This is a genomic window from Streptomyces sp. Y309, assembly GCF_056712025.1.
Window position 1 is genome coordinate 3,897,933 of record NZ_CM160048.1, and the last position, 55,800, is coordinate 3,953,732.

At 69.9% G+C, this 55,800-nt stretch carries 54 protein-coding genes and 4 tRNA genes (2 of these 58 running past the window's edge); 15 read left to right on the forward strand and 43 right to left on the reverse strand.

Translation table 11 applies throughout. The features are described from left to right. From fusA to AC0KTA_RS15325, 16 genes are all read right to left on the reverse strand, one after another. A protein-coding gene (gene fusA / locus AC0KTA_RS15250; RefSeq protein WP_481055668.1) for an elongation factor G crosses the window boundary here: on the reverse strand, positions 1-869 show its beginning. 1,261 nt of this gene lie to the left of the window's left edge; the window shows 869 of its 2,130 coding nt (coding positions 1-869); the start codon lies at positions 867-869; its stop codon lies beyond the left edge, outside the window. A 39-nt stretch (positions 870-908) separates the two neighbouring features. Next, positions 909-1,379, reverse strand: coding sequence for a 30S ribosomal protein S7 (gene rpsG / locus AC0KTA_RS15255; protein ID WP_003974303.1), 471 nt, complete (start codon positions 1,377-1,379; stop codon positions 909-911). Positions 1,380-1,381: 2 nt separating this feature from the next. Continuing rightward, positions 1,382-1,753: a 30S ribosomal protein S12 gene (gene rpsL, locus AC0KTA_RS15260; RefSeq protein ID WP_003948652.1), complete on the reverse strand. Its 372-nt coding sequence runs from the start codon at positions 1,751-1,753 to the stop codon at positions 1,382-1,384. A 258-nt stretch (positions 1,754-2,011) separates the two neighbouring features. Beyond that, positions 2,012-2,548, reverse strand: coding sequence for a DUF1707 and DUF4190 domain-containing protein (locus tag AC0KTA_RS15265; RefSeq protein WP_481055669.1), 537 nt, complete (start codon positions 2,546-2,548; stop codon positions 2,012-2,014). Positions 2,549-2,653: 105 nt separating this feature from the next. Beyond that, positions 2,654-6,553, reverse strand: coding sequence for a DNA-directed RNA polymerase subunit beta' (locus tag AC0KTA_RS15270; RefSeq protein WP_481055670.1), 3,900 nt, complete (start codon positions 6,551-6,553; stop codon positions 2,654-2,656). Positions 6,554-6,646: 93 nt separating this feature from the next. Continuing rightward, a complete protein-coding gene (gene rpoB / locus AC0KTA_RS15275; protein ID WP_481055671.1) occupies positions 6,647-10,132 on the reverse strand; it encodes a DNA-directed RNA polymerase subunit beta in 3,486 nt (1,161 codons plus the stop codon). A gap of 620 nt (positions 10,133-10,752) precedes the next feature. Further along, complete coding sequence (gene rplL / locus AC0KTA_RS15280; RefSeq protein WP_481055672.1) at positions 10,753-11,136, reverse strand: 50S ribosomal protein L7/L12; 384 nt, start codon at positions 11,134-11,136, stop codon at positions 10,753-10,755. Between the two features lie 110 nt (positions 11,137-11,246). Then, positions 11,247-11,774 (reverse strand): 50S ribosomal protein L10, encoded by a 528-nt coding sequence (gene rplJ / locus AC0KTA_RS15285; protein ID WP_189728864.1) that lies wholly within the window; start codon positions 11,772-11,774, stop codon positions 11,247-11,249. 338 nt (positions 11,775-12,112) lie between these two features. After that, positions 12,113-12,973: an SCO4651 family lipoprotein gene (locus tag AC0KTA_RS15290; RefSeq protein WP_481055673.1), complete on the reverse strand. Its 861-nt coding sequence runs from the start codon at positions 12,971-12,973 to the stop codon at positions 12,113-12,115. Between the two features lie 120 nt (positions 12,974-13,093). Next, positions 13,094-13,999 (reverse strand): SCO4651 family lipoprotein, encoded by a 906-nt coding sequence (locus AC0KTA_RS15295; RefSeq protein ID WP_481055674.1) that lies wholly within the window; start codon positions 13,997-13,999, stop codon positions 13,094-13,096. Positions 14,000-14,194: 195 nt separating this feature from the next. Further along, positions 14,195-14,917 carry a 50S ribosomal protein L1 gene (gene rplA / locus AC0KTA_RS15300; protein WP_016645191.1) on the reverse strand — a complete coding sequence of 241 codons (723 nt, stop codon included), beginning with the start codon at positions 14,915-14,917 and terminating at the stop codon, positions 14,195-14,197. 102 nt (positions 14,918-15,019) lie between these two features. After that, the gene (gene rplK, locus AC0KTA_RS15305) at positions 15,020-15,454 is read right to left on the reverse strand and encodes a 50S ribosomal protein L11 (protein ID WP_016645192.1); all 435 of its coding nucleotides are present in this window, start codon (positions 15,452-15,454) and stop codon (positions 15,020-15,022) included. 216 nt (positions 15,455-15,670) lie between these two features. Continuing rightward, positions 15,671-16,198, reverse strand: coding sequence for a hypothetical protein (locus AC0KTA_RS15310; RefSeq protein WP_481055675.1), 528 nt, complete (start codon positions 16,196-16,198; stop codon positions 15,671-15,673). 293 nt (positions 16,199-16,491) lie between these two features. Then, positions 16,492-17,376 carry a transcription termination/antitermination protein NusG gene (nusG, locus tag AC0KTA_RS15315; protein ID WP_481055676.1) on the reverse strand — a complete coding sequence of 295 codons (885 nt, stop codon included), beginning with the start codon at positions 17,374-17,376 and terminating at the stop codon, positions 16,492-16,494. A 77-nt stretch (positions 17,377-17,453) separates the two neighbouring features. Further along, positions 17,454-17,738, reverse strand: coding sequence for a preprotein translocase subunit SecE (gene secE, locus AC0KTA_RS15320; protein WP_016645195.1), 285 nt, complete (start codon positions 17,736-17,738; stop codon positions 17,454-17,456). 106 nt (positions 17,739-17,844) lie between these two features. Then, positions 17,845-17,917: transfer RNA gene (locus AC0KTA_RS15325), tRNA-Trp, on the reverse strand. A 194-nt stretch (positions 17,918-18,111) separates the two neighbouring features. Between AC0KTA_RS15325 and AC0KTA_RS15330 the strand changes: the two genes are divergently transcribed. Next, complete coding sequence (locus tag AC0KTA_RS15330; RefSeq protein WP_481055677.1) at positions 18,112-19,338, forward strand: pyridoxal phosphate-dependent aminotransferase; 1,227 nt, start codon at positions 18,112-18,114, stop codon at positions 19,336-19,338. A gap of 157 nt (positions 19,339-19,495) precedes the next feature. Continuing rightward, complete coding sequence (locus tag AC0KTA_RS15335) at positions 19,496-20,515, forward strand: adenosine deaminase (protein ID WP_481055678.1); 1,020 nt, start codon at positions 19,496-19,498, stop codon at positions 20,513-20,515. A 52-nt stretch (positions 20,516-20,567) separates the two neighbouring features. Here AC0KTA_RS15335 and AC0KTA_RS15340 read toward each other — a convergent pair whose 3' ends face one another. The 8 genes from AC0KTA_RS15340 to AC0KTA_RS15375 all read right to left on the reverse strand — a co-directional run bounded on the left by AC0KTA_RS15340 (position 20,568) and on the right by AC0KTA_RS15375 (position 25,635). Then, a complete protein-coding gene (locus AC0KTA_RS15340) occupies positions 20,568-21,623 on the reverse strand; it encodes a UDP-N-acetylmuramate dehydrogenase (protein WP_481055679.1) in 1,056 nt (351 codons plus the stop codon). A gap of 319 nt (positions 21,624-21,942) precedes the next feature. Beyond that, entirely contained in the window at positions 21,943-23,376 is a 1,434-nt protein-coding gene (locus AC0KTA_RS15345; RefSeq protein WP_481055680.1) for a DHA2 family efflux MFS transporter permease subunit, read from the reverse strand. 106 nt (positions 23,377-23,482) lie between these two features. Then, positions 23,483-24,055, reverse strand: coding sequence for a TetR/AcrR family transcriptional regulator (locus AC0KTA_RS15350; RefSeq protein WP_481055681.1), 573 nt, complete (start codon positions 24,053-24,055; stop codon positions 23,483-23,485). 91 nt (positions 24,056-24,146) lie between these two features. Further along, positions 24,147-24,575: a MaoC family dehydratase gene (locus tag AC0KTA_RS15355; protein WP_016645202.1), complete on the reverse strand. Its 429-nt coding sequence runs from the start codon at positions 24,573-24,575 to the stop codon at positions 24,147-24,149. A 4-nt stretch (positions 24,576-24,579) separates the two neighbouring features. Beyond that, on the reverse strand, positions 24,580-25,044 hold the full coding sequence (locus AC0KTA_RS15360) for an FAS1-like dehydratase domain-containing protein (RefSeq protein WP_481055682.1): 465 nt from the start codon (positions 25,042-25,044) through the stop codon (positions 24,580-24,582). 143 nt (positions 25,045-25,187) lie between these two features. Beyond that, the gene (rpmG, locus tag AC0KTA_RS15365; protein WP_003956487.1) at positions 25,188-25,352 is read right to left on the reverse strand and encodes a 50S ribosomal protein L33; all 165 of its coding nucleotides are present in this window, start codon (positions 25,350-25,352) and stop codon (positions 25,188-25,190) included. 88 nt (positions 25,353-25,440) lie between these two features. Further along, positions 25,441-25,513, reverse strand: a tRNA-Met gene (locus tag AC0KTA_RS15370). 49 nt (positions 25,514-25,562) lie between these two features. After that, positions 25,563-25,635: transfer RNA gene (locus AC0KTA_RS15375), tRNA-Thr, on the reverse strand. A 301-nt stretch (positions 25,636-25,936) separates the two neighbouring features. On the opposite strand from AC0KTA_RS15375, the gene AC0KTA_RS15380 reads away from it, so the two are divergent. Together AC0KTA_RS15380 and AC0KTA_RS15385 are read left to right on the forward strand one after the other, a co-directional pair. After that, positions 25,937-27,193 (forward strand): amidohydrolase family protein, encoded by a 1,257-nt coding sequence (locus tag AC0KTA_RS15380; RefSeq protein ID WP_481055683.1) that lies wholly within the window; start codon positions 25,937-25,939, stop codon positions 27,191-27,193. Between the two features lie 58 nt (positions 27,194-27,251). Continuing rightward, the gene (locus tag AC0KTA_RS15385) at positions 27,252-27,908 is read left to right on the forward strand and encodes an SDR family oxidoreductase (RefSeq protein WP_481055684.1); all 657 of its coding nucleotides are present in this window, start codon (positions 27,252-27,254) and stop codon (positions 27,906-27,908) included. Between the two features lie 26 nt (positions 27,909-27,934). On the opposite strand, the gene AC0KTA_RS15390 is transcribed toward AC0KTA_RS15385, so the two are convergent. Both AC0KTA_RS15390 and AC0KTA_RS15395 read right to left on the reverse strand, forming a co-directional pair. Then, entirely contained in the window at positions 27,935-28,159 is a 225-nt protein-coding gene (locus AC0KTA_RS15390; RefSeq protein ID WP_189728891.1) for a hypothetical protein, read from the reverse strand. 151 nt (positions 28,160-28,310) lie between these two features. Further along, a tRNA-Tyr gene (locus AC0KTA_RS15395) sits at positions 28,311-28,392 on the reverse strand. Between the two features lie 209 nt (positions 28,393-28,601). Between AC0KTA_RS15395 and AC0KTA_RS15400 the strand changes: the two genes are divergently transcribed. Further along, positions 28,602-29,090 carry a YajQ family cyclic di-GMP-binding protein gene (locus AC0KTA_RS15400; protein ID WP_481055685.1) on the forward strand — a complete coding sequence of 163 codons (489 nt, stop codon included), beginning with the start codon at positions 28,602-28,604 and terminating at the stop codon, positions 29,088-29,090. 195 nt (positions 29,091-29,285) lie between these two features. Here AC0KTA_RS15400 and AC0KTA_RS15405 read toward each other — a convergent pair whose 3' ends face one another. From AC0KTA_RS15405 to AC0KTA_RS15465, 13 genes are all read right to left on the reverse strand, one after another. Beyond that, positions 29,286-29,552 (reverse strand): GlsB/YeaQ/YmgE family stress response membrane protein, encoded by a 267-nt coding sequence (locus tag AC0KTA_RS15405; protein ID WP_016640223.1) that lies wholly within the window; start codon positions 29,550-29,552, stop codon positions 29,286-29,288. Between the two features lie 220 nt (positions 29,553-29,772). Continuing rightward, positions 29,773-30,228, reverse strand: a complete 456-nt coding sequence (locus AC0KTA_RS15410) for a YccF domain-containing protein (RefSeq protein WP_481055686.1) — start codon at positions 30,226-30,228, stop codon at positions 29,773-29,775. Continuing rightward, entirely contained in the window at positions 30,225-31,088 is an 864-nt protein-coding gene (gene htpX, locus AC0KTA_RS15415) for a zinc metalloprotease HtpX (protein WP_481055687.1), read from the reverse strand. Before htpX ends, AC0KTA_RS15410 begins: the two co-directional genes overlap by 4 nt. 202 nt (positions 31,089-31,290) lie before the next feature. Beyond that, complete coding sequence (locus AC0KTA_RS15420; RefSeq protein ID WP_481055688.1) at positions 31,291-32,910, reverse strand: NADH-quinone oxidoreductase subunit N; 1,620 nt, start codon at positions 32,908-32,910, stop codon at positions 31,291-31,293. Further along, on the reverse strand, positions 32,907-34,487 hold the full coding sequence (locus AC0KTA_RS15425; protein WP_481055689.1) for an NADH-quinone oxidoreductase subunit M: 1,581 nt from the start codon (positions 34,485-34,487) through the stop codon (positions 32,907-32,909). The genes AC0KTA_RS15420 and AC0KTA_RS15425 overlap by 4 nt, the downstream gene beginning before the upstream one ends. A 6-nt stretch (positions 34,488-34,493) precedes the next feature. Further along, on the reverse strand, positions 34,494-36,488 hold the full coding sequence (locus tag AC0KTA_RS15430; RefSeq protein ID WP_481055690.1) for an NADH-quinone oxidoreductase subunit 5 family protein: 1,995 nt from the start codon (positions 36,486-36,488) through the stop codon (positions 34,494-34,496). After that, on the reverse strand, positions 36,485-36,910 hold the full coding sequence (nuoK, locus tag AC0KTA_RS15435; RefSeq protein ID WP_481055691.1) for an NADH-quinone oxidoreductase subunit NuoK: 426 nt from the start codon (positions 36,908-36,910) through the stop codon (positions 36,485-36,487). The genes AC0KTA_RS15430 and nuoK overlap by 4 nt, the downstream gene beginning before the upstream one ends. Further along, entirely contained in the window at positions 36,910-37,575 is a 666-nt protein-coding gene (locus tag AC0KTA_RS15440; RefSeq protein ID WP_481055692.1) for an NADH-quinone oxidoreductase subunit J family protein, read from the reverse strand. The genes nuoK and AC0KTA_RS15440 overlap by 1 nt, the downstream gene beginning before the upstream one ends. After that, positions 37,572-38,294, reverse strand: a complete 723-nt coding sequence (locus AC0KTA_RS15445; protein ID WP_481055693.1) for a NuoI/complex I 23 kDa subunit family protein — start codon at positions 38,292-38,294, stop codon at positions 37,572-37,574. The genes AC0KTA_RS15440 and AC0KTA_RS15445 overlap by 4 nt, the downstream gene beginning before the upstream one ends. After that, on the reverse strand, positions 38,294-39,262 hold the full coding sequence (locus AC0KTA_RS15450; RefSeq protein WP_481055694.1) for a complex I subunit 1/NuoH family protein: 969 nt from the start codon (positions 39,260-39,262) through the stop codon (positions 38,294-38,296). The genes AC0KTA_RS15445 and AC0KTA_RS15450 overlap by 1 nt, the downstream gene beginning before the upstream one ends. After that, positions 39,259-40,374 carry an NADH-quinone oxidoreductase subunit C gene (locus AC0KTA_RS15455; protein WP_481055695.1) on the reverse strand — a complete coding sequence of 372 codons (1,116 nt, stop codon included), beginning with the start codon at positions 40,372-40,374 and terminating at the stop codon, positions 39,259-39,261. Before AC0KTA_RS15455 ends, AC0KTA_RS15450 begins: the two co-directional genes overlap by 4 nt. Continuing rightward, positions 40,371-41,039, reverse strand: coding sequence for an NADH-quinone oxidoreductase subunit B (locus AC0KTA_RS15460; RefSeq protein WP_481055696.1), 669 nt, complete (start codon positions 41,037-41,039; stop codon positions 40,371-40,373). The genes AC0KTA_RS15455 and AC0KTA_RS15460 overlap by 4 nt, the downstream gene beginning before the upstream one ends. Continuing rightward, positions 41,030-41,449 carry an NADH-quinone oxidoreductase subunit A gene (locus AC0KTA_RS15465; RefSeq protein ID WP_481056431.1) on the reverse strand — a complete coding sequence of 140 codons (420 nt, stop codon included), beginning with the start codon at positions 41,447-41,449 and terminating at the stop codon, positions 41,030-41,032. The genes AC0KTA_RS15460 and AC0KTA_RS15465 overlap by 10 nt, the downstream gene beginning before the upstream one ends. Positions 41,450-41,696: 247 nt before the next feature. On the opposite strand from AC0KTA_RS15465, the gene AC0KTA_RS15470 reads away from it, so the two are divergent. The 5 genes from AC0KTA_RS15470 to AC0KTA_RS15490 all read left to right on the forward strand — a co-directional run bounded on the left by AC0KTA_RS15470 (position 41,697) and on the right by AC0KTA_RS15490 (position 48,862). Further along, complete coding sequence (locus AC0KTA_RS15470; RefSeq protein ID WP_481055697.1) at positions 41,697-42,881, forward strand: sensor histidine kinase; 1,185 nt, start codon at positions 41,697-41,699, stop codon at positions 42,879-42,881. 185 nt (positions 42,882-43,066) lie between these two features. Next, complete coding sequence (locus AC0KTA_RS15475) at positions 43,067-44,470, forward strand: sensor histidine kinase (protein ID WP_481055698.1); 1,404 nt, start codon at positions 43,067-43,069, stop codon at positions 44,468-44,470. A gap of 244 nt (positions 44,471-44,714) precedes the next feature. After that, on the forward strand, positions 44,715-45,374 hold the full coding sequence (locus AC0KTA_RS15480; protein ID WP_481056432.1) for a LuxR C-terminal-related transcriptional regulator: 660 nt from the start codon (positions 44,715-44,717) through the stop codon (positions 45,372-45,374). A gap of 478 nt (positions 45,375-45,852) precedes the next feature. Beyond that, a complete protein-coding gene (locus tag AC0KTA_RS15485; protein WP_481055699.1) occupies positions 45,853-47,787 on the forward strand; it encodes a 2-oxoacid:acceptor oxidoreductase subunit alpha in 1,935 nt (644 codons plus the stop codon). Next, the gene (locus AC0KTA_RS15490; RefSeq protein WP_481055700.1) at positions 47,780-48,862 is read left to right on the forward strand and encodes a 2-oxoacid:ferredoxin oxidoreductase subunit beta; all 1,083 of its coding nucleotides are present in this window, start codon (positions 47,780-47,782) and stop codon (positions 48,860-48,862) included. The genes AC0KTA_RS15485 and AC0KTA_RS15490 overlap by 8 nt, the downstream gene beginning before the upstream one ends. A gap of 74 nt (positions 48,863-48,936) precedes the next feature. Here the strand turns inward: AC0KTA_RS15490 and AC0KTA_RS15495 are convergent, their stop codons facing one another. Continuing rightward, on the reverse strand, positions 48,937-49,311 hold the full coding sequence (locus AC0KTA_RS15495) for a winged helix-turn-helix transcriptional regulator (RefSeq protein ID WP_481055701.1): 375 nt from the start codon (positions 49,309-49,311) through the stop codon (positions 48,937-48,939). A 99-nt stretch (positions 49,312-49,410) separates the two neighbouring features. Here AC0KTA_RS15495 and AC0KTA_RS15500 point away from each other — a divergent pair, with 99 nt between their 5' ends. Together AC0KTA_RS15500 and rarD are read left to right on the forward strand one after the other, a co-directional pair. Continuing rightward, positions 49,411-50,274, forward strand: coding sequence for an SDR family oxidoreductase (locus AC0KTA_RS15500; protein WP_481055702.1), 864 nt, complete (start codon positions 49,411-49,413; stop codon positions 50,272-50,274). 217 nt (positions 50,275-50,491) lie between these two features. Continuing rightward, positions 50,492-51,469 carry an EamA family transporter RarD gene (gene rarD / locus AC0KTA_RS15505; RefSeq protein WP_481056433.1) on the forward strand — a complete coding sequence of 326 codons (978 nt, stop codon included), beginning with the start codon at positions 50,492-50,494 and terminating at the stop codon, positions 51,467-51,469. Here rarD and AC0KTA_RS15510 read toward each other — a convergent pair. After that, complete coding sequence (locus tag AC0KTA_RS15510; protein WP_481055703.1) at positions 51,405-52,292, reverse strand: NmrA family NAD(P)-binding protein; 888 nt, start codon at positions 52,290-52,292, stop codon at positions 51,405-51,407. The genes rarD and AC0KTA_RS15510 overlap by 65 nt on opposite strands. Positions 52,293-52,381: 89 nt before the next feature. On the opposite strand from AC0KTA_RS15510, the gene AC0KTA_RS15515 reads away from it, so the two are divergent. After that, positions 52,382-53,287 (forward strand): AraC family transcriptional regulator, encoded by a 906-nt coding sequence (locus tag AC0KTA_RS15515; RefSeq protein ID WP_481055704.1) that lies wholly within the window; start codon positions 52,382-52,384, stop codon positions 53,285-53,287. On the opposite strand, the gene AC0KTA_RS15520 is transcribed toward AC0KTA_RS15515, so the two are convergent. Next, positions 53,191-54,663: an MFS transporter gene (locus AC0KTA_RS15520; protein ID WP_481055705.1), complete on the reverse strand. Its 1,473-nt coding sequence runs from the start codon at positions 54,661-54,663 to the stop codon at positions 53,191-53,193. The two genes, AC0KTA_RS15515 and AC0KTA_RS15520, sit on opposite strands and share 97 nt — an antisense overlap. A gap of 95 nt (positions 54,664-54,758) precedes the next feature. Between AC0KTA_RS15520 and AC0KTA_RS15525 the strand changes: the two genes are divergently transcribed. After that, complete coding sequence (locus AC0KTA_RS15525; protein WP_481055706.1) at positions 54,759-55,199, forward strand: winged helix-turn-helix transcriptional regulator; 441 nt, start codon at positions 54,759-54,761, stop codon at positions 55,197-55,199. Between the two features lie 7 nt (positions 55,200-55,206). Beyond that, positions 55,207-55,656 (forward strand): VOC family protein, encoded by a 450-nt coding sequence (locus tag AC0KTA_RS15530; RefSeq protein WP_481055707.1) that lies wholly within the window; start codon positions 55,207-55,209, stop codon positions 55,654-55,656. A 35-nt stretch (positions 55,657-55,691) separates the two neighbouring features. On the opposite strand, the gene AC0KTA_RS15535 is transcribed toward AC0KTA_RS15530, so the two are convergent. Beyond that, a protein-coding gene (locus AC0KTA_RS15535; RefSeq protein ID WP_481055708.1) for a cupin domain-containing protein crosses the window boundary here: on the reverse strand, positions 55,692-55,800 show its end. It continues 308 nt past the right edge of the window; only the last 109 of its 417 coding nucleotides appear in the window; its start codon lies beyond the right edge, outside the window; its stop codon occupies positions 55,692-55,694.

Sequence of the window (55,800 nt, forward strand, 5' to 3'; positions counted from 1 at the left end):
CGCACGACGGCGTCGAGCAGGGGCTGGACGCCCTTGTTCTTGAACGCGGTACCGCAGAACACCGGGGTGACGGTGGTCTCGTCGGTCGTACGGCCCGAAGCGATCGTGATGCGGCGGATGGCCGCGTACAGCTGCTCCTCGGAAGGCTCCTGGCCCTCCAGGTACAGCTCCATGATCTCTTCGTCGTTCTCGGCGACGGCCTCGAGCAGCTTGCCGCGCCACTCGTCGGCCGCCTCGGTGTGCGTGGCCGGGATGTCCACGACGTCGTAGGCCTCGCCGAGCTTGGTGTCGGCGGACCACACGAAGGCCTTCATGCGGACCAGGTCGACAACGCCCTGGAAGTTGGCCTCGGCACCGATCGGGAGCTGCATGACCAGCGGCTGCGCGCCAAGGCGGTCCGTGATCATGTCGACGCAGCGGTGGAACTCGGCACCGGTCCGGTCGAGCTTGTTGACGAAGCAGATACGCGGGACGCCGTAGCGGTCGGCCTGACGCCACACGGTCTCGGACTGCGGCTCGACGCCGGCAACGCCGTCGAACACCGTCACGGCACCGTCGAGCACACGCAGGGAGCGCTCCACCTCAACGGTGAAGTCGACGTGCCCCGGGGTGTCGATGATGTTGATCGTGTGGTCTACGTCGTCCAGCGGCCAGTGACAGGTGGTGGCAGCAGAGGTGATCGTGATGCCACGCTCCTGCTCCTGCTCCATCCAGTCCATGGTGGCAGCACCGTCGTGGACCTCACCGATCTTGTACGAAACACCGGTGTAGTACAGGATCCGCTCGGTGGTCGTCGTCTTGCCCGCGTCGATGTGAGCCATGATGCCGATGTTGCGCACCTTGGCCAGGTCAAGCGAAGTGGTAGCCATATCGGCTCAGTCTTCTCTCGGTCTCGATGTGGGTTGCGACTACCAGCGGTAGTGCGCGAAGGCCTTGTTGGACTCGGCCATCTTGTGGGTGTCCTCGCGCTTCTTCACAGCGGCACCGAGGCCGTTGGAGGCGTCGAGGAGCTCGTTGAGCAGACGCTCGGTCATCGTCTTCTCGCGCCGGGCGCGGGAGTAGCCGACCAGCCAGCGCAGGGCCAGCGTGTTGGCGCGACCGGGCTTGACCTCGATCGGCACCTGGTAGGTCGCACCACCGACGCGGCGGGACTTGACCTCGAGGGTCGGCTTGATGTTCTCGAGCGCGCGCTTCAGCGTGATGACCGGGTCGTTGCCCGTCTTCTCACGCAGACCCTCCATGGCGCCGTAGACGATGCGCTCGGCGGTGGAGCGCTTGCCGTTCAGCAGCACCTTGTTGATGAGGGAGGTCACCAGAGGAGAGCCGTAGACCGGGTCGATGATGACCGGGCGCTTCGGGGCGGGGCCCTTACGAGGCATTCTTACTTCTCCTTCTTGGCGCCGTAGCGGCTGCGGGCCTGCTTGCGGTTCTTGACACCCTGGGTGTCGAGCGAACCCCGGATGATCTTGTAGCGAACACCGGGCAGGTCCTTCACACGGCCGCCGCGCACGAGCACGATGGAGTGCTCCTGCAGGTTGTGTCCCTCACCCGGAATGTAAGCAGTGACCTCGATGCCGCTGGTCAGACGCACACGCGCGACCTTACGCAGGGCCGAGTTCGGCTTCTTCGGGGTGGTCGTGAACACACGCGTGCAGACGCCACGGCGCTGAGGGGAACCCTCGAGTGCGGGCGTCTTGTTCTTCTCGACCTTGTCCTGCCGGCCCTTGCGGACCAGCTGCTGGATCGTAGGCACTACTTCTCCGGTTTCTGTGTGCCGAGTAGTAAAGCTAACCTGGAACGTTGCCGACCCACGCGGTCGGGTGTGTCGAATGCTGCAGACTCCCGCTGAGGGCGGAGAGGGCGCAGATTACGGTGGCCGGTATCGAGCCCGCCGTGCGGTTGAAGACACGCACACGAGCCCGGGCACACCCCAGGCACAAGGTCTGAGCGTACCTACCTCATTGGCTGCGGTCAAAACAAATACCCCGGACCCAGGACACGCCGGGCGGACTCAGCTCGAGGTCACCGACACGATCAGGAGCAGGAGCAGGGTCCAGGCCGCGATCGACAGCCAGCCGAGGACCAGGCCCGCGACCGCCATGCCGTCCCCGCCCTCGTGCGTGTGGCGGATCTCCGAGCGGGCCATGTGCCCCAGGATGACCGCGGGCACGGCCGTCAGGCCCAGGGTGAAGAACGTGCCGATGCCGCAGGCGAGCGCCGCGCCCGCCTTGCCGTTCGTGGGCGGCGCCACCGGCATGAACGTCGGCGGCACATGCCCCGGCGCGGGCTGCTGGAAGCCGAGCGGGCCCTGCGGGAGATCCGCGACCAGCAGGCTCAACTCCCCCACCGTGCGGGCCTCGTAGGCGCGGCCCACCCGCCGCTCGTACTCGTCCTGCTGCAGGCGGCCCTCGGCGAAGCCCGCCCGCAGCACGTCGACCGCGCGCTCACGGTCGGAGTGCCCGGCGAGCATCGGCGGCTGGCCCGGCTGTGCGGCGGGCAGTCCCTGCTTGGGCGGCCACGGCCCCGGCTGCCACGACGGATTCGTCACGCGCGCCTCCCCCGGAAGTTGTCTGTCCCCATGATGCGCCAACGCGCCGCAGGGCGGCCACCCGACCTCGCCGGGTGACCGCCCTGTGGTGTGTGCTACGCGCTCTTACTGGTTGTACGGACCGTAGTCGTAGTCCTCCAGCGGCACGGCCTGACCCGAACCCGTCCCGAAGGGCGAGTAGTCGATGTCGTCGTAGCCGACGGCCGAGTACATCGCGGCCTTGGCCTCCTCGGTCGGCTCGACCCGGATGTTGCGGTAGCGGGACAGGCCCGTACCGGCCGGGATGAGCTTACCGATGATGACGTTCTCCTTGAGGCCGATGAGGCTGTCGGACTTGGCGTTGATCGCCGCGTCCGTCAGCACTCGGGTCGTCTCCTGGAAGGAGGCGGCCGACAGCCAGGACTCCGTCGCCAGCGAGGCCTTGGTGATACCCATCAGCTGCGGACGGCCGGAGGCGGGGTGACCGCCCTCGGTGACCACACGACGGTTCTCGGTCTCGAACTTCGAGCGCTCCACGAGCTCGCCCGGCAGCAGCTCCGCGTCGCCGGACTCGATGATCGTCACGCGGCGCAGCATCTGCCGGATGATGATCTCGATGTGCTTGTCGTGGATCGACACACCCTGCGAGTTGTAGACCTTCTGGACCTCGCCGACCAGGTGCACCTGGACGGCGCGCTGGCCGAGGATGCGCAGCACGTCGTGCGGGTTGGTGGCACCCACGGTGAGCTTCTGGCCCACCTCGACGTGGTCGCCCTCGCCCACCAGGAGACGGGCGCGCTTCGAGATCGGGAACGCCGTCTCGTCGCTGCCGTCGTCCGGGGTGACGACGAGCTTCTTGGTCTTCTCGGTCTCCTCGATGCGGACCCGGCCCGCGGCCTCGGAGATCGGGGCGACACCCTTCGGCGTACGGGCTTCGAAGAGCTCGACGACTCGGGGCAGACCCTGGGTGATGTCGTCACCGGCCACACCACCGGTGTGGAAGGTACGCATCGTCAGCTGCGTGCCGGGCTCACCGATGGACTGGGCGGCGATGATGCCGACCGCCTCACCGATGTCGACCAGCTTGCCGGTGGCCAGCGAACGGCCGTAGCAGAAGGCGCAGGTGCCGACCGCCGACTCACAGGTCAGGACCGAGCGGGTCTTGACCTCCTCGACGCCGTTGGCGACCAGGGCGTCGATGAGCACGTCACCGAGGTCGACGTTGGCCGGCGCGATGACCTTGCCGTCGATGACGACGTCCTCGGCCAGCATGCGGGCGTACACCGAGGTCTCGACGTTCTCCGTCTTGCGGAGCACGCCGTCCTCGCCCTTGACCGCGATCTTCAGCTTCAGACCACGCTCGGTGCCACAGTCCTCCTCGCGAATGATGACGTCCTGGGAGACGTCGACCAGACGACGGGTGAGGTAACCGGAGTCGGCGGTACGAAGGGCGGTGTCCGCAAGACCCTTACGGGCACCGTGCGTGGAGATGAAGTACTCCAGCACGGAGAGGCCCTCGCGGAAGGACGCCTTGATCGGACGCGGGATGGTCTCGTTCTTCGCGTTCGACACCAGACCACGCATACCGGCGATCTGCCGCATCTGCATCATGTTTCCTCGGGCACCCGAGTCAACCATCATGAAGATGGGGTTGGTCTTGGGGAAGTTCGCGTTCATCGCCTCGGCGACCTCGTTGGTCGCCTTGGTCCAGATCGCGATGAGCTCCTGCGTGCGCTCTTCCTTGGTGATCAGGCCGCGCTCGTACTGCTTCTGGACCTTCTCGTCCTGCGCCTCGTAGCCCGCGACGATCGCCTTCTTGGCCTCGGGGACCACGACGTCGGAGATGGCCACGGTGACACCGGAACGGGTCGCCCAGTAGAAGCCCGCCGCCTTCAGGTTGTCGAGCGTCGCCGCCACGATGACCTTGGGGTAGCGCTCGGCCAGGTCGTTGACGATCTCGGAGAGCTGCTTCTTGCCCACCGAGTAGTCGACGAACGGGTAGTCCTCGGGCAGCAGCTCGTTGAAGAGCGCGCGGCCCAGGGTCGTACGCAGCCGGAAGCTGTCGCCCTGCTGGTACTCCTGCTCGCCCTCCTCGATGGCCGGCGGGGTCCAGCCGCGCGGCGGGATGGTGCCCACCGGGAAGCGGATGTCGACCTTCGCCTGCAGCGAGAGCTCGCCGGCGTCGAACGCCATGATCGCCTCGGCCGTGGAGCCGAACGAACGGCCCTCGCCCTTGACTTCGCGCTCCTCCTCGTCCGTGGTGAGGAAGAACAGACCCAGGACCATGTCCTGCGTCGGCATCGTCACCGGACGGCCGTCGGCCGGCTTGAGGATGTTGTTCGAGGACAGCATCAGGATGCGGGCCTCGGCCTGCGCCTCCGCGGACAGCGGCAGGTGCACGGCCATCTGGTCACCGTCGAAGTCCGCGTTGAACGCGGTGCAGACGAGCGGGTGGATCTGAATGGCCTTGCCCTCGACCAGCTGCGGCTCGAAGGCCTGGATGCCGAGGCGGTGCAGCGTGGGCGCACGGTTCAGCAGCACCGGGTGCTCCGCGATGACCTCTTCGAGCACGTCGTACACGACCGTGCGGCCGCGCTCGACCATGCGCTTCGCCGACTTGATGTTCTGCGCGTGGTTCAGGTCGACCAGGCGCTTCATCACGAACGGCTTGAAGAGCTCCAGCGCCATCGCCTTCGGCAGACCGCACTGGTGCAGCTTCAGCTGCGGACCGACGACGATCACGGAACGCGCGGAGTAGTCCACACGCTTACCGAGCAGGTTCTGACGGAAGCGACCCTGCTTGCCCTTGAGCATGTCGGACAGCGACTTCAGCGGACGGTTGCCGGGGCCCGTCACCGGGCGACCACGACGGCCGTTGTCGAAGAGGGCGTCGACCGCCTCCTGGAGCATGCGCTTCTCGTTGTTCACGATGATCTCGGGCGCGCCGAGGTCGAGAAGCCGCTTCAGGCGGTTGTTGCGGTTGATCACGCGGCGGTACAGGTCGTTCAGGTCGGAGGTCGCGAAGCGGCCACCGTCCAGCTGCACCATCGGACGCAGGTCCGGCGGGATGACCGGCACGCAGTCGAGCACCATGCCCTTGGGGCTGTTGGAGGTCTGCAGGAAGGCAGACACGACCTTCAGCCGCTTCAGCGCACGGGTCTTCTTCTGGCCCTTACCGGTACGGATGATCTCGCGGAGACGCTCGGCCTCCTCGTCGAGGTCGAAGGACTCCAGGCGCTTCTGCAGCGCCGCGGCACCCATCGAACCGTCGAAGTACGTGCCGAAGCGGTCACGCAGCTCGCGGTAGAGCAGCTCGTCGCCCTCCAGGTCCTGGACCTTGAGGTTCTTGAAGCGGTTCCACACCTCGTCGAGACGGTCGATCTCGCGCTGCGCACGGTCGCGCAGCTGCTTCATCTCCCGCTCGGCACCTTCGCGCACCTTGCGGCGTACGTCGGCCTTGGCGCCCTCGGCCTCCAGCTCGGCCAGGTCGGTCTCGAGCTTCTTGGCGCGGGCCTCCAGGTCGGAGTCGCGGCGGTTCTCGATCTGCTGGCGCTCCACGGAGACGTGCGCCTCCAGGGAGGGCAGGTCGCGGGTGCGGCGCTCCTCGTCCACGAACGTGATCATGTACGCGGCGAAGTAGATGACCTTCTCGAGGTCCTTCGGCGCGAGGTCGAGGAGGTAGCCGAGGCGCGACGGGACGCCCTTGAAGTACCAGATGTGCGTGACGGGCGCGGCCAGCTCGATGTGGCCCATCCGCTCACGGCGCACCTTGGCGCGAGTGACCTCGACGCCGCAGCGCTCACAGATGATGCCCTTGAAGCGGACGCGCTTGTACTTGCCGCAGTAGCACTCCCAGTCCCGGGTCGGACCGAAGATCTTCTCGCAGAAGAGTCCGTCCTTTTCGGGCTTGAGGGTGCGGTAGTTGATGGTCTCGGGCTTCTTGACCTCGCCGTGGCTCCACTGACGGATGTCGTCAGCGGTGGCCAGACCGATCCGGAGCTCATCGAAGAAGTTGACGTCGAGCACTATGCGTCAATCCCTCTCAGGGTTGTAAGTCTTAGGGGTCTGAAACGGGGTCCTGGGGCCGGCGGGCTCATCGCTGAGCCCGCCGGACTCCCGTCAGACCTCTTCGACGCTGCTCGGCTCGCGCCGGGACAGGTCGATGCCGAGCTCCTCCGCCGCGCGGAAGACGTCCTCGTCCGTGTCGCGCATCTCGATGGACATGCCGTCCGAGGACAGCACCTCCACGTTGAGGCAGAGCGACTGCATTTCCTTGATGAGCACCTTGAAGGACTCGGGAATGCCGGGCTCGGGGATGTTCTCGCCCTTGACGATGGCCTCGTAGACCTTCACGCGGCCGGTCACGTCGTCGGACTTGATCGTCAGCAGCTCCTGGAGGGCGTAGGCGGCGCCGTAAGCCTCCAGCGCCCACACCTCCATCTCGCCGAAGCGCTGGCCACCGAACTGAGCCTTACCACCCAGCGGCTGCTGGGTGATCATCGAGTACGGACCGGTCGACCGGGCGTGCAGCTTGTCGTCGACCAGGTGGTGCAGCTTGAGGATGTACATGTACCCGACCGAGATCGGGTCCGGGAACGGCTCGCCGGAGCGGCCGTCGAACAGGCGCGCCTTGCCGGAGGGGAGCACCATGCGCTCGCCGTCGCGGTTCGGGATCGTGTGCTGGAGCAGACCGGCCAGCTCGTCCTCGCGGGCACCGTCGAAGACGGGGGTCGCGACGTTCGTGCCGGGCTGGACCGCGTCGGCGCCGATGACCTGCAGGCGCTGAGCCCACTCCTCGCCGAGACCGGAGACGTCCCAGCCGCGGCTGGCGAGCCAGCCGAGGTGGATCTCCAGGACCTGTCCCGGGTTCATTCGGGACGGGACACCCAGCGGGTTGAGGATGATGTCGACCGGAGTTCCGTCCTCGAGGAACGGCATGTCCTCGATGGGCAGGATCTTCGAGATGACGCCCTTGTTGCCGTGTCGGCCGGCGAGCTTGTCACCGTCGGTGATCTTGCGCTTCTGCGCCACGTACACGCGCACCAGCTGGTTCACACCGGGGGGAAGCTCGTCGCCCTCCTCGCGGTCGAAGACGCGGACGCCGATGACCTTGCCGATCTCGCCGTGCGGGACCTTCAGGGAGGTGTCACGGACCTCGCGGGCCTTCTCACCGAAGATCGCGCGGAGCAGACGCTCCTCCGGCGTCAGCTCGGTCTCGCCCTTGGGCGTGACCTTGCCGACGAGGATGTCGCCGGCGACGACCTCGGCACCGATCCGGATGATGCCGCGCTCGTCGAGGTCGGCGAGGACCTCCTCGGAGACGTTCGGGATGTCCCGGGTGATCTCCTCCGGGCCGAGCTTGGTGTCACGGGCGTCGACCTCGTGCTCCTCGATGTGGATCGAGGAGAGGACGTCGTCCTGGACGAGGCGCTGCGACAGGATGATCGCGTCCTCGTAGTTGTGGCCCTCCCACGGCATGAACGCGACCAGCAGGTTCTTGCCGAGCGCCATCTCGCCGTTCTCGGTGGCCGGGCCGTCGGCGAGGACCTGGCCCTCGACCACGCGAGCGCCCTCCTCCACGACGACCTTCTGGTTCACCGAGGTGCCCTGGTTGGAGCGGGAGAACTTGGCGACGCGGTACGTGGTGTACGTGCCGTCGTCGTTGGTGACGGTGACGTAGTCCGCGGAGACCTCCTGGACCACACCCGCCTTCTCGGCCTTGATCACGTCACCGGCGTCGACCGCGCAGCGGTACTCCATGCCGGTGCCGACGAGGGGGGCCTCGGCGGTGATCAGCGGCACGGCCTGGCGCATCATGTTCGCGCCCATGAGGGCACGGTTGGCGTCGTCGTGCTCGAGGAAGGGGATCATGGCGGTCGCGACCGACACCATCTGGCGCGGCGAGACGTCCATGTAGTCCACGTCGGAACCGGCGACGTAGTCGACCTCGCCACCACGGCGGCGGACCAGGACGCGGTTCTCGGCGAACCGCATGTCGTCGGTCAGCGGCGCGTTGGCCTGGGCGATGACGAAGCGGTCCTCCTCGTCGGCGGTCAGGTAGTCCACCTCGTCGGTGACCTGGTCGTCGGCGACCCTGCGGTACGGCGTCTCGACGAAGCCGAACGCGTTGACACGGCCGTACGAGGCGAGCGAGCCGATCAGACCGATGTTCGGGCCTTCGGGCGTCTCGATCGGGCACATGCGGCCGTAGTGGGACGGGTGCACGTCACGGACCTCGAAGCCGGCCCGCTCACGGGAGAGACCACCCGGGCCGAGCGCCGACAGGCGGCGCTTGTGGGTGAGACCCGACAGCGGGTTGTTCTGGTCCATGAACTGCGACAGCTGGCTGGTGCCGAAGAACTCCTTGATGGAGGCGACGACCGGCCGGATGTTGATCAGCGTCTGCGGCGTGATCGCCTCGACGTCCTGCGTCGTCATGCGCTCACGCACGACGCGCTCCATACGAGCCAGACCCGTGCGGACCTGGTTCTGGATGAGCTCGCCGACGTTGCGCAGGCGGCGGTTGCCGAAGTGGTCGATGTCGTCGGTCTCGACGACGATGCCCACACCGCTGTCACCGACGGTCTCGGTCTCACCGGCGTGCAGCTTCACCAGGTACTTGATCGAGGCGATGATGTCCTCGACCGTCAGGATGCCCGCGTCGAGCGGAGCGTCCGCACCCAGCTTCTTGTTGACCTTGTAGCGGCCGACCTTCGCGAGGTCGTAGCGCTTCGGGTTGAAGTAGAGGTTCTCGAGCAGCGTCTGAGCGGCCTCACGGGTCGGCGGCTCGCCCGGGCGCAGCTTGCGGTAGATGTCGAGCAGCGCGTCGTCCTGACCCTGGGTGTGGTCCTTCTCCAGGGTGGCGCGCATGGACTCGTACTCGCCGAACTCCTCGAGGATCTGCTCGGTGGTCCAGCCGAGAGCCTTCAGGAGCACGGTGACCGACTGCTTGCGCTTGCGGTCGATGCGGACACCGACCATGTCGCGCTTGTCGATCTCCATCTCCAGCCAGGCACCCCGGGACGGGATGATCTTGGCGGAGAAGATGTCCTTGTCGGACGTCTTGTCGATGGAGGAGTCGAAGTAGACACCGGGCGAACGGACGAGCTGCGACACCACGACACGCTCGGTGCCGTTGATGACGAAGGTGCCCTTGTTCGTCATGAGCGGGAAGTCGCCCATGAAGACCGTCTGAGACTTGATCTCACCGGTCTCGTTGTTGGTGAACTCGGCGGTGACGAAGAGCGGGGCGGCGAACGTGAAGTCGCGCTCCTTGCACTCGTCGATCGAGTTCTTCGGAGGCTCGAAACGGTGGTCGCGGAAGGTCAGCGACATCGACCCGGAGAAGTCCTCGATCGGAGAGATCTCCTCGAAGATCTCCTCCAGACCGGACTTGGTGGGGACGTCCTGTCCGCTTTCCAGAGCCGCCTCGACACGAGCCTTCCACGCGTCGTTGCCGAGCAGCCAGTCAAAGCTCTCGGTCTGCAGCGCAAGAAGGTTCGGAACCTCGAGGGGCTCCTTGATCTTTGCAAAGGAGATGCGCAGCGGGGCGGTGCTGGCGCCGTTGTTCGTATTCGCGGTCGAGGCAGTGCGCGAGGCGGCCAAGAGGGGGTCCTTCCGAGGGCTCGGACTCACTACGCGCGTACCGGTCCCAAGCTGGACACAGAGAGAGGCGTTTCCCGATTTACCCATAGAGGGGCAGGTCAGGGCCGTTTCAATCCACGGTGCTCAAGCGAGGGCATGCCCCTGGTGACGGGCAGGAGGCAGCTAACAGGCAGCGCAAAGGGTCAGTGTAGCCACCTGGCCCACTGATGTCCAGTCCCGGTTTCCGGGGACCCTGTTTGTTCTCAACACCTGCGGCAAGCCACGTCCTCAACGCACATCGATACTGCCCTCTTCGCCGCCGATCCATGCCTCGGATGCGGATCGTTGTGACGACGCGTCCTGAGAATTGCGCGCTGCGTGCGGTTCGTCAAGGCCCCCCTTGCCCGGACGAGGCCTGGCGCCGTCGCCGTCACGGCCCGTCGCCAGGCACAACGAAGATCACCATACTCGCCGCGACCGACAGTGCAAGGCAGCCGCCGCACGCGTACCCGGGAACGCCGAAAGGCGACCACCCACATGGGTGATCGCCGTTCGGTGTGTGTGCGTTACAGCCCTGGGCCGCGACCACACGGAAGAGTCAGAAGACTCGTGCCACGCGCCCGTGGGCGCATGGCGAGGTGTTACTTGACCTCGACGGAGGCGCCGGCGCCCTCGAGGGCCTCCTTGGCCTTGTCCGCGGCGTCCTTGGCGACCTTCTCGAGGACCGGCTTCGGGGTGCCGTCGACGAGGTCCTTGGCCTCCTTCAGACCCAGGGAGGTCAGCTCACGCACGACCTTGATGACCTGGATCTTCTTGTCGCCGGCGCCGGTGAGGATGACGTCGAACTCGTCCTGCTCCTCGGCGGCCTCGGCCGGGGCGGCCGGGCCGGCCGGGCCGGCAACGGCGACCGCGGCGGCGGCGGTGACGTCGAACTTCTCCTCGAAGGCCTTCACGAACTCGGAGAGCTCGATGAGGGTCATCTCTTCGAACTGGGCGAGCAGGTCGTCCTGGCTGAGCTTCGCCATGATGGCGGTCCTTCCACTAATTCGGCTGGTGCCGGATGTACATGAGAGGCGGGCGTACAAGTGGCCCGCTACGACCGTCGCCTCGGGCGGCGGTCACTGCGCGAGCCGAATTACTCGGCACCGCCCTGCTCGCCCTGCTTGGCACGAAGCGCGTCCACGGTGCGGACGAGCTTCGACGGGAGCGCCTGGAAGACCTGAGCAGCCTGAGTCTGCTTGCCCTTCATGGCGCCCGCCAGCTTGGCGAGCAGAACCTCGCGGGACTCGAGGTCCGCAAGCTTCTTGATTTCGTCGGCGGACAGCGCCTTGCCATCAAGGACACCGCCCTTGATGACGAGAGCCGGGTTGTCCTTGGCGAAGTCACGCAGACCCTTCGCCGCCACGACCGGGTCACCGGTCACGAAGGCGACAGCGGTCGAGCCCTTGAGGTGCTCGTCCAGCTGAATCCCGGCCTCGTTGGCCGCGATCTTGGTCAGCGTGTTCTTCACCACACGGTACTGAGCGTTCTCGCCGAGAGAACGACGCAGCTCCTTGAGCTGCGCCACGGACAGTCCGGTGTAAGAAGTCACAACAGCAGCGTTGGAGTCGCGCAGCTTCTGCGTGATCTCCTCGACGGCTGCGACCTTGTCGGACGTCGCCATGAGCCTCGGCCTCCTTCCGGGGTGATGATCCTCGACTGACCTTTCGATCAGCCGCGTGTCGCCGGACCGCCTGAATCAGGCACGCGAGGAAGGGGCTCTGCACAAAACAAAACGCCCCGGCGCAGGCGCACGGGGCATGAGCTCGACCTGACGGCAGGGCCGTCCGGGAGCACTTCCACAGTCACCTACGCGGGTCGTCCGCAGCTTCAGCGGATCCTTCGGCCGTCGCACGCTCTTGCGAGCACACGACAACGACCAGCGGTCTTTGGCTTCTGTGGAAGATTACGCGAACCAGGCCGCGTCAAGCAAATCGGGTCAGCGGGTCCCGCCCGAGTCGGTCAGCGGGTCCCGCCCGAGTCCTTCATCATCTCGGCGAGGTCCATGACGTCCTTCTTCGGCGGGGCCGTGACCTTCACCGGCTTGTTCACGTCGAAGAACGTGATCGTCATGTCGAGCTTGCCCTTGTCGGCCTTGCCCTGGGTGCGGAAGCGCTTGGTGTGGTCGTCGCCGTCGATCCAGATGTCCATGGACATCTTGTCGATGCCCATGTCCTCGTACTTCTTGATGTTCTTCTCTTGGCGCTCGCGGGTCTTGGCGTCCTTCTTCTTCAGCTCCGCGCGCATCTGGTCCATCGTGACCGTGCCCCGGTAGTGGGTGGTCTCGACGCCCTCGATGGTCTCCTCGCCGACCTTCTCGACGTCGTCGGAGCCGGTGAGGAGGGTGGACTCCGCGGCCGGGTTCTGCTCGGCCGCGCCGGTGGCGGAGGTGGGGGCGGGCTTGTTCGGCGCGCCCTCGCCCAGGGTATTGGCGTCGAACTTGAGCCAGCGCTTGCCGTCCATCTCGGCCGCGGCCTCCTTGCCGCCGCCCATGTAGAAGCCGCCGTCGACGAGCCGCATCTCTATCTTCCCGGGGCTCTGGGGCGAGCTGAGCTTCATGCGCATGGCGAGCGGCTCGACGGTCATCGACGCCTCGCCCTGGAAGGTCCCGTCCTCCGGCGCCTGGCCCTTCATGCGGAAGCTGAACGACTTCAGCTCCTCGCTCTTCTCCGCGGCCTTCTGCACGGCCGCCGCGGGCGCCATGTCGCCCCCCGCCTTGTCGGCCTTGTCCGACCCACAGCTGACCGCGCCGCCGGCGAGCAGCACGGCCGCCAGGGCGGCACCCGCGGTTCTCTTACGTCCGTTACGTACGGAAATGCTCATGACCCCACCCCTAGGAACGTTTGATCCACTTATTGGGGCTGAGATTACCCGAAGGAGAGCGGAACTCTCCTCCGGGTACCGCGCTGAGCAGGGCTCTTGGGCAGCCGGCGCGGCCGTCGGCTACACGCCGCCGGGCTGACGGTTCATCAAGTCCTTGAAGTCCGCGGTGTCGTCGGCGGGCGGCTCCTCGGCGGAGACCTCGGTGCCGTAGTCGCTGTAGTACGCGGTGGCGGAGAGCGAGCCGGTCTTCATCTGGCCGCGCTCGGTCTTCTTCACGAGCAGGTTCTCGTCGTTGACCCAGATGTCGATGGTCTCGGTGGTGATCCCGGCCTGCTCCAACTGGCTCTTCATGTCGGCCAGTTGGGACTCGCTGAGGCCGGAGCTCCGCTCCGCGAGCTCGGCGACGTCGACGGTGCCGGAGTAGTGCGTGGTGTCCACGCCGCGCACCTCCTCCTCGCCGACCTTCTTCACGTCGCCGGAGGCGAGCAGCATCTTCACCGACTGCTGCGGCGTGCTGTTCTGCATCGCGTCCTTCATGTACGCGCCCGAGCCGCCGCCGATCTTCTCCAGGTCGTCGTACGCGTACTTCACCCAGTGCTTGCCGTCGGCCTGGGCGGCGAACTGCTCGCCCATCTTCGCGTAGTAGGCCTCGGGCAGATAGCGGGCCTCCATGGACGTGCTGCCGGCCCGGCGCATCGTCTCGGCCATCTGGCCACCGGTGTACGTGATGGTCATGTTGCCGGTGAGGCCGTCGGCCCAGCCGAGGGCGCCCTTGGCCTTCATGGACATCACGGTGCCCATGGTCGTCTGGGACTCGACCTTGGCGGAGTCCGCCTTGTCGGTGGTGTTCTGGATGGTGCGCAGCGCGGATATCGGGTTGGCGTTGAGGCCGCCCTTGCTCCCGCCTGTGCCCTTGGAGCCGTCAGAGCCGTCCGAGTCGTCCGACGAGCCGCAGGCCGCGACCCCGGTCAGAGCCGTCGCGGCCGCGATCGCCAGAGCCATGCGTCGCACAGTCATGCCGTTCATGTCGTCCCACCCCTTGCGTCGATGGAGAGCCGGCATGCTGGCGCAGCCCGCTCGTCCGCGTATTCCGTACGTATCCGAAAGCACGCGGGCACAGCCCGTTCCACGAGCATGTACCCGGAAAACGGGACGGGTCCCGCACCCTGAATGGTTGCGGGACCCGTCACAAACGCGCCAGACGCGCGGCTGCCGTCAGTGTCAGACGGCGGCCGGGTCCTCCTCGGTGAGGAGGTTGCGGGTGCGGTTGGGGTCGACCGGAATGCCGGGGCCCATCGTGGTGGTGATGGAGGCCTTCTTGATGTAGCGACCCTTGGCGGCGGACGGCTTCAGACGGAGGATCTCCTCCAGCGCGGCGCCGTAGTTCTCCACCAGCTTGGTGTCGTCGAAGGACGCCTTGCCGATGATGAAGTGCAGGTTCGAGTGCTTGTCGACGCGGAACTCGATCTTGCCGCCCTTGATGTCGTTGACAGCCTTCACGACGTCGGGGGTGACGGTGCCGGTCTTCGGGTTCGGCATCAGACCACGCGGACCGAGCACGCGGCCGAGGCGGCCGACCTTGCCCATGAGGTCCGGGGTGGCGACGACGGCGTCGAAGTCCAGGCGGCCCTTCGCGACCTCGTCGATCAGCTCGTCGGCGCCGACGATGTCGGCCCCAGCGGCTTCCGCGGCCGCAGCACGGTCACCGGTCGCGAAGACCAGGACCCGGGCGGTCTTGCCGGTGCCGTGCGGGAGGTTCACGGTGCCACGGACCATCTGGTCGGCCTTGCGCGGGTCGACACCCAGGCGGAAGGCGACCTCGACGGTGCCGTCGAACTTGGTCGCGGAGGTCTCCTTGGCGAGACGGACGGCCTCGAGGGGGGCGTACAGCTTGTCCCGGTCGATCTTGGCGTCCGCAGCGCGGAGAGTCTTGCTGCGCTTCACTTCTACTCCTGAGGTTCAGGTTTGGAGTTCGTGGTCCGGGCCAGCGCCTGGCCCTGCCACTTGAGGTCACGGTGCCGACTGTGCGGCTCCGTCAGGGTGAGGTCAGCCCTCGACCGTGATGCCCATGGAACGGGCGGTGCCGGCGATGATCTTCGACGCGGCGTCCAGGTCGTTCGCGTTGAGGTCGGGCATCTTGGTGGTGGCGATCTCGCGGACCTGCGCCTCGGTGATCTTGGCGACCTTGGTCTTGTGCGGCTCGCCGGAGCCCTTCTCCACGCCCGCGGCCTTGAGGATCATCTTGGCGGCCGGCGGCGTCTTGGTGATGAAGGTGAAGGAACGGTCCTCGTAGACCGTGATCTCCACCGGGATCACCCAGCCACGCTGCGACTCGGTCGCGGCGTTGTACGCCTTGCAGAACTCCATGATGTTCACGCCGTGCTGGCCCAGCGCGGGGCCGACCGGCGGAGCCGGGTTGGCGGCGCCGGCCTGGATCTGGAGCTTGATCAGCCCCGTGACCTTCTTCTTCTTGGGAGGCATTGCTCTCTCCGGGTCCTAGTGAGAGTGTTGAGCCGCATCCGTGGCGATGATCATCGATAGTCGCGATCATCCGGATGGAGGCATACCGCCCTACGATAACGGGTAACTCGGCGGGGCCCAAACCGATACCTGAACAGGGCCGCGGGCCCCGACCTCCCAAGGGTCGGGGCCCGCGGCCTTGTGACGCCCGGCGGCGAGCGCCGCCGGGCGCCGCGCTCAGCAGCGCTTGGACGTCATGGCCTGGCCCGGCAGCGCGTCGCCGGGCGCGCGCAGCTGACCGATCGCCGCCGTGCACTCGGCCGCCGTGTCGGCGGGCAGCGACCAGAACTCCTGCAGGTTGGTCCTGTTCCACCAGTCCTGGCCGACGATCTCGTCGCGCGCGTAGCTGTACACGCCGGTGCTGACGTCGTAGTCCTTGACCTTGTCGCGGAAGCTCTGCCACACCCAGACGTAGCCGTAGTTCTGCTTGCACTTGGGCGAGTAGAACTGCTTCACCGACGCGGCGTGCGCGCCGCCCCGGTCGATGTACGCGGTGGTGCCGATCTGGTAGGCGTCGGAGCAGACCCCGGCCGCCTGGGCCTTGACGCTCTTCGGGTTCCCGTCCGCCGAGGGCGCGGTCGACTGGGGAGCGGCCCTTCTGGCGTCGGGCGAGGGCGCGGGGCCGGTTCCGGCCAGCGCCGTGCCGGCGCCGAACAGGACGAAGGCACAGGCAGAGGCAGCGATCGCGGTCTTGCGGGCACGCATCAGGTGGTCCCCCTTGCTCGTCGGTGAATGAGCCCGGCGTCCATACCGCCGCAGAGCACCACAAATCGCCGCTCATGGTGACAGAGATCCCCATAAGCGTGCTGAGGTGTCGTGGAGGAAGGGACCGGGCGTTTCCGTCTACAAGTGAGACAGTCCGAGGCGCCGGATGGTTGTGGTGCAGAACACATTTACTTCCGGTCGCCCACGACAGAGCCCCTGAGCTGCGGTTTCCCGCTGCTCAGGGGCTCTGTTGGAAGATCGTCGAGCTGGTTCCGCCGGAACCGCCCGTTCTTCTAGTTCTTCTGGATCTGGTCGAAGCTGAGCTCGACCGGGGTCTCGCGGCCGAAGATCTCGACGAGGCCCTTGACCTTCTTCGAGTCGGCGTTGATCTCGTTGATCGTGGCCTGGAGCGTGGCGAACGGGCCGTCGGTGACGGTGACCGAGTCGCCGACCTCGAAGTCCAGGACCTGGACCTCGACCTTGCGCTGCGGGGCGGGCTTGCCCTCGGCCTCGGCGGCCTCGCGGGCGGCCTTCTCCTCGGCCTCCGGGGCGAGCATCTTGACGATCTCGTCCAGGGTCAGCGGGTACGGGTCGTAGGCGTTGCCGACGAAGCCGGTGACACCGGGGGTGTTGCGGACGACGCCCCAGGACTCGTTCGTCAGGTCCATGCGCACCAGCACGTAGCCGGGGAGCTTGTTCTGACGGATGGTCTTGCGCTCGCCGTTCTTGATCTGCGCGACCTCTTCCTGCGGCACCTCGGCCTGGAAGATGAAGTCCTCGACGTTCAGCGAGACGGCGCGCTGTTCGAGGTTGGTCTTCACGCGGTTCTCGTAACCGGCGTACGTGTGGATGACGTACCACTCGCCGGGCAGGCCGCGGAGTTCCTCGCGCAGGGCGGCGATCGGGTCGACGGGCTCGGCCTCCTCCGCGGGGGCCTCGTCCTCGACGGCCTCGGCTGCTTCGGCGTCCTCGTCGGTCTCGGCGACGGCAATGCCGCCCTCGGCCGCTTCCTCGTCGGACTCCTCGTGCAGGGCCGCTTCCTCGGCGGGCTCGCCCGCGGCGGCGTCGGCAGCCTCGGCCTGGTCCGGGTCCTCGGCGTCCGCCGCCTCGACGATGTCGAGCTGGTCCTCCACGGACTCCGCCGACTCGATGGCGTCGTTCAGGTTCGGGTCAGACACGGTGGCTGCTTCTTCCTGGATACATGGGGGTGGAACACGCGAAAGGGGCGCCTGGTGCGGCGCCCTTCGCTTTCGGCTCAGCCGAAGACGTACTTGATGAGGTTGCTGAAGCCATAGTCAATCACGGTCACGAGACCGATCATGATGACGACGAAGATGATCACGACTGTGGTGTACGTCGTGAGCTGATTGCGCGTCGGCCAGACGACCTTGCGAAGCTCGGCGACGATCTGACGGTAGAACAGCGCCAGCCGACCCAGGGGGCCCTTCTTGCCGCGCTTGCCGCCCTTGCGCGCCTTCTTCTTGTCGGGCGCCTCGTCCTGGGCATCAGGCATGTCGATGGAGCCCACGGCGTCCGTCACTCGTCTCACCTGATTCCGGGTCGTGGCCGTGCCGCGCCCGGTTGAGCCGCACGGCGGTGCATTGCAGTACGTACATGCGCACACATCCTGGCGAAGGTGTGTGTAGCAGGGCCGGAGGGACTTGAACCCCCAACCGCTGGTTTTGGAGACCAGTGCTCTACCAATTGAGCTACGACCCTTTGATTTCCCCCAACCTACAGCATCCGACCGTGTGCACCGAGTGCGCTGGGAAGGTGCTGCCGGTGAGGGCCAACGACGAGTGAGTGTACGTGGTCCGGGGCGCCTCGTCGAACAGGATGGGATCCGCCCGCCGATCCGCCGGTCCTGGAAACCCATGTGTCCGAGGCCTTTCAGGTCTGGAACGATGGGCCCCATGAGCGCTGTCACTCCACCCACCGAGCGCCGGGTCTCCGCCCGAGTCGGCGCGATCTCCGAGTCCGCGACCCTCGCCGTCGACGCCAAGGCAAAGGCCCTCAAGGCCGCCGGGCGCCCGGTGATCGGTTTCGGCGCGGGCGAGCCGGACTTCCCGACCCCGGACTACATCGTCGAGGCCGCGATCGAGGCCTGCAAGAACCCGAAGTACCACCGCTACACGCCCGCGGGCGGTCTGCCCGAGCTGAAGGCCGCGATCGCCGCGAAGACGCTGCGCGACTCCGGGTACGAGCCCGACGTCTCGCAGATCCTGGTCACCAACGGCGGCAAGCAGGCGATCTACGAGGCCTTCGCCGCGATCCTCGACCCGGGCGACGAGGTCATCGTCCCGGCGCCGTACTGGACGACGTACCCGGAGTCGATCCGGCTCGCGGGCGGCGTCCCGGTCGAGGTCGTCGCCGACGAGACCACCGGCTACCGCGTCTCCGTGGAGCAGCTGGAGGCCGCGCGCACGGAGAAGACGAAGGTCGTGCTCTTCGTGTCGCCGTCGAACCCGACGGGCGCGGTGTACAGCGAGGCCGACACCGAGGCCATCGGCCGCTGGGCCGTCGAGCACGGCCTGTGGGTCATGACCGACGAGATCTACGAACACCTCGTCTACGGAGACGCGGCCTCCGTCTCGCTGCCCGCCCTCCTGCCCGAGCTGCGCGACAAGTGCATCGTGGTCAACGGCGTCGCGAAGACGTACGCCATGACGGGCTGGCGCGTGGGGTGGATCATCGGCCCCAAGGACGTCGTGAAGGCCGCGACGAACCTCCAGTCGCACGCCACGTCCAACGTCTCCAACGTCGCGCAGGCCGCCGCCATCGCCGCCGTCTCCGGTGACCTGACGGCCGTCGACAAGATGCGCGAGGCCTTCGACCGGCGCCGCCGGACGATCGTGCGGATGCTGAACGAGATCGACGGCGTGCTGTGCCCGGAGCCCGAGGGCGCGTTCTACGCGTACCCCTCGGTGAAGGCGCTCATCGGCAAGGAGATCCGCGGCAAGCGCCCGCAGAACACCGTCGAGCTGGCCGCGCTCATCCTGGAGGAGGCCGAGGTCGCGGTCGTCCCGGGCGAGGCCTTCGGGACGCCGGGCTATCTGCGGCTCTCGTACGCCCTGGGCGACGAGGACCTGGTCGAGGGCGTCTCGCGGATCCAGAAGCTGCTGGCGGAAGCGCGCAGCTGAGGTTCGCGGGGTTTTCGCGCTCCACGCGCGCGTGACGGGCACCTACGGATTTCCATAGGTGCCCGTTTTTGCGTAGGTGCCCGTTTGTCCGTTCGGGGAAGTACCCCGTGAGGAAAAGCGGCTACCGGGACCCATGGTCGTACGGCAAGATCCTGGAATGGAGCGCGTACGAGACGTAAGAGAGCTGCCCAAGGCCCACCTGCATCTGCACTTCACCGGGTCGATGCGGCCCTCGACGCTGCTTGAGCTCGCCGACAAGTACGGGGTCCGGCTGCCGGACGCGCTGACCGGCGGCAATCCTCCGAAGCTGCGGGCCACCGACGAGCGGGGCTGGTTCCGCTTCCAGCGGCTCTACGACATGGCGCGGTCCTGTCTGCGCGAGCCGGAGGACATCCAGCGGCTGGTGCGGGAGGCGGCCCAGGAGGACATCAGGGACGGGTCGGGGTGGCTGGAGATCCAGGTCGACCCGACGTCGTACGCGCCCCGGCTCGGCGGGCTCATCCCGGCCCTGGAGATCATCCTGGACGCCGTCGACAGCGCCTCGCGCGAGACCGGCCTCGGGATGCGCGTCCTGGTCGCCGCGAACCGCATGAAGCACCCTCTGGACGCGCGCACGCTGGCCCGGCTCGCGGTGCGGTACGCCGACCGCGGTGTCGTCGGCTTCGGGCTCTCCAACGACGAACGGCGGGGCATGGCGCGGGACTTCGACCGCGCCTTCGCCATCGCCCGCGACGGCGGCCTGCTCGCGGCGCCGCACGGCGGCGAGCTGACCGGGCCCGCGTCGGTGCGCGACTGCCTGGACGACCTGCACGCGCGCCGCATCGGCCACGGAGTGCGGGCGGCCGAGGACCCGCGGCTGCTCAGACGGCTCGCGGAGCGGGGCGTGACATGCGAGGTGTGCCCGGCGTCCAACGTGGCGCTCGGGGTGTACGAGAAGCCCGAGGACGTGCCCCTGCGGACGCTGTACGACGCCGGGGTGCCGATGGCGCTCGGTGCGGACGACCCCCTCCTTTTCGGCTCGCGCCTGGCCGCGCAGTACGAGATCGCGCGGCAGCACCACGGCTTCGAGGACACGGAACTGGCCGAGCTGGCACGGCAGTCGGTGCGGGGGTCGGCCGCTCCGGCGGACGTACAGGAGAAGCTGCTGGCGGGGATCGAGGAGTGGCTGGGTTCTTAGAGCCAGGGTTCTGGAGCCGAGGTCCTGGAACCGATGCCCTGGAGCCGGGGCCCTAGAGGCTGACGCCCACCGTCACCGGCTCGTTGACCAGCGTGACGCCGAAGGCGTCCCGCACGCCCGCGACGACCTCGCGGGCCAGGGCGAGCAGGTCCTCCGTGGTGGCGCCGCCGCGGTTGGTGAGGGCCAGGGTGTGCTTGCTGGAGATGCGGGCGGGGCCCTGGCCGTAGCCCTTGGTGAAGCCCGCCTTGTCGATGAGCCAGGCCGCCGAGGTCTTCACGCGGCCGTCGCCCGCCGGGAACGCGGGCGGGGCGGTGTCCGGGCCGAGCCGCTCCGCCACGCGCGCGTGGAAGACGGCGAACTGCTCGTCCGTGAGGATCGGGTTGGTGAAGAACGACCCGGCCGACCAGCTGTCGTGGTCCTCGGGGTCGAGCACCATGCCCTTGCCCGCGCGCAGCTTCAGGACGGTCTCGCGGGCCACGGCCGCCGGGACCCGCTCGCCCGCCTCGACGCCGAGCGTGCGGGCGGTCTCCGGGTAGGCGATCGGGGCGCTCATCCCGCCCGCGTCCTCCAGGGCGAACCGCACCCGCAGGACCACGAAACGGTCGGGATGGGCCTTGAAACGGCTGTGGCGGTACGAGAAGTCGCACTCCGCGTTCGGAATGGCGACCGTCTCCTGAGTCCGCCGGTCGTACGCGATCACTTCGGTGATCGTCGAGGAGACCTCCTGACCGTACGCGCCCACGTTCTGGATGGGCGTCGCGCCCGCGGAGCCGGGGATGCCGGCGAGGCACTCGATGCCCGCGAGACCGGCCTCGACGGTCCGCGCCACGGCGTCCGTCCAGATCTCACCGGCCGCGAGCTCCAGCCTCGTGCCGTCGAGCGCGAAGCCGGTGGTGGCGATGCGCAGGGCGGTGCCGTCGAAGCCCTTGTCGCCGATGACCAGGTTCGACCCGCCACCGATGATCAGCAACGGGGTGCCACTGTCGTCGGCCTCACGAACGGCGGCGACCACCTCGGCGTCGGTCGTCGCGGTGATCAGTCGGCGAGCGGGCCCACCGAGCCGAAAGGTGGTCAGCGGGGCGAGGGGGGCGTCGTGGAGTACCTGCACGCCCCCAAGGGTACGGGCGGGCGCGACGGTGCCTGCGGGGCGGTCCTGATCACGCAAACGCCGGACGCTGAAACAGCCGTCCCTGGACGTTCAAGCGCCGGACGAGCTGAAATCAGCCCGTCCGGCGCTTGAGGACGAGGCCCGAAGGGCCAATCCAGCCCGTCCGGCGCTTGAGGACGAGGCCCGAAGGGCCAATCCAGCCCGTCCGGCGCTTGAGGACGAGGCCCGAAGGGCCAATCCAGCCCGCCCGGCGTTTGAGGGCGAGGCCCGAAGGGCCGACAGGCGGGGGAAAGGGGGCGCAGCCCCCATAGGACCCCCGTCACACAGAAACCGGCACCCGCTCCCCGGCCGGGGCTTCGGCAACCACGGCGGCGCCGACCCCACGCCGGGGCAAAAGAGCGGCGGCAACGGCCGCAAGGCCGACGGCCCCCGCCCCCACCCACAGCGCAGGCTCAAGCCCGTCCACGAACGCCCGCGGCGCCCCGTACCCGCCCTGCGCGGAGAAGACCGAGGCCAGCACCGCGATGCCGAGCGCCCCGCCCACCTCACGCAGGGCGTTGTTCGCGCCGGAGGCGATGCCCTGCTCGGACGGCCGGACGCTGGCCATGACCAGGCTGGCGGCCGGGGCGAAGTACAGCGCCATGCCGACCCCGCTGATGATCAGGGCGGGAAGCTGAGCGACGTACGACACGTCGGGCGTCAGGACGAGCGCGAACCAGCCGAGCCCGACGGCCTGCAGGGCGAGCCCCGCGGTGACGACCGGCCGGCCCCCGATGCGGTCGGACAGATAGCCGGCGATCGGCGCGACGATCATCGGCATCCCGGTCCAGGGCAGCATGCGCAGCCCCGCCTCGGTGGGCGAGTACCCGAGCACCCCCTGCAGGAACTGGCTGAGCAGGAAGATCGAGCCGAACATCCCGACGAACATCAGCAGGCTCGCCGCGTTGATCGCGGAGAACGCCCGGTTCCGGAAGAGCCGCATCGGCAGCATCGGGTTCTTGCCGCGGATGCCGTGGAGCACGAAGCCGCCGAGCAGCGCGGTGCCCGCGATCAGGCCGGTCAGGACGGGCAAGCTGGTCCACCCGTCGATGTTGCCGCGGATCAGGGCGTAGACGATGCCGAAGAGGCCACCGCTGGCGAGCACGGTGCCGACGGGATCGAGCGGGGCGCCCGTGCCGTAGGACTCCGTGAGGCGCATCCGGGCGAGCGGCAGCAGGGCGAGGCCCAGCGGAACGTTCAGCCAGAAGATCCACTGCCAGGACACGTGCTCGGTGAGCGCGCCCCCGATGAGCGGCCCGCTGGCGACCGCCAGACCGTTGACGGCGCCCCAGATCCCGTACGCCATACCGCGCTTGGCGGCCGGCACGGCGGCCGTGAGCAGCGTCAGGGTGAGCGGCATCATGATCGCGGCGCCGACGCCCTGCACCGCGCGGGCGGCGATCAGCTCGTTGATGCCGGGCGCGAGTGCCGCCGCGGCGGAGGCACCGGTGAAGATCGTGAGGCCGATGCCGAAGAGCTTGCGGCGCCCGAACCTGTCCCCCAGGGCCGCACCGAACATCAGCAGCACGGCGAAGGTGAGGGTGTAGGCGCTCACTGTCCATTCGAGGTCTTCCAGCGCGCCGCCCAGGTCCTTGCGGATGGAGGGCAGCGCGGTGGTGACGACGAGATTGTCGAGCGCCGCCATGAAACCGGCGACGCTGGTGATGACGAGGGCCCAGACGGCTCCCCCGCGCTGTGCTGCTTGCTGTGACATCGCTCCCCCAGCGGTGAGTGTCAGGTTAGTAATTGATGACTAACTTTCCTGGTCATGGCGAGACACGAAACCGAGCCACGAGTGCTACGACTGCTACGTACGACTGCTACGACTGCGCGGAACCGTCCTGAGGCCGGCCCGACTCGTAGAGCCCTTCCCAGACCCGGTGATCGTCGGGAAACCCCATGGCCGACAGGACGTTGATCAGCATTCCGTACGCCATGAACGTCGTCGTCTGGACCGCATCGGCCCCGAGCGGAATATGCGCGGCCTCCCAGATCTCCATCCAGCCGGCGCGCACCATCTCGCCGAACTCGTGGTCCCCGGCGGCCTCGGCGGCCGCCACGGCGACGTACGTGTGGAGCTGCATCTGGAGCTTGTCGGGGTCGTCCGCGATGAGCCGCGAGTACGCGGCGGCCATGGCATGCAGGGCCTCCTCGCCTTCCAGCCCCTCGCTCGCCTCCTCGAAGACCCTGCGGGTCTCCTCCAGGCAGCGCGCCGACGCCGCCAGGAAGATCGCCTTCTTGCTCGGGAAGAGCCGGAAGAGATACGGCTGCGAGACTCCGACACGCTTGGCGATCGCCTCGGTCGATGTCCCGTAATACCCGCCGCGGGCGAACTCGCTCATCGCCGCGCGGATGACGCTCTCGCGCCTCTCCTCTGCGCTCATCCTGACCATGAGGCTAAGTTAGTGGCCAATCACTAACCAAGTCAAGGCGAGTAGGGGGCGCCCGCAATGGCGGACGCCCCTTACTGAACGGTCAAGCCGCTCAGGCCAGCCGCACGACCGCCCGGGACATGCCGAGCACCTTCTGGTCGTCGCTCTTGGCAAGGAGGTCGACGCGGACCTGCTTGTCGTCGAGCTTCGCGGCGACCTTGGCGCTGACCTCGATCGTCGCGCCCTTGTCGTCGTTCGGGACGACGACGGGCTTGGTGAAGCGCACGCCGTACTCGACGACGGCGGCCGGGTCGACCGTCCAGTCCGTCACCACGCGGATCGCCTCGGCCATGGTGAACATGCCGTGCGCGATGACGTCCGGCAGCCCGACCTCGAGAGCGAACTTCTCGTTCCAGTGGATCGGGTTGAAGTCACCGGAGGCGCCCGCGTACTGCACGAGCGTGGCGCGCGTCACCGGGAAGGACTGGGCCGGCAGCTCGGTGCCGACCTCGACGTCGTCGTATGCGATCTTCGCCGTCATCGTCTCAGGCCCCTTCTGCGGCGGTGTCGGCCGCCCGCGCGACGAGCTTGGTCCAGGCGGTCACGACGTGCTCGCCCGCCGCGTCGTGGACCTCACCGCGGATGTCCAGGATGTCGTTGCCCGCCATGGACTTGATGTTCTCGATGGTCGACGTCACCGTGAGCCGGTCCCCCGCGTACACGGGACGCGTGTACGCGAACTTCTGGTCGCCGTGCACGACGCGGCTGTAGTCGAGGCCGAGCTGCGGGTCCTCGATGACCTGACCCGCGGCCTTGAACGTGATCGCGAACACGAAGGTCGGCGGGGCGAGCACGTCGGGGTGGCCGAGCGCCTTGGCGGCCTCCGGGTCGGCGTACGCGGGATTGGCGTCGCCCACCGCGACCGCGAATTCGCGGATCTTCTCGCGGCCGACCTCATAGGGGTCGGTGGGCGGGTAGGACCGCCCCACGAAGGACTGGTCGAGCGCCATGGCTCGGCACCTCCTGGCAGCTTGAGTTATCCGGTGACGCGGACGGGCCGCGTGCGCAAACGACGACGCGGACGAGACCGCGTACGCAAAAGACTCGAGGCCGCCCCCAATGAACTGGGGACGGCCTCGAGTACTAGCCTGTTTTATCGCGTTTCGCGGTGCGCGGTGTGCGAGTTGCAACGCGGGCAGTGCTTCTTCATCTCAAGACGGTCCGGGTTGTTACGCCGGTTCTTCTTGGTGATGTAGTTCCGCTCCTTGCACTCCACGCAGGCCAGCGTGATCTTCGGGCGGACGTCGGTGGCAGCCACGTGAGTGCTCCTTGACGGACGGATGGACGGATGAACGCATAAAAGAGTAGCCGATCGAAGGACCGACCCCACAATCGGCTACTGAGGGTAGCGGTGACCGGACTTGAACCGGTGACACAGCGATTATGAGCCGCTTGCTCTACCGACTGAGCTACACCGCTGCGATGCGCTGCAGCTCCTCGCCCGAGGGCGAGGAACCTCACACATCAGAGCCCCAATGCGGAATCGAACCGCAGACCTTCTCCTTACCATGGAGACGCTCTACCGACTGAGCTATTGGGGCGAGCGATGAAGACATTACACGCTCGGCCGCCGATCGCCCAAATCCGTTTCGCCAGGGCCGTCCGGGGGCATGGCATGCGCCCCGAACGGGTCGTCCCGCCCGTCTCATCACGTCTCACCAGGCCCTCGCACCACATCAGTACGACTATTGCGCTCCTCCGCGAAGCGGGCCCGCCGCCGCCCTAGGCTCGACTCACTCTGCGTGACCTCGCGCGCCTCGGCGCCGCGTCGTCGCGTGCCCCCGGGCCGCGTCCCCGCACGCGTCGAGCCGCCTGCAGCCGCCCCCGAACCCCAGGAGCGCGATGCCCGACAGCCAGCCGCAGCAGCCCTCTTCGCCCGATTCCCCGGACACACCGGCCATGCCGGACGCGCCGGACGCCACCGGAGCGCTGCTGCTCTGCGGGGCGCGCCTGACGGACGGCAGGACCGTGGACGTCCGGCTCGGGGACGGCCGCATCGAGGCCGTCGGCACGGTGGGCAGCCTGACCGCGCACGCCGCCCGCGTGGACCTCGGCGGCTATCTCCTGCTGCCCGCGCCCGCGGAACCGCACGGGCACGGCGACACGGCCCTGACCGCGCTCGCCCAGGGCCCGGTGTCGTACGACGTCCAGGACGTCCAGCGGCGCGCCACCGAGGCCGCCCTGCTGCAGCTCGGGCACGGCGCGACGGCACTGCGCTCGCACGTGCGGACCGGTGACGTGCAGGGCTTGGACTCGCTGCAGGCGGTGCTGCAGGCGCGGCGGTCGCTGCGCGGGCTCGTCGACCTGTCCGTGGTGGCGGTGCCGCGGCTGCTGACCGGCGTCGCGGGGGCCGACGGGATCGCGATGCTGCGGGACGCGGTGAAAATGGGCGCCTCCGTAGTGGGCGGTTGTCCGGACCTGGACCCCGATCCGACGGGGTACACGGAGGCGGTCCTCGACCTCGCGGCACAGCACGGCTGCGCGGTCGACCTGCATACGGACGGCGGGGATCCGGCGCGTCTGGCACGGCTCGCGGCGATGGCGGGCGGGCTGCGGCAGGGGGTGGCGATCGGCCCGTGCGGCGGGCTCGGGCGGCTGCCGGCCGACGTGGTGGCGCGGACCGCGGAGCGGCTCGCGGCGGCCGGTGTGACGGTGGTGTGCCTGCCGCAGGGCGGCTGTGGTGGCACGGAGCACCGGGGGACGGCTCCGGTGCGGCTGCTGCGGAGCGCCGGGGTGCGCGTCGCGGCGGGCAGCGGGGCGCTGCGGGACGTGGCGAATCCGGTGGGCCGCGGGGATCCGCTGGAGGCGGCGTACCTGCTGGCGTCCCGGCACGGGCTGTGTCCCGAGGAGGCCTACGGAACGGTGAGTTCGGCGGCGCGGGCGGCCCTGGGGCTGCCCGAGGTCAGGGTGGAGGCGGGCTTCCCTGCCGAGCTCTTCGCGGTGCGCGGCGACTCCCTCGCGGGCGTGCTGTCCCTGGCGTACAGCCGTGTCGTCGTCCACCGGGGGCGGGTGGTGGCGCGGACCAGCGCGGTGCGGGAGTACTGCGACTCGGCGGCCGCGGTGGCGCTCGATCTGCCTCGGCAGGGGCGGGGGGCGTGAGCTGTGGGCCACCCCCGTCCCAAGGCCGAGCAGCCGAATCTGCCGTACCGTCGGAGATATGCGCATTGTCATCGCTGGAGGTCATGGTCAGATCGCGCTGCGGCTGGAGCGACTGCTCGCCGCGCGTGGTGACGAAGTCGCCGGGATCATCCGCAACTCCGCGCACGAGGCCGATCTGCGCGACGCCGGTGCCGAACCGGTGCTGTGCGACCTCGAGTCGGCGTCCGTGGAGGAGGTCGCCCGGCACCTGGAGGGCGCGGACGCGGCGGTGTTCGCGGCCGGTGCGGGCCCGGGCAGCGGGGCCGAACGCAAGAACACCGTGGACCGGGGCGCCGCCGTGCTGTTCGCGGACGCGGCGGAGCGGGCCGGGGTCCGCCGGTACATCGTGGTGTCGTCGATGGGCGCGGACCCGCACCACCCCGGCGACGAGGTCTTCGACGCCTACCTGCGCGCCAAGGGCGAGGCCGACGCGTACGTACGCGGCCGGGCCGCGCTGGACTGGACGATCCTGCGCCCCGGCATGCTGACGGACGACGCGGGCACGGGCCTCGTACGCCTGGAGGCCTCGACGGGCCGCGGCCCGATCCCGCGCGACGACGTGGCCGCGGCGCTGGCCGAGCTCCTGGAGACCCCGGCGACGGCGGGGCTCACCCTGGAGCTGATCAGCGGGTCCACGCCGGTGTCGGTGGCGGTGAAGTCGGTCGCGGGGAACTGAGGCGTCCGCTGCCGCCGCCGGGGCGCTCAGAACAGCGGGAGCTGGCCGGGGAACTCCGGCACCACGTACCCGTCGAGCGCGGGCTGCGCGGCGCCGAGCTGGGCGTGCCGACGGGAGCCGGGGCAGGACACGAGGTCGCCGCCACCGCGCGGCCCCGGCGGATCATGGCGGGCGAACCGCCCGCCCACGACCGCGATTTCACGACGGCACACCGGGCAGTGTCTGCGACGGGACGAGCTGGACGACGACATGCGTCCCAGTGTGCCCACGCCTGCCTGCGGGGGCGAGGTCACGGGGCCGGGGGGGGCGCCGACGCCGGGGCCAGATCGGGGCCGGGGCGGCGAAAACGAAAAGACCCCCTCCACTTGCGTTTCCGCAAGACGGAGAGGGTCTTTCTCAGCGTGGCGGCGCCAGGATTCGAACCTGGGAAGGCTGAGCCGGCAGATTTACAGTCTGCTCCCTTTGGCCGCTCGGGCACACCGCCGGGGTCGCTGCCTGGAGCCGCTGTGCGCGGTGGTCCGTGGCAACGACGTAAACGATACCCGATGCTCGGGGGTGCTTCGCCACTCGATTGATCGGCACCCGGGGCCCGGGACCGGCGGGCGGGCAGTGGCTAGGCTTTGCGGATGCGGTCGGCGACGAAGGCCGTGTACCCGCTGAGTACGCAGACACCGATACAAGGAGCCACAGGACATGGCCGACTCCAGTTTCGACATCGTCTCGAAGGTCGAGCGGCAGGAGGTCGACAACGCCCTCAACCAGACCGCCAAGGAGATCGCGCAGCGCTACGACTTCAAGAACGTCGGTGCCTCGATCTCCTGGTCCGGCGAGAAGATCTTGATGGAGGCCAACTCGGAGGACCGGGTCAACGCGATCCTCGACGTCTTCCAGTCCAAGCTGATCAAGCGCGGCATCTCCCTGAAGGCGCTGGACGCCGGTGAGCCGCAGCTCTCCGGCAAGGAGTACAAGCTCTTCGCCTCGATCCAGGAGGGCATCTCCCAGGAGAACGCCAAGAAGGTGGCGAAGATCATCCGCGACGAGGGCCCGAAGGGCGTCAAGGCGCAGGTGCAGGGCGAGGAGCTCCGGGTCACCTCGAAGAGCCGCGACGACCTGCAGGCGGTCCAGGCACTGCTGAAGGGGCAGGACTTCGACTTCGCGCTGCAGTTCGTGAACTACCGGTAGGCAGCAGGCGTTGTCGGCAGGCAGGCAGCAGGCGTTGTCGGCAGGCAGGCAGCAGGCGCTGTCGGCGTGCGGCAGGCGCTGTTGGTGGTGGGGGCGGCGGGAGTTGCCGCCTCGCCTCGTACGACGTAGGGCGGGCACCCGGGCCGGGTGCCCGCCCTTGCTGCTGGCCGCAGTCTGTGTGGGCGCCGTCAGCCGTCAGCGGCGTGAGTGGCCGAAGAGGATGCGGTAGGCGATCAGGAGGACGAGGGAGCCGCCGATGGCCGCGGCCCAGGTCGCGCCGTCGTAGAAGTGGTCGGCTATCGGGCGGTCGAGGAAGCGCGCCGAGATCCAGCCGCCTACGAAGGCTCCGGCGATGCCGATCAGTGTCGTGCCGATGAAGCCGCCCGGGTCGCGGCCCGGGAGCAGCAGCTTGGCGGTGGCACCGGCGAGCAGCCCGAGAACGATCCAGCTGATGATGCCCATGGTGACCTGCCCTTTTCGTGCGTGTGTCTCTTCGTACCTTTTCGTGCGTTGTTGTCCTGGAGGACGTCGGGCGAGCGGCGCGCGGTTCCCGGGCGCCTGTGGGGTGCGGCGCATGACACAGCCGGTGGGGCAGGCAGCGGGGCACTCCGGGACGATGAGGCAGGCAGCGGGGTGCTTCCGGGACGGTGGGCGGCGGGGGTGAGCCGGCTCCTGAGGGCGGCTACCAGCCCCGTCCCTGGGACGGGGGCTGCCCGCCGGGCGCGGGGGCCTGGCCGCCGAACGGGCCTGCCGTGATGAACGGCTCGTCCGTGGGCACGATTTCGCGGCCCAGCGGCAGCAACGAGATGGGGATCATCTTGAAGTTGGCGAGGCCCAGCGGGATGCCGATGATCGTGAGGCACAGCAGCAGGCCGGTGAAGATGTGGCCGAGGGCGAGCCACCAGCCCGCGAGGATCACCCACAGGACGTTGCCGATCAGCGAGGGCGCGCCCGCGTCCCGGCGCTCGACCGCCTTGCGTCCGAAGGGCCACAGCGCGAACAGGCCGATGCGGAACGACGCGAGGCCGAACGGGATGCCGATGATCGTGATGCACAGCAGTACGCCCGCGAGCAGGTAGAACAGGCACATCCACAGGCCGCACAGGATGAGCCAGATGACGTTCAGAACTGTCTTCACTGCTGACGACCTGCCATCTGCTCGAGCCGGGCGATGCGCTCCGCCATCGGCGGGTGGGTGGAGAAGAGCTTCGACATACCCTGGCCCGGCCTGAAGGGATTCGCAATCATCATGTGGCTGGCCGTTTCCAGCCGTGGCTCGGGCGGCAGCGGCAACTGCTTCGTACCGGCGTCGAGTTTGCGCAGGGCGCTGGCGAGGGCCAGTGGGTCGCCGGTGAGCTGCGAGCCGGACGCGTCGGCCTCGTACTCCCTGGAGCGGCTGATGGCGAGCTGGATCACGGACGCGGCGAGCGGGCCGAGCAGCATGATCAGGAGCATGCCGAAGATGCCCGGTCCTTCGTTGTCGTTCGAGCGCCCGATCGGAATCAGCCAGGCGAAGTTGACCAGGAACATGATGACGGAGGCGAGGGCGCCGGCGACCGACGAGATCAGGATGTCGCGGTTGTAGACGTGGCTCAGCTCGTGGCCGATGACGCCGCGCAGCTCGCGCGGGGTGAGGATGCGCAGGATGCCTTCCGTGCAGCAGACGGCGGCGTTGCGCGGATTGCGGCCGGTCGCGAAGGCGTTCGGCGCCTCGGTCGGCGAGATGTAGAGGCGGGGCATGGGCTGGCGGGCCTGGGTGGAGAGCTCGCGCACCATGCGGTACAGCTCGGGGGCCTCGAACTCGCTCACCGGGCGGGCCCGCATCGCGCGCAGGGCTAGCTTGTCGCTGTTCCAGTAGGCGTACGCATTCGTGCCGAGCGCCACGAAGAGCGCGACGATCAGGCCCGTACGCCCGAAGAAGCTGCCGATGACGAGGATGAGTGCGGACAGTCCCCCGAGGAGTACGGCGGTCTTCAGCCCGTTGGTCCGGCGGTGCACGGTACGCCCTCCTGGTGGTGCGCGGGGGAACCCTCTGCTTGCTGGTCTTCCACTGTTCAGTGGACCCTCCCTTACTGGTCAACGCCAGGCGGAGGGTGCTAGTTCCCTTGTGCGCTCAGGAGCGGTGTGGGCCGCGTGGGTGACGGGCCCGGCCCACACCGGGGGCGCCCGGCTCACACCGGGGGCGGGCCCTGCGCGGCGCTCAGCGCACGCCCTGCTCCGCGAACTGCAGGACGAGCTGGGGCGCCCCGGAGAGGGCGACGCCGAGCACGGCCGTGACCGCGATGGCCACCGTGAGCGGTGCCGGGACGCGGTGCTCGACCGGCTCCCCCTGGGGTGCACGGAACAGCAGCGCCGTCCACTGGAGGTAGTAGTAGAGCGCGATCACCACGTTGGCCGCCATGACGACGGCGAGCCAGCCGAGGCCCGCGTCGACCGCCGCCGAGAAGACGGTGACCTTCGCGAAGAGGCCGATGATGCCCGGCGGCAGACCGGCCAGGCAGAGCAGGAAGAACGCGAGGACCAGGGCCGACAGGGGGCTCCTGGCGTACAGGCCGCGGTAGTCGCTGACGCGGTTCAGGGCCTGGGTGCGGCCGACGAGGGCGGCGACGGCGAACGCTCCGAGGTTCACGGCGGCGTACATCAGGGCGTACGCGACCGTGGCGCCGGTGGCCTCCAGGACGTCGGAGCGCTGGTCTGCGTATCCGGCCGCGGCGATCGGCACGAGGAGGTAGCCCGCCTGGCCGACCGAGGACCAGGCGAGCAGCCGGACCGCGCTGTACGCGCGCGTGGCCTGCTGGCGCAGGGCGGCGACGTTCCCGGCGGTCATGGTGAGGGCGGCGAGTGCGGCGAGCGCCGGGCCCCAGACGTCCGCGTACTCCGGGAAGGCGACGACCGTGACGAGGATCAGGCCGGTGAAACCGACGGCCTTGCCGACGACCGAGAGGTACGCGGCGACGGGCAAGGGCGCGCCTACGTAGGTGTCGGGTACCCAGAAGTGGAAGGGGACGGCCGCCACCTTGAAGGCGAAGCCGACGAGGGTGAGGACGACGCCGGTCTGCGCGAGGGTGTCCAGTTGCCCGTCGACGTTCCCGAGCTTCTCGCCGAGCTCGGTGAGGTGCATGGTGCCCGTCGCGGCGTACACGAAGCTGACGCCCAGGAGGGTCACGGCGGTCGCGGTCACCGAGGAGAGGAAGAACTTCAGGGCCGCTTCGGAGGAGCGCTTGTCGCCGCGCCGGAGGCCCACGAGCGCGAAGGCCGGCAGGGACGCGACCTCCAGGGCGACGACGAGCGTCGCCAGGTCGCGGGAGGCGGGCAGCAGGGCGGCGCCCGCGGCCGAGGAGAGCAGCAGGAACCAGAACTCCCCTTCGGGGAGTTCCTTGTCGGTGCTCCGCGCGTCCTTCAGGGAGGTCATCGAAAGGAGCGCGGTGAGCAGCGCGCCGCCGATGACCAGGAGCTGGATGACGAGCGTGAACTCGTCGACGGTGTAGCTGCAGGCGGTGGCGCGGGGGCCGCTGAGGCAGAACGTCGAGCGGTGCGAGTCGGTGAGGGGCAGCAGGAACAGGCCCGCTGCGGTGAGGCCCGCGAGGGAGATCCAGCCGAGCAGGTGCTTGTTGCGCTCGCTCAGGAAGAGGTCGGTGACGAGGACGGCGAGGCCGACGACCGCCACGATGGTGGGCGGCGCGACCGCGACCCAGTCGACGGACTGGATGACGCTCGCGGAGCTCTCGACGACTCCGGAGACGCTCGCCGAGCTTTCGACGGCTCCGGAGTGGGCGGCATTCGCCGCGGCGGTGCTCGCGGTGCTTGCGGCGGCGGTCACGACTTGCCTCCTGCGAGGAGCTGCTGGACGGCCGGGTCGGTCAGGCCGAGGAGGGCCGCGGGCCAGAGGCCGGCGAGGACGGTGAGGGCGACGAGGGGCGTCCAGGCGGCGAACTCGTAGCCGTGGACGTCGGCGAGCTTCGGCGTGCCCGGGGGCTCGGCCGTCGGGCCCATGCAGACGCGGCGTACGACGATGAGCATGTACGCGGCCGTGAGCAGGGTGCCGATCGCGGCGATGGCCATGAACGTGAGGAACGCCGGGCGGCTGAGGTCGTCGGCGGGCTTGAACGCCCCGAACAGGGCGAGCATCTCGCCCCAGAATCCGGCGAGTCCGGGCAGGCCGAGCGAGGCGACGGCGCCGAAGGCGAGCAGGCCGCCGAGGCGCGGGGCCTTGCCGTAGAGGGCGGCGCCGGACTCCTTGGCGAGAGTGTCGAGGTCGCTGCTGCCGGTGCGGTCCTTGAGCGCTCCGACCAGGAAGAACAGCAGGCCGGTGATGAGGCCGTGGGCGATGTTGGCGAACAGCGCGCCGTTCACGCCGGTGGGCGTCATGGTCGAGATGCCGAGGAGCACGAAGCCCATGTGGCCGACGGAGGAGTACGCGATGAGGCGCTTGAGGTCGCCCTTCGCGCCGGGCCTCGCGAGGGCGAGGCAGGCGAGCGATCCGTAGATGATCCCGACGACGGCGAACGCGGCGAGATAGGGCGCGAACGTCTCCATCCCGTCGGGCGCGATCGGGAGCAGGATCCGGACGAACCCGTACGTTCCCATCTTCAGCAGGACACCGGCCAGCAGGACCGAGCCGACGGTGGGCGCGGCGGTGTGGGCGTCCGGCAGCCAGCTGTGCAGCGGCCACATCGGCGTCTTGACCGCGAGCCCGATCCCGATCGCCAGAACGGCGATGACCTGCACGGATGTGCTCAGCTCACGGTCGTTGTCAGTGGCGAGTGCCACCATGTCGAATGTGCCCGCCCTCAGCCCGATGAGGAGCAGGCCGAGCAGCATGACGACGGAGCCGAGCAGCGTGAAAAGGATGAACTTCCAGGCGGCTTGGGTCCGTTGCTCACCGCCCCAGCGGGCGATGAGGAAGTACATCGGGATGAGGACCATCTCGAAGGCCAGGAAGAACAGCAGCAGATCGAGGACGGCGAAGGTGGCGAGGGTGCCGGACTCGAGCACGAGCAGCAGGGCGACAAATGCCTTGGGGGACGGGCCCGACGGCATTTTGAAGTAGCTGTACAGCGCGCAGAGGAAGGTCAGCAGCGCGGTCAGGACCAGGAGGGGGAGCGAGATGCCGTCGATGCCGAGATGGATGCGCACGTCGAGTGCGGGGATCCAGCTGATGTCGGTCGTGGCCTGCATCTTCGACGGATGGTCGTGGTCGAAGCCGAGCGCGAGGACGACCGCGGCGAGCAGGATCACGCCGGTCACGGTCACGCCGTGGCGCAGCACGGCCTGGTCCGGGGACTTCCCCTTCAGCCCGGGCGGGGCCGGGAGAAGAGCGGCGACGGCGCCGATGAGCGGGCCGACGACGATCAACGCGAGAAGGAACTGCATCACTGACTCACTGATACCGATCACGGCTGCTCACGCTCCGGCGGTGGCGACGAGGACGGCGGCGACCGCCAGGACGACGGTGCCCGCGAGCAGCGCGCTCAGATAGGTCTGCACATTGCCGGTCTGCGCGCGGCGGACGGCCACGCCGAGCCAGCGGGGTGCGGTGCCCGCGCCGCGTACGTACGTGTCGACGACCTCGCGGTCGAGGAAGCGGACGAGGCGGGCGCCGGCCTGGACGGGGCGGACGAACAGGGCCGCGTAGACGGCGTCGAGGTGGAAGCCGGCGGCGGCGTGGCGGTGCAGCGGGCCGAGCAGGAGGCGGCCCGGGTCCGCCGGGTCGGGGGCGGAGGCCACGTCTCCGTACGCGGGCGCGTGCGTGGCGATGGCCTCGGCCTCGACCTGGCCCGCGTCGCCCTCGGGGTGGGCGGCGACGGCGCCGATGGGGACACGGGCGGCGAGGGCGGTCGTGTGCCGCCACGCGCCGTACGTGACCAGGGCGCCGACGAGGGCGAAGCCCGTGCCGAGGACGGAGGTGGTGAGCGTCGGGGCGAGTTTGTGGCCGTCGAACCAGTCCGGGAGGACGCCGACGGTCACGCCGAAGGCCAGCGACGGGACGGCGAGCACCCAGAGCACGGCGGTCATGGCGACCGGCTGCCTTCCGTGGTCGGGGGCCTCCGCTCCCCTGCCGTGGAAGGCGAGGAGCCACAAGCGGGCCGCGTAGGCGGCGGTCAGCAGGGCCGTGACCAGGCCGGCGACGAGGACGATCCAGCCCGCCGACTCCGGGGCGGACTCGGCGTGGCCGGTGGCGGTGTGCTCGGCGGCGCCGAGGACGGCCTCCTTGGAGAAGAAGCCGCTGAACGGCGGGATCGCGGCGAGCGCGAGAAGCGCCACGGTCATCGTCCAGTAGGCGTCGGGGACGCGGGCGCGCAGATCCTTCATGCGGGACATCGCGGCCAGCGAGTTGGTACCGGCGGCATGGATGATCACGCCGGCGGCGAGGAACAGCAGCGCCTTGAAGGCGCCGTGCGACAGGAGGTGGAAGACGGCCGCACCGCGGTCGCCGACGGCGAGGGCGCCGGTCATGTAGCCGAGCTGTCCGATCGTCGAGTACGCGAGGACGCGCTTGATGTCGTCCTGCGCGAGCGCGGTGAGCGCCGAACCGGCCATGGTGACGGCGGCCATGACGGCGAGGACGACCAGGGCCGCCGCCGAGGCGGCGAACACCGGGAGGAGCCGGGCGACGAAGTAGACACCGGCGGCGACCATCGTCGCGGCGTGGATGAGCGCGGAGACGGGCGTCGGGCCCGCCATCGCGTCGGGCAGCCAGGTGTGCAGCGGGAACTGCGCGGACTTGCCCGCCACGCCCGCGAGGAGCAGCAGCGCGACGAGGGTCGGGTGGTCGAGGCCGCCGTCCGCGACGGTGGCCAGGATCTCCGTGATCCGGAACGAGTCGGCGTCCACGGCGAGGGCGAACAGGCCGATCAGGAAGGGGACATCGCCGAGCTTGGTGACCAGGAAGGCCTTCAGGGAGGCGGCGCGCGCCTCGGGCGTCTCCCAGTAGTGGCCGACGAGGAAGTACGAGCAGATGCCCATGATCTCCCAGCCGACCAGGAGCACCATCAGGTCGCCGGAGTAGACGACGAGCAGCATCGCGGAGGTGAAGAGCGAGACCAGGGCGGCGTACGAGGGGTAGCGCGGGTCGTCGTGCAGGTAGGCCGTCGAGTAGATCTGCACGCAGGAGGCGACGACGCCGACGAGGACGGCGACGAGGGCGGCGAAGCCGTCGATGTGCAGGGCGAGTTCGACGGGCACCGAGCCCGTGGGGGTGAGCTGGGTGGCCGCGTCCACGGCCTGGTCGCCGCCCTGGCGGACGGCCACGACGGCGGCGAGCACGAGGGAGGTGAGCGCGGGCAGCACCGCGAGCGGGCGGGCGAGGCCGGGAACCGTACGGCCGAGCAGCAGACCGGCGACGGCGCCGAGGAACGGCAGCAGAGGGACGAGGACGGCGAGGGTGGTCGTGGTCACGCGGTGGCCTCAGCCTTCTGCGACGCCTTGGCCGCGGCGGGCCGGTCGGACTCGTCGGGCTCGGCGGCGGCGCCTTCGGAGTCGCCACCGCCGCCCCCGTCACCGCCGTCGTCGGGCAGTTCGGCGGTGTCGCGGAGGTCGTCGACGGCGGAGGTGCCGCGGTTGCGGTAGACCGCAAGGACGATGGCGAGGCCGATGCCGATCTCCGCGGCGGCGATGGCGATGGTGAACAGGGTCAGGGCCTGGCCCGAGTGCAGGGCGTCGCGCAGCCAGACGTCGAAGGCGACGAGGTTGAGGTTGACGGCGTTGAGCATGAGCTCGACGGACATCAGGACCAGGATCGCGTTGCGGCGGGCCAGCACTCCGTACAGGCCGACGCAGAAGAGGAGGACGGCGAGGACCGCGGGATAGGCGAGGTGCATCAGCGCTGCTCCTTGTCGCTGGCTCTGTCGCTGAGGGCACCGTCCGGGCCGGAGCGGGGGGCAGGGGTGCGGTCGGGGCGCGGGGGTCCGTTGCCGTCGGACCCGGCGGCGTGCCTGCGGGACAGCACGATCGCGCCGACGAGCGCGGCGAGCAGCAGGACCGAGAGCGCCTCGAAGGGCAGGACCCAGTGCCGGAAGAGGATCGAGCCGGTGACGTCGGTGGTGCCCTGCGGCTTGTCGAGGTCGATCCACTGGGTGCGGAACGCGTCGACGACGACCCAGACGAGGGCGGCGGCAGCGGCGAGCGCAACGGCGAGGGCGGCCGGCCAATTGCCCGAGTCGGCGTCCGGGGAGCGGCCGATGGGGGCCCTGGTGAGCATCAGACCGAAGAGGAGGAGGACGACGACGGAACCCACGTAGATGAGGACCTGGACCCAGGCGATGAACTCGGCGGTCAGGAGCAGGTACTCGACGGCGAGTCCGCCGAGCGCCACCACCAGCCACAGCGCGGCGTGCACGAGCTGCCGGGTGGTGACGGTGACGACGGCCGCGCCGAGGGTGACGAGGCCGACGAGGACGAAGGCGACCTCGACGCCGGTCGGGGAGAGGAAGCCCTGCGGGGCGGCGGCTGCGAGGGTGCCTTGGCCGGCTGCGGTGAGGGTCACGCCTGGCCCTCCCCCGGCTCGGGCTGCCCGGAATCCTGCGCCGGCCCGGCCTGCCCGGCCTGCCCGGCCTGCCCGGACGCGCCGGCCTGGCCGGACGCTTCGGCCTGCTCCGACGCTTCGGCCTGCCCGGACGCGCCGGCCTGGCCGGACGCTTCGGCCTGTTCGGCCTGCTGCTGTGCGGCGAGCTTCTCGGCGGTCTTGCGGGCCGCGGCGAGTTCCTTGGGCTCCTCGGCGGCGGGGTCCAGGGCGGGTGGGGCGGGGACGGTCCACATCCACTCGCGGAGCTTGTCGCGTTCGTGGGTGAGTTCGCGGATGTCGGTCTCGGCGTACTCGAACTCCGGGGACCAGAACAGCGCGTCGAAGGGACAGACCTCGATGCAGATGCCGCAGTACATGCACAGGGAGAAGTCGATGGCGAAGCGGTCGAGGACGTTGCGGCTGCGCTCGCGGCCGCCGGGGGCGGCGGGCGGGACCGTCTCCTTGTGGGAGTCGATGTAGATGCACCAGTCGGGGCACTCGCGGGCGCACAGCATGCAGACCGTGCAGTTCTCCTCGAACAGGCCGATGACGCCGCGGGTACGGGGCGGCAGATCGGGCTGGACGTCGGGGTACTGCTCGGTGACGGTCTTCCTCGTCAGCGTGCGGAGGGTGACGGCCAGGCCCTTGGCGAGGCCGCTGCCAGGGATACGGGGCCGGGTGGGCGGGAGCGACTCGGCCATCAGTTGATCGCCACCTTCACGATTCCGGTGAGCGCGATCTGCGCCAGGGCGAGCGGGACGAGCAGGGTCCAGGAGAGCTTCTGGAGCTGGTCCTCGCGGAGACGGGGGTAACTGACACGCAGCCAGATGACGACGAAGGCGAGGACGGCGGTCTTCAGCAGGGTCCACACCCAGCCGAGCCCGTCGGCGCCCCACGGGCCGTGCCAGCCGCCCAGGAACAGGACGGTGGTCAGGCCGCACAGGACGACGATCCCGGCGTACTCGGCGAGCAGGAAGAGGGCGAAGCGCAGGCCCGTGTACTCGGTGTACGCGCCGAAGATGATCTCGGAGTCGGCGACGGGCATGTCGAAGGGCGGGCGCTGGAGTTCGGCGAGGCCCGCGACGAAGAAGACGAGCGCGCCGACGATCTGCCAGGGCAGCCACCACCACTCGAAGGCGTGCACGATGCCGGGCAGCGAGACGGTGCCCGCGGCCATCGCCACGGAGGCGGCGGCGAGCAGCATCGGCAGCTCGTACGCGAGGAGTTGGGCCGCGGTGCGCAGGCCGCCGAGAAGGGAGAACTTGTTGGCCGACGCCCAGCCCGCCATCAGCGAGCCGAGGACGCCGACGCCCATGACGGCGAGGACGAAGAAGACGCCCGCGTCGATGACCTCGCCGACCGCGCCCTCGCCGGGGCCGAGCGGGATGGCGAGGAGGACGAGCAGGTAGGGAAGCAGGGCGACGGCCGGCGCGAGCTGGAACACGCGGCGGTCGGCCTCGGCCGGGACGATGTCTTCCTTCTGGGCGAACTTGACGCCGTCCGCGACGAGTTGGGCCCAGCCGTGGAAGCCGCCCGCGTACATGGGGCCGAGGCGGCCCTGCATGTGGGCCATGACCTTGTGCTCGGTCTGGCCGATGACCAGGGGCAGCGCGAGGAAGACGACGAAGACGACGAGGAGTCGCAGGGCGACGTCGAGGGCGTCGTTCACTGCGGGCCTCCTGGGCGGTCTTCGGCGTCTTCGGGGGCTTCGGGGGCTTCTGGGGCTTCTGGGGCTTCTGGTGCAGGGGTTTCCGGTTCAGAGGCTTCCGGAGTTTCCGGTTTCGGGGTTTCCGGTTGGGGGGCTTCCGGTTCCGGGACCTCCGGTGTGGCCTCGGTGGCGTCGAACGCCGGGCGGGCGTGGTGCCAGGGGGCGTCGGCGCTGCGGGGGCCGGTCTGGGCAGTCGCCGGGCCGGTCGGGGCCGAGGACTCCTCGCCGGCGCCCGCACCCTCCGTGCGCTGAGACGCCGACCCCTGGCTGGCGCTGCGCGCGCGACGCGGCGGCCGGGGCGCGGCCTCCGGCTGACCCGAGACCTGGTCGGCGGCTTGACCAGCGGTTGAGACAGCCGCCTGGCTGGCCGACCCTTCGCCCGCCGTACGCGTCCGCCGAGCGGGCCGCTCCCCCGCGCCCGCGGCACCCGCAGCGCCCGCCTCGCGCGCCGCGCGCCCCGCACCCGCCGCGCGCCCCGCGCCCCGGGCAGGCCGCGCCGGAGCGGCCGGAAGCTGGCCCTTCAGGGGGCCCCACTCGTTGGGGTCGGGCACACCCGGTGGCAGCATCTGGCGGCGCTTCGGGCCGCCGTGTTCGGACTCGCCCGGCTCCTTCGCCCCCGGCCACGCCTTGGCGACGCGCGCCGCGAGGACGAAGTCCTTGCGCAGGGGGTGGCCTTCGAAGCCCTCGGGCAGCAGCAGCGGTACGAGGTGGGGGTGGCCGTCGAAGCGGACGCCGAACATCTCGTGGGTCTCGCGCTCGTGCCAGGCGGCGCCCGCGTAGACGTCGACGGCGGTCGGCAGCACCGGGGCCTCGTGCGGCACGGTCGTGCGGACGAGCAGGCGCCGCACCGGGGCGAGGGCCACGACGTGTGCGCACACGCGGAAGCCGGTGCCGGGCTCGTCGACGGCGCTGAGCCAGTCGAAGTAGGTGCAGCCGAGTTCGTCGCGGGCTGTGCGCAGGGCGTCGGTCCAGGAGGCGGCGGGGACGTCCACCGTCAGGACCTCGTACGACTCCTCGGCCGTCGCGTCTGTACCGAAGAGCTCCTCGACGGGAGACGGCAGCCAGCCGGTCATCCGGCATCCACCCCCGAGGCGCCCGGCGCGCCCGGCGCGGGCGGCGCGGGCGGCGCGACGAGCCCGCTCCGCAGCGCCGCCGTGGACGGCCGGGGACCGTTCGCTCCGTAGCGCTCGCCGAGCGACTCGCGAGCGATCTTCTCCTGGAGCTTGAGGATGCCCTGGAGCAGCGCCTCGGGGCGCGGCGGGCAGCCGGGGACGTACACGTCGACGGGGATGATCTGGTCGACGCCCTTGGTGACGGAGTACGAGTCCCAGTACGGGCCGCCGCAGTTGGAGCAGGCGCCGAACGAGATGACGTACTTGGGCTCGGGCATCTGCTCGTACAGCCGCTTCACGGCGGGCGCCATCTTGTCGGTGACCGTGCCGGACACGACCATCAGGTCGGCCTGGCGCGGGCCCGGCGCGAACGGGATCACGCCGAGGCGGATGAAGTCGTGCCGGGCCATGGAGGCCGCGATGAACTCGATGGCGCAGCAGGCGAGCCCGAAGTTGAAGACCCACAGGCTGTAGCGGCGGCCCCAGTTGAGGACGACCTTCATCGGCTCGGGGGCGAGGCGGGAGAGGATGCCGAGCCGCTTCGGCTCGGGGAGGAGCACGGGCTCCGCCGGCGCCGATGCCGCAGCGGGCTCCGTCGGCCCCGTGGGCTCCTGGTTCACGTCCATGTGAGGACGCCCTTCTTGTATGCGTACAGCAGACCCACGGCCAGGAAGCCGAGGAAGATGAACATCTCGACGAGGGTCGCGGCGCCGTAGCCGGGCGCGGCGAAGACCGTCGCCCACGGGAAGAGGAAGATCGAGTCGACGGCGAAGATGACGTAGAGGAACGCGTAGACGTAGTAGCGGACCTGAGTGTGCGCCCAGCCCTCGCCGACCGGGTCGACGCCGCACTCGTACGTGAGCAGCTTCTCCGGCGTCGGTACGACAGGGCGAAGGAGCCGGCTCGCGCCGAAGGCCACAGCGACGAACAGCACGCCCATGACGGCGAGCAGCCCGACGACGGAGTACGACTCGAAGTAGCTCGCCGCGACGTCCGTGTGGTGCCTCGCCGCGACGTCCGTGTGGTGCGTCGTCACTGGCACGTCAGCCCCTCACTCCCGAAACACCCCTGAACACTCCCGAAACACTCCCGGGCTCCGGCACTCACCGTCTCGCCTGTTCGACGATCTGTACGCACGGGAGTCTAGGGCCTGCTAAAGGCGAGGTAAGCAGACCGTCATGGACAAGCAGGGGCCGGGTGGGGTTCCGGGTGGGGTTATCCACAGTGCGATCGTGCGGTCCCCCTCATGGCGCGAGCGCGGCGCGGCGGGCACTCTTTGGCGTATGACCGCTAGCACCACGCTTTCGCACGACGAGCCGCAGGGCCCGCCGCCTGCCCGTTTCGCCTTCGGCGTGCACACCTGGAAGGAGATCGCGCACCTCCTTGCGAACCTTCCGATCGCCGTCGTCGGATTCACGTATGTGGTGACGGCCCTGTTCGTCGGCGGCCTCCTGTCGGTGACGGTGGTCGGCCTGCCGCTGCTCGCGCTCGCGCTGTTCGGCGCGCGCCTGATCGGCAAGTTCGAGCGGGGGCGGGCCAGGCGGCTGCTCGGCGTGCGGATCGACGAGCCGAGCCCGATGCCGGCGCCGTCGAAGCGCTCCGGCAGCTTCCTCAGCTGGCTGTGGTCCAGCCTCAAGGACCCGGTGGGCTGGCGGACGATGCTGTACGGCTTCATCCGGCTGCCGTGGGGCATCGCGACGTTCGCGATCACGCTCGTCGGGCTGTTCGTGCTGTGGCCGGTGCTGCCGTTCGTCGCGCGGGCGCTGGCCAACGCCGACCGGGCGATGGTGCGCGGTCTGCTGTCGCGCTCGGACGAGCTGGAGCGGCGCATCGCCGAACTGGAGTCGGACCGGGGCGTGGTCGTGGACACCGCCGCGGCCGACCTGCGGCGCATCGAGCGCGATCTGCACGACGGCGCGCAGGCCCGGCTCGTGGCCCTCGCCATGGGGCTCGGCCTCGCCAAGGAGAAGCTCCTGGAGGACCCGGACACAGCGGCGGCGATGGTCGACGAGGCGCACGGCGAGGTGAAGCTGGCGCTCCAGGAGCTGCGGGACCTCGCGCGCGGCATCCACCCGGCGGTCCTCACCGACCGCGGGCTCGACGCGGCCCTGTCGTCGGTCGCCTCGCGGTGCACGGTGCCGGTGAAGGTGACCGCCGACCTGCCCGAGCGCCCGGCGCCCGCGATCGAGGGCATCGCGTACTTCACGGTCTCCGAGCTCCTGCAGAACGTGAGCAAGCACAGCGGGGCCCGGACGGCGAGCGTCGAGGTGTGGCGCTCCGACCAGCGGCTGCTCATACAGGTGTGGGACGACGGCCACGGCGGCGCCAGCCTCGACGGCGGCACGGGCATGGCGGGCCTCGCGGACCGGCTCGGCGCGGTGGACGGCCTGTTCGTCATCGACTCGCCGAGCGGCGGCCCGACGACGATCACGGCGGAGCTGCCGTGGCGGGACCGCGAGGAGGCGTGAGGTCCGGCCGGGTACTTCGGACGCCCTGGCCCACCCCAGGAGGGTAGGGAAAACCCCCGGTCCAAGAGGCCGACCCCCTCCATGGTCCGCCGGGCCACGGGACCGCACGCTGTACGTACGACAAGAAGAAGCTCTCGCGGAGCGGGCACGGGCCGCGCGGAGCCGAGCAGAAACGGACGACACCGATGGCCACGGACTACGGACAGGGGTACGGACACGTCATGGGAGCCGACGTCGAGGACCGCTGGGGCCACGGGGACCACAGCGGCTATGGCAGCCACCCCGGCGGCGGGCGCGGCGAGGGCCCCCTGAGCCGACTGCCGGCCGCGCTGCGGGCCCCCCTGGAGGGGCGCACGTGGCGTGAGTTCCTGTACGTGCTGCTCTCGTTCCCGATCAGCATCGTCGGCTTCGTCTTCACGGTGACGATGCTGTCGGTCGGCGCGGGCCTGCTGATCACGTTCGTCGGCATTCCGGTGCTCGCCCTGGGCCTGGCGTCCCTCCGCGGCTTCGGCGCGCTGGAGCGGATGCGGGCGCGGGTGCTGCTCGGCGTGGACATCAAGGACCCGCATCCGCTGCAGACGCGCGGCGGCGGCTTCATGGCGTGGATGGGGGCCGTCCTCAAGAGCGGTGTCTCCTGGCGGCACGTCGTGTACGCGGTGATTCACATGCCGTGGGCGATCTTCTCGTTCGCGGTGACGGTGGTCTTCTGGACGTACGGCTGGGCGATGCTGACGTACCCGCTGTGGTTCTGGCTGTTCCCGATGTACGGCGGACAGGACGGGATCCAGCTCTACGGCGACGACGGTCACCGGATATACCTGGACAACCCCTTTGAAATCGGGATCACCGCGGCCACCGGGCTGCTCGTCACCCTGGCCACGCCCTGGATCATCCGCGCCCTGACGACCGTCGACCGGGTCATGGTCTTCGGGCTGCTCGGTCCCTCGCGCCTGGTGTCACGTGTCGTCGAACTGGAGTCGGACCGGGGCGTCGTCGTGGACACCGCCGCGGCCGATCTGCGGCGCATCGAGCGCGATCTGCACGACGGCGCGCAGGCACGCCTCGTGGCCCTCGCCATGGATCTCGGTCTCGCCAAGGAGAAGCTGGCCGAGGACCCGGAGGCGGCGGCGCGGATGGTGGACGAGGCGCACGGCGAGGTGAAGGTGGCGCTGCAGGAGCTGCGGGATCTGGCGCGCGGGATCCATCCCGCCGTGCTGACCGACCGGGGGCTCGACGCGGCGCTGTCCGCGCTCTCCGCGCGGTGCACCGTGCCGGTGGACGTCGAGGTGGATCTGCCGGCGCGGCCGGCCGCGGCCATCGAGGGGATCGCCTACTTCACCGTGTCCGAGCTGCTGCAGAACATCAGCAAGCACAGTGGGGCCGGGCGGGCCTCCGTGGATGTGTGGCAGGTCGAGAACCGGCTGATGTTGCAGGTCACCGATGACGGGCAGGGTGGGGCCGATGTGTCCTCCGGGTCCGGGCTTGCGGGGCTCGCGGAGCGGCTCGACGCGGTCGACGGGATTCTGGTGGTCGAGTCGCCCCTGGGGGGGCCGACTGTGATCACTGCGGAGTTGCCTTGGCGGGGGTAGTTCCCTGCCGGGGGCTCCCCTACTGCGTCCATTAGCGCGCTCCGCGCGCGGGCACCCCTTCCCGCCGCATCAATCAGCGGCTCCGCCGCGGGCAGGGGGCTCCGCCCCCTGGACCGCCCTCGGCGGGCCGAGACGTGGGGTTAATTGAAGGAGCGTGAAGCCTCGGCGCCCGAATGCTGGGATGCTGGGTCCTGTCAGCGGGGCGGGGACAGGGCATGGGGGCCGGAACATCGTGGAGGACAAGGTGCGGGTGGTCATCGCCGAGGATTCAGTGCTGCTCAGGGAGGGCCTGACCCGGTTGCTGACCGACCGCGGGCATGACGTCGTCGCGGGGGTGGGCGACGCGGAGGCGCTGATCAAGACGGTCACCGACCTCGCGGCGCAGGACATCCTGCCGGACGTCGTGGTCGCGGACGTGCGGATGCCGCCCACGCACACCGACGAAGGGGTGCGGGCGGCCGTGAAGCTGCGGGCGCGACATCCGGGACTCGGCGTGCTCGTGCTGTCGCAGTACGTGGAGGAGCAGTACGCCACGGAGCTGCTCGCCGGGTCCAGCCGGGGCGTGGGGTATCTGCTCAAAGACCGCGTCGCCGAGGTGCGCGAGTTCGTGGACGCGGTCGTGCGCGTCGCGCAGGGCGGCACCGCGCTCGACCCGGAGGTCGTGGCACAGTTGCTCGGGCGCAGCCGCAAACAGGACGTCCTCGCGGGCCTCACCCCGCGCGAGCGGGAGGTCCTGGGTCTGATGGCCGAGGGGCGGACGAACTCGGCGATCGCGCGGCAGCTCGTGGTGAGCGACGGAGCCGTCGAGAAGCACGTCAGCAACATCTTCCTGAAGCTGGGGCTCTCCCCCAGCGACGGGGACCACCGCCGGGTGCTCGCCGTACTGACGTACCTGAATTCCTGAAATTCCTGAATTCCCGAGAGGGCCCTAGGGCTCCCGAGGGGTTCGGCGGACTCCTCGGAGGTACCCCGACCGTGTCCCGGCGGCCCGCCGCCCGCCGTCCCGCCACCGGGACACGATTACGGGTCCACCGCACAGCGCCACCGTGGCACCACGCGCACGGACAGACGGACAGCACGACACCGCACCGCAGCACCGCACCGCAGCACGGCCCCAGCACCAGGCACAGTCCGAGAACCATCTGGTTCCAGGCCCAGGTCCGAGAACCAGGTCCTAGAACCAAAGGATGAGCGGAGAGCGTCTTCATGAAAGGCCGGGGGGCGAGTCACAGCATGACAAATCGGGGCATCCAGCTGTCTCAAAGGTGCGTCCACCATGCGAGCGGCCCTAAGAAGGTGACCCTTACAGACGTAGGGTGGGCCGTGGGAGCGCAGGGCGGCCTGCCGCTTCCGCAGAGCCGCCTCAAGGGAGGTCCAGTTCAGTGACCAGCCAGGTCAGTAGCCCGGCCGAGCAGGCCGACGAAGCCGTCGTAGGAGAGCAGCGCAAGGCCACAGCGGGCGAGAAGGACGTGCGCCGCCTCGACCGGGTGATCATTCGATTCGCGGGTGACTCCGGTGACGGCATGCAGCTCACGGGCGACCGGTTCACTTCGGAGACGGCGTCCTTCGGCAACGACCTGTCGACGCTGCCGAACTTCCCCGCGGAGATCCGCGCGCCCGCCGGCACGCTGCCGGGCGTCTCCTCGTTCCAGCTGCACTTCGCCGACCACGACATCCTGACCCCGGGCGACGCACCGAACGTGCTGGTCGCGATGAACCCGGCGGCCCTGAAGGCGAACATCGGGGACGTGCCGCGCGGCGCGGAGATCATCGTGAACACGGACGAGTTCACGAAGCGCGCGATGCAGAAGGTGGGGTACGAGACCTCGCCCCTCGAGGACGGCTCCCTGGACGGCTTCCAGGTGCACCCGGTGCCGCTGACCACGCTGACGGTGGAGGCGCTGAAGGAGTTCGACCTGTCCCGGAAGGACGCGGGGCGGTCGAAGAACATGTTCGCGCTCGGCCTGCTCTCGTGGATGTACCACCGGCCGACCGAGGGCACCGAGCGGTTCCTGAAGACGAAGTTCGCCAAGAAGCCGGACATCGCGGCGGCGAACATCGCGGCGTTCCGCGCGGGCTGGAACTTCGGCGAGACGACCGAGGACTTCGCGGTCAGCTACGAGGTGGCGCCCGCGGCCAAGGCGTTCCCCACGGGCACGTACCGCAACATCTCCGGCAACCTCGCCCTGTCGTACGGCCTGATCGCGGCCTCGCGCCAGGCGGACCTGCCGCTGTACCTGGGTTCGTACCCGATCACGCCGGCCTCGGACATCCTGCACGAGCTGTCCAAGCACAAGAACTTCGGCGTCCGCACCTTCCAGGCCGAGGACGAGATCGCCGGGATCGGCGCGGCCCTCGGCGCCGCCTTCGGCGGTTCGCTGGGTGTCACGACCACCTCCGGCCCCGGCGTGGCGCTGAAGTCGGAGACGATCGGGCTCGCGGTGAGCCTGGAGCTGCCGCTGCTGATCGTGGACATCCAGCGCGGCGGCCCGTCCACGGGTCTGCCGACCAAGACCGAGCAGGCGGACCTGCTCCAGGCGATGTACGGCCGCAACGGCGAGGCCCCGGTGCCGATCGTCGCGCCGCGCACCCCGGCGGACTGCTTCGACGCGGCCCTGGAGGCGGCGCGCATCGCCGTCACGTACCGCACGCCGGTCTTCCTGCTGTCCGACGGCTATCTGGCCAACGGCTCCGAGCCGTGGCGCATCCCGGAGGTCGACCAACTCCCCGACCTGCGCGTGCAGTTCGCCTCCGGCCCGAACCACACGCTGGACGACGGCACCGAGGTGTTCTGGCCGTATCTGCGCGACCCCGGGACCCTCGCCCGGCCGTGGGCGATCCCGGGCACGCCGGGTCTTGAGCACCGCATCGGCGGCATCGAGAAGCAGGACGGCACGGGCAACATCTCCTACGACCCGGCCAACCACGACTTCATGGTCCGCACCCGCCAGGCCAAGGTCGACGGCATCGACGTCCCCGACCTGGAGGTCGACGACACGAACGGCGACGCCGGCCTCCTCGTCCTGGGCTGGGGTTCGACGTACGGGCCGATCACCGCCGCGGTGCGCCGGCTGCGCGCCGCCGGGCAGAGCGTCGCGCAGGCGCATCTGCGCCACCTCAACCCGTTCCCGCGGAACCTGGGCGAGGTCCTGAAGCGTTACGACAAGGTGGTGATCCCCGAGATGAACCTCGGCCAGCTCGCCACGCTGATCCGCGCCGAGTATCTCGTGGACGCGGTCTCGTACAACCAGGTCAACGGCATGCCGTTCAAGGCCGAGCAGCTCGCCACGGCTCTCAAGGAGGCCATCGATGGCTGACACCTCGCTCGCGGGGCCCACAGGTTCCGAGACGCTTCTGAAGCTCGTGCCCAAGGCCGAGGGCAAGCAGTCCATGAAGGACTTCAAGTCCGACCAGGAAGTGCGCTGGTGCCCCGGCTGCGGTGACTACGCGGTCCTGGCCGCCGTGCAGGGCTTCATGCCCGAGCTCGGCCTGGCCAAGGAGAACATCGTCTTCGTCTCCGGCATCGGCTGCTCGTCCCGCTTCCCGTACTACATGAACACGTACGGAATGCACTCCATCCACGGCCGCGCCCCCGCGATCGCCACCGGACTCGCCTCCTCCCGGCGGGACCTGAGCGTGTGGGTGGTCACCGGCGACGGCGACGCGCTCTCCATCGGCGGCAACCACCTCATCCACGCGCTGCGCCGCAACGTGAACCTGAAGATCCTGCTGTTCAACAACCGGATCTACGGCCTCACCAAGGGGCAGTACTCCCCGACCTCCGAGGTCGGCAAGATCACCAAGTCGACGCCGATGGGCTCGCTGGACGCGCCCTTCAACCCGGTGTCGCTGGCGATCGGCGCGGAGGCCTCCTTCGTGGCCCGCACGGTGGACTCGGACAGGAAGCACCTGACGGAGGTCCTTCGCCAGGCCGCCGCCCACCCGGGCACGGCCCTGGTGGAGATCTACCAGAACTGCAACATCTTCAACGACGGCGCCTTCGAGGTCCTCAAGGACAAGCAGCAGGCCGAGGAGGCCGTGATCCGCCTGGAGCACGGCGCGCCGATCCGCTTCGGCACCGACGGCTCCAAGGGCGTCGTCCGGGACCCGGCCACCGGCGATCTGAAGGTGGTCGCGGTGACGGCGGAGAACGAGTCGCAGATCCTGGTCCACGACGCGCACTCCGCGTCCCCGACCACGGCCTTCGCGCTCTCCCGCCTCGCCGACCCGGACACGCTGCACCACACCCCCATCGGCGTCTTCCGCAGCACCGAACGGCCGGTGTACGACACGCTGATGGCCGACCAGCTCGACACCGCCATCGAGCAGCACGGCAAGGGTGATCTCGCGGCGCTGCTCGCGGGTGGGGACACGTGGACGGTCGTCGGCTAGTCCGACGCCACACGACATAGGCCTGACCCGGACAGATCCTGTCCGGGTCAGGCCTATTTCCGCTTCGGCATGTGTCAGGACCGGGCTTCGTCGTACTTCGCCCGTGCCTCCAGTACGGCGTCCATGCGCCGGTCCGTCCACGCGCCCAGGGCGCGGACCAGCTCCGCGGCCTCGCGGCCCAGGTCGGTCAGGGAGTAGTCGACGCGGGGCGGGATGACGGGCTTGGCGTCGCGGTGCACCAGGCCGTCGCGCTCCAGGGTCTGCAGCGTCTGGGTCAGCATCTTCTCGCTGACGCGGCCGATCTCGCGGCGCAGCTCGCTGAATCGGTACGAACGCTCCGCCAGGGAGATCAGGACGAGGACGCCCCAGCGGCTGGTGACGTGCTCCAGGACGAGGCGGTGCGGGCACATCGCCTCGGTGTCGGTGTTCCAGAGGGTCCTTACGCTCATGCCAGTACCTTACTTCAAAGTGGGTACTTACGGATAGTTAGTGCCACGCCTAGGGTGAGTGTCATACCTCTTCGCACCGCGCACACCAGGAGTTTTCCCATGAGCATCGTCGTCACAGGAGCCACCGGCCACCTCGGCCGCCTCGTCGTCGAGGGCCTGCTGGCCGCGGGCGTGCCCGCCGGGCAGGTCGCGGCCGTCGTACGGAACAAGGAGAAGGCCGCGGACCTCGCGGACCGCGGCGTGGAGCTGCGCGTCGCCGACTACAACGCGCCGGAGACGCTGGCCGCGGCGTTCGCCGCGGGCGACAAGGTGCTGCTGGTCTCCGGCAGCGAGGTGGGCCGGCGGGTGGCGCAGCACCGGGCCGTGATCGACGCGGCGCGGGCCGCCGGGGCCGCGCACCTCGTGTACACGGGCGTGCTCGGCGGACCCGACGCCGACTTCGACCTGGCCGCCGAGCACAAGGTCACCGAGCAGGCGGTGCTCGACTCCGGGCTGCCGTACACGTTCCTGCGCAACGGCTGGTACCACGAGAACTACACGGAGCACCTGGCTCCGGTCCTGGCGCACGGCGCCGTCGTCGGCAGCGCGGGCGGCGTGGGCCGGGTCGCGTCCGCCGCGCGCGCCGACTACGCCGCGGCGGCCGTCGCGGTGCTGACCGGCGAGGGCCACGAGGGCGTCGCGTACGAGCTGAGCGGCGACGTGGCGTGGAGCTTCCCCGAGTACGCGGCCGAGATCGCCGCGCAGTCCGGCAAGCCCGTCACGTACCGGCAGGTGTCCCCCGCCGAGCACCTCGCCGTGCTGGCCGGCGCCGGGATTCCGGAGCCGATGGCCGCGATCCTCGTGGACGTGGACGCGGCCGTCGCCCGCGGGCTGCTCGCCGGGGGCAGCGGTGACCTGAGCCGCCTCATCGGGCGGCCGACGACGCCGCTGGCGGACGCGGTGGCGGCGGCGCTCAAGGGCTGAGCCGCTTCAAGGGCTGAATCACGCTGAAGGGCCGCACCGCGCCGCCGTGGGGCTGTCATGACCGTATGGCGATACACACATGACAGCCCCACGGTGCGGGCGCTACCTTCATGCTCGGCAGCGGGTGTTGCCCGAGCACGAAGGAGGAGCCGTGACCCCAGCGCAGGCCAAGGCCGAGGCACGCATAGGCCTGCTGAACGGCTTCGCGGCGTACGGCATGTGGGGCCTCGTGCCGTTGTTCTGGCCGCTCCTCAAGCCCGCGGGCGCGGGCGAGATCCTGGCCCACCGCATGGCCTGGTCGCTCATCGTGGTCGGCATCGCGCTGCTCGTCGTACGGCGCTGGGCCTGGGCGGGCGAACTGCTGCGCCAGCCCCGCAAGCTGGGCCTGGTGACGGTGGCCGCCACCGTGATCACCCTCAACTGGGGCGTCTACATCTGGGCCGTGAACTCCGGCCACGTCGTCGAGGCCTCCCTCGGCTACTTCATCAACCCCCTGGTCACCATCGCCATCGGCGTCCTGCTGCTCGGCGAGCGGCTGCGCCCCGTGCAGTGGGCGGCCGTCGGCGTCGGCCTCGCCGCCGTCCTCGTGCTCGCCTTCGGCTACGGCCGCCCGCCCTGGATCTCCCTCGTCCTCGCCTTCACCTTCGCCACGTACGGCCTGGTCAAGAAGAAGGTCAACATCGGCGGCCTGGAGTCGCTCGCCGCCGAGACCGCCGTGCAGTTCCTGCCCGCGCTCGCCTTCGTGCTGTGGCTCGGCTCGCGGGGCGAGGCCACGTTCGCCGCCGAGGGGTTCGGGCACGCCGCGCTGCTCGCCGCCACCGGTGTGGTGACGGCCGCGCCGCTGGTCTGCTTCGGCGCGGCCGCGATCCGGGTGCCGCTGTCCACGCTGGGACTCCTTCAGTACCTGGCGCCCGTCTTCCAGTTCCTGCTCGGCATCCTGTACTTCCACGAGGCGATGCCGGCGGAGCGGTGGGCCGGGTTCGCGCTGGTGTGGCTGGCGCTGGCGCTGCTCACGTTCGACGGGCTCCGCACCGCGCGGCGCAACGCGGTTCGCCTCGCGCGGCGTGAGGGCGAACCGCAGGGGGGCTCCGCCCCCTCTCCCCCCTCTGTCGGCGCTTCGCGCCTCGTCCTCAATCGCCGGACGGGCTCTCCTCCCAAGCACCCCGCGCCGCAGCCGCCTTCACGTACTCCGTGAAGTCCCGCGGCTCGCGGCCCAGTACGTCGCGTACGCCGGTCGCCAGCGGGGCGAGGTGGCCCTCGGTGAAGAACGTGAAGATGGCGGTGTACTCCTGGGCGGCGGGCTCGGGCACGCCGTCGGCGAGCAGCTCGGCCAGGAACTGCTCCGGCGTGATGGGCTCGTAGCGCATCGGGCGGCCCGACGCCGCCGCGATCTCCGCGACCGCCTCGGCGTACGTGAGGGCGCGCGGGCCCGACAGCTCGTACACGCGGTGCGTGTGGCCGTCCTCGGTGAGCAGCGCGACCGCGACGTCCGCGATGTCCTCCACGTCGATGAACGGCTCCGGCGTGTCGCCGACCGGCAGGGCGAGGCGGCCCGCGAGGAGCGGCGCGTGGAGGAAGTCCTCGGAGAAGTTCTGCGCGAAGTTGTTGGGCCGGATCACCGTCCAGTCGACGCCCGCCTCCGCGACGGCGCGCTCGGCCCGTGCCATGCCCGGCAGGAAGGACTCGCCGGACACGTCGGCGCCGCGCCCGGACAGGACCACGAAGCGGCGCACGCCCGCCGCCGCGGCCTGCGCCACGAAGTCGACGACGGGGTCCGGGTCTTCCGGCGCGACGAGGTAGAGGGCCCTCACGCCGGACAGTGCCGTGGACCAAGTAGACCGTTCGTTCCAGTCGAAGCGGGTCTCGCCGGAGCGGGACGCGGCCCGCACCGTGTGGCCCGCCGCCCGCAGCCGGGGCACGAGCCGGCGCCCGGTCTTGCCGGTGGCGCCGAGGACGAGGATGGGGGCGTTCGTCGCGGACTGCTGAGCGTTTGCCGTGTTCTGCTGGGTTTCGGTCATGGCATCAGCCAATCCGCTCGGCCGCGCCGGTGACATGGGCGTCCGTCTCACGGCCATGGGAGTACGTCCATGGCCTTACCGTTGACCGCATGGACGCTCTGGGGGATCTGTTGCGCGGCGTACGCGCGGACGGCGCTCGGTTCGATCACGCGGTCCTCACGGACAGGTGGGAGCTGAGCTGCCCGAAGGGTGCCGCGCTCGAACTGATCCTGGTGGCGCGGGGCACGGCCCGGGTCACCGCCGCCGGGTGCGAGCCGCGCACCCTCCGCCGGGGAGACGCCGCGCTCGCCTGCACCACGGCCCCGTTCGCCCTGACCTCGGCGGGCCCCGGCGCCGGGGAGACCGAACTCGTCTCCGGCGCCTACGAGTTGGAGGGCTCCGTCGGCCGCCGCCTCACCAGCGCGCTGCCGCCGTTCCTGGTCGTACCGGCCGTGGACGAGTGCCTGCCGATCGTGGAGCTCATCGCCGCCGAGGTGGCCGCCGACCGGCCCGGCCGGCAGTACGTGATGGACCGGATGCTGGACTGGCTGCTCGCCTGCACCCTGCGCGAGTGGTTCGACCTGCCCGAGTCCTGCCCGCCCGCCTGGTACCGGGCGCTCGGCGACGACGTGGTCGGCCCGGCCCTGCGCGCCCTGCACGAGGAGCCCGCCAGGCCCTGGACCGTGGCGTCCCTGGCGGCGCGCGCCCAGGTCTCGCGCGCCGCCTTCGCCCGGCGGTTCGCCGACCTGGTGGGCCGGCCCCCGATGGCGTACCTCACCGACTGGCGCATGACCCTCGCCGCCGAACTCCTCACGGAGCCGGGCGCGACGGTCGCCTCCGTGGCCGCGCGGGTCGGGTACGCCGACGGGTTCGGGTTCAGCGACGCCTTCAAGCGGACCCGGGGGGTCACGCCGAGCGGCTACCGGGCGTCGCGGGCCGCGGAGGCGGGGGCGGAGGCGGGGGCCGCGGCTTCGGAGAAGGTGGACCCCGACTCGTGGCTGCGGGCCGCGGGCTGAGCCTTCCGCCCGCCCCCGCGCACCCCGGCCAGCGAGACCACGACCCCGAGGACCGCGAGCACCACGGGCACGGTGAGCGCCGCCCGGAACGCCTCCAGCGCACCCTCCGGGTCCCCACTCCCTGACGAAGCGATCCCGTACACCGCCGTCACCGCCGAGATCCCGATCGCCGCCCCGAACTGCGTGGCCGTCTGCAACAGGCCGCCCGCCAGGCCCTGTTCCTCCTGGGCCACGCCGTCCGTCGCGGCGATCAGGAGCGGGCCGTAGGCCAGCGCGAAGGCGGTGCCGGCGAGGATCAGCGTGGGGAACATCGCCGCGTACGTCCAGTCCATGCCGACCGGCAGGAACAGCGCGTACGCCGTCGCCGCGAGCAGGAAGCCGGCGAGGATCACGCGGGCGTGGCCGTGGCGGTTCACCAGGCGCGGGGTGAGCGTCGGCGCGAGGACGACGTCGCAGCCCATCACGACCAGGGCGATCGCCGTCTGCCAGGACGACCAGCCGCGCAGCTCCTGGAGGTAGAGCGTCAGGACGAACTGGAAGCCCATGAAGGCGCCGAGGAAGAGCAGCGCCCCGAGTCCGGCCCGTACCACCGTCCCCGTACGGAAGATGCCGAGCCGTACCAGCGGCAGGGCGGTGCGGCGCTCGACGCCCACGAAGACCGCGAGCAGGAGCAGCCCCGCGGCCAGGGAGGCGAGCGTCACCGGCCAGTCGGCGAGGCCGTGTTCGAGGCTGACGACGGCGTAGGCGAGGAGCAGCATCGCCCCGGCCGCGGTGGCCGCACCCGGCAGGTCGAAGCCGCCGGTGCGCGGTCCTGGCGGGGCCTCGGCCGGGACCAGCCGCACCGCCGCCACCAGGATCACCGTCGCGAACAGTACCGGCGCGAAGAACACCCACTGCCAGCCCAGCTCCGTGAGCAGCCCGCCGATGACCAGGCCGAGCGAGAAGCCGCCCGCGGAGGTGCCCGCGAAGACGAGCAGCGCCTTGTTGCGGGCCGGGCCCTCCGCGTACGAGGTGGTGATGATCGACATCGCGGCGGGCGTCATGAACGCCGCGGCCACACCGGTCACGAACCGCGCCACGATCAGCATCCAGCCCTCGGTCGCGAACCCGCCGAGCCCGGAGAAGACCAGGAACACGCCGAGCCAGGTGAGGAACATCCGCCGCCTGCCGAGCAGGTCGGCCGCGCGGCCGCCGAGCAGCGTGAATCCGGCGTAGCCGAGGACGTACGCGCTGATCACCCAGGCCGCCGTGCCGGTCGACAGGTCCAGGTCGGACCGGATGCTGGGGATGGCCACGGCGAGCATGGCGATGTCGGCACCCTCCAGAAAGATCGTTCCACACAGGACGAGCAGCAGTGCCCAGGCGCGGGCGCCCATGGTGTCTCCTTCGGCGGTTACTCCACTGATGGCCGGTTCCTTCTTGTAACCAAGAGAATCCTGCGGCAGCATCGGGAGGTGCGGAAGAAGGCACTTTGAAGTCACCGAGGCACTGCGAGGGCACCGTGGAAACCGTCGGCTATGGAGACCCCGATCCGTTCCAGTGGGACACCCGGGAGGACTGTCAGGTGCGGCAGATCCTGGACCGGGTCGCCGACAAGTGGTCCCTGCTCGTGATCGCGCTCCTGGACCGCCGGTGCCTGCGCTTCACCGAACTGCGGCGCGAGATCGACGGCATCAGCCAGCGCATGCTGACGGTCACGCTGCGCCAGCTGGAGCGGGACGGACTGGTGCGGCGCACGGTGCACCCGGTGGTGCCGCCGCGCGTGGAGTACGAACTCACGCCGCTCGGCGGCACGTTGCACCACACCATCCGGTCCCTGGTGACCTGGACGGAGGAGCACCAGAACGAGATCGCGGCGGCGCGGTCCGCGTACGACGCGCGGGTGGCGGCGGAGGCGTCGGCGGACGCATGATCAAGGCATGACCCTGCACTGGAAACTCGTGATCGACGCGCAGGACCCGCACGCCCAGGCCGCCTTCTGGGCCGAGACCCTGGGGTACGAGGTCGAGGACAACAGCGCCCTCATCGAGCGCCTGCTCGGCTTCGGCGCCGTACCGGAGGCGCTGACCGTCGAGTTCCGCGGGCGCCGCGCCTGGCGCGACCTCATCGCCGTACGGCACCCGGACGATCCGTACGACGAGGACAGCGGCACGGGCCTCGGCCGGCGTCTGCTCTTCCAGCGGGTGCCGGAGAAGAAGTCCGGCAAGAACCGGCTGCACGTGGACGTGCACTCCGCGCCCGGCACCCGCGGGGAGGAACTGGCCCGCCTGGAGGCGCTGGGCGCGAGTGTGCTGCGGCACGTGAAGGAGCCCGGGGGCGAGTGGGTGGTGATGGCGGACCCGGAGGGGAACGAATTCTGCCTCCACTAGGGGTGCAGGGCCTCCACTACGGGCGCAGGCCTCCACTAGGGGCGCAGGGCGTGCCCCGTCGTCGCGTCCACGTAGTCCGGCACGGCCTCGTGACTGTCCCCGACGGTGAGCGTGCCGGTGGGCTCGAACAGCAGGATCGAGGCA

Bases quoted from the DNA above. Each gene is read 5' to 3' on its own strand.
- rpsG (WP_003974303.1), bottom strand. From the start codon at position 1,379: ATGCCTCGTAAGGGCCCCGCCCCGAAGCGCCCGGTCATCATCGACCCG.
- rplL (WP_481055672.1), bottom strand. From the start codon at position 11,136: ATGGCGAAGCTCAGCCAGGACGACCTGCTCGCCCAGTTCGAAGAGATG.
- rplJ (WP_189728864.1), bottom strand. From the start codon at position 11,774: ATGGCGACGTCCGACAAGGTCGCAGCCGTCGAGGAGATCACGCAGAAG.
- AC0KTA_RS15290 (WP_481055673.1), bottom strand. From the start codon at position 12,973: ATGAGCATTTCCGTACGTAACGGACGTAAGAGAACCGCGGGTGCCGCC.
- AC0KTA_RS15295 (WP_481055674.1), bottom strand. From the start codon at position 13,999: ATGAACGGCATGACTGTGCGACGCATGGCTCTGGCGATCGCGGCCGCG.
- rplK (WP_016645192.1), bottom strand. From the start codon at position 15,454: ATGCCTCCCAAGAAGAAGAAGGTCACGGGGCTGATCAAGCTCCAGATC.
- AC0KTA_RS15310 (WP_481055675.1), bottom strand. From the start codon at position 16,198: ATGCGTGCCCGCAAGACCGCGATCGCTGCCTCTGCCTGTGCCTTCGTC.
- AC0KTA_RS15330 (WP_481055677.1), top strand. From the start codon at position 18,112: ATGAGCGCTGTCACTCCACCCACCGAGCGCCGGGTCTCCGCCCGAGTC.
- AC0KTA_RS15335 (WP_481055678.1), top strand. From the start codon at position 19,496: ATGGAGCGCGTACGAGACGTAAGAGAGCTGCCCAAGGCCCACCTGCAT.
- AC0KTA_RS15345 (WP_481055680.1), bottom strand. From the start codon at position 23,376: ATGTCACAGCAAGCAGCACAGCGCGGGGGAGCCGTCTGGGCCCTCGTC.
- AC0KTA_RS15350 (WP_481055681.1), bottom strand. From the start codon at position 24,055: ATGGTCAGGATGAGCGCAGAGGAGAGGCGCGAGAGCGTCATCCGCGCG.
- AC0KTA_RS15355 (WP_016645202.1), bottom strand. From the start codon at position 24,575: ATGACGGCGAAGATCGCATACGACGACGTCGAGGTCGGCACCGAGCTG.
- AC0KTA_RS15360 (WP_481055682.1), bottom strand. From the start codon at position 25,044: ATGGCGCTCGACCAGTCCTTCGTGGGGCGGTCCTACCCGCCCACCGAC.
- AC0KTA_RS15380 (WP_481055683.1), top strand. From the start codon at position 25,937: ATGCCCGACAGCCAGCCGCAGCAGCCCTCTTCGCCCGATTCCCCGGAC.
- AC0KTA_RS15385 (WP_481055684.1), top strand. From the start codon at position 27,252: ATGCGCATTGTCATCGCTGGAGGTCATGGTCAGATCGCGCTGCGGCTG.
- AC0KTA_RS15390 (WP_189728891.1), bottom strand. From the start codon at position 28,159: ATGTCGTCGTCCAGCTCGTCCCGTCGCAGACACTGCCCGGTGTGCCGT.
- AC0KTA_RS15400 (WP_481055685.1), top strand. From the start codon at position 28,602: ATGGCCGACTCCAGTTTCGACATCGTCTCGAAGGTCGAGCGGCAGGAG.
- AC0KTA_RS15405 (WP_016640223.1), bottom strand. From the start codon at position 29,552: ATGGGCATCATCAGCTGGATCGTTCTCGGGCTGCTCGCCGGTGCCACC.
- nuoK (WP_481055691.1), bottom strand. From the start codon at position 36,910: ATGCACCTCGCCTATCCCGCGGTCCTCGCCGTCCTCCTCTTCTGCGTC.
- AC0KTA_RS15445 (WP_481055693.1), bottom strand. From the start codon at position 38,294: ATGGCCGAGTCGCTCCCGCCCACCCGGCCCCGTATCCCTGGCAGCGGC.
- AC0KTA_RS15455 (WP_481055695.1), bottom strand. From the start codon at position 40,374: ATGACCGGCTGGCTGCCGTCTCCCGTCGAGGAGCTCTTCGGTACAGAC.
- AC0KTA_RS15460 (WP_481055696.1), bottom strand. From the start codon at position 41,039: ATGGACGTGAACCAGGAGCCCACGGGGCCGACGGAGCCCGCTGCGGCA.
- AC0KTA_RS15470 (WP_481055697.1), top strand. From the start codon at position 41,697: ATGACCGCTAGCACCACGCTTTCGCACGACGAGCCGCAGGGCCCGCCG.
- AC0KTA_RS15475 (WP_481055698.1), top strand. From the start codon at position 43,067: ATGGCCACGGACTACGGACAGGGGTACGGACACGTCATGGGAGCCGAC.
- AC0KTA_RS15490 (WP_481055700.1), top strand. From the start codon at position 47,780: ATGGCTGACACCTCGCTCGCGGGGCCCACAGGTTCCGAGACGCTTCTG.
- AC0KTA_RS15495 (WP_481055701.1), bottom strand. From the start codon at position 49,311: ATGAGCGTAAGGACCCTCTGGAACACCGACACCGAGGCGATGTGCCCG.
- AC0KTA_RS15500 (WP_481055702.1), top strand. From the start codon at position 49,411: ATGAGCATCGTCGTCACAGGAGCCACCGGCCACCTCGGCCGCCTCGTC.
- rarD (WP_481056433.1), top strand. From the start codon at position 50,492: ATGTGGGGCCTCGTGCCGTTGTTCTGGCCGCTCCTCAAGCCCGCGGGC.
- AC0KTA_RS15510 (WP_481055703.1), bottom strand. From the start codon at position 52,292: ATGACCGAAACCCAGCAGAACACGGCAAACGCTCAGCAGTCCGCGACG.
- AC0KTA_RS15515 (WP_481055704.1), top strand. From the start codon at position 52,382: ATGGACGCTCTGGGGGATCTGTTGCGCGGCGTACGCGCGGACGGCGCT.
- AC0KTA_RS15520 (WP_481055705.1), bottom strand. From the start codon at position 54,663: ATGGGCGCCCGCGCCTGGGCACTGCTGCTCGTCCTGTGTGGAACGATC.
- AC0KTA_RS15530 (WP_481055707.1), top strand. From the start codon at position 55,207: ATGACCCTGCACTGGAAACTCGTGATCGACGCGCAGGACCCGCACGCC.